General features: G+C 60.4%; 60 protein-coding genes (2 of these 60 running past the window's edge). 24 read left to right on the forward strand and 36 right to left on the reverse strand.

What is annotated here, in order from left to right:
- On the forward strand, nt 1-1273 hold the 3' portion of the coding sequence (locus Q0859_RS02690; RefSeq protein ID WP_299147350.1) for an acetylornithine deacetylase/succinyl-diaminopimelate desuccinylase family protein. It extends 11 nt beyond the left edge of the window; the window shows 1273 of its 1284 coding nt (coding positions 12-1284); its start codon lies off the left edge, out of view; its stop codon occupies nt 1271-1273.
- Here Q0859_RS02690 and Q0859_RS02695 read toward each other — a convergent pair.
- Nucleotides 1270-2508 (reverse strand): Hsp70 family protein, encoded by a 1239-nt coding sequence (locus Q0859_RS02695; RefSeq protein ID WP_299147351.1) that lies wholly within the window; start codon nt 2506-2508, stop codon nt 1270-1272. The genes Q0859_RS02690 and Q0859_RS02695 overlap by 4 nt on opposite strands.
- A 129-nt stretch (nt 2509-2637) precedes the next feature.
- Between Q0859_RS02695 and Q0859_RS02700 the strand changes: the two genes are divergently transcribed.
- The gene (locus Q0859_RS02700; protein WP_299147353.1) at nt 2638-4116 is read left to right on the forward strand and encodes an ABC transporter substrate-binding protein; all 1479 of its coding nucleotides are present in this window, start codon (nt 2638-2640) and stop codon (nt 4114-4116) included.
- An 80-nt stretch (nt 4117-4196) separates the two neighbouring features.
- Nucleotides 4197-4592 (forward strand): cupin domain-containing protein, encoded by a 396-nt coding sequence (locus Q0859_RS02705; RefSeq protein WP_299147354.1) that lies wholly within the window; start codon nt 4197-4199, stop codon nt 4590-4592.
- A 221-nt stretch (nt 4593-4813) separates the two neighbouring features.
- Here Q0859_RS02705 and Q0859_RS02710 read toward each other — a convergent pair whose 3' ends face one another.
- From Q0859_RS02710 to Q0859_RS02730, 5 genes are all read right to left on the reverse strand, one after another.
- Nucleotides 4814-5074, reverse strand: coding sequence for a hypothetical protein (locus tag Q0859_RS02710; protein WP_299147355.1), 261 nt, complete (start codon nt 5072-5074; stop codon nt 4814-4816).
- 384 nt (nt 5075-5458) lie between these two features.
- Complete coding sequence (locus Q0859_RS02715; RefSeq protein ID WP_299147513.1) at nt 5459-6382, reverse strand: phage minor head protein; 924 nt, start codon at nt 6380-6382, stop codon at nt 5459-5461.
- A 54-nt stretch (nt 6383-6436) separates the two neighbouring features.
- Nucleotides 6437-6682, reverse strand: coding sequence for a hypothetical protein (locus Q0859_RS02720; protein WP_299147357.1), 246 nt, complete (start codon nt 6680-6682; stop codon nt 6437-6439).
- A complete protein-coding gene (locus tag Q0859_RS02725; protein ID WP_299147358.1) occupies nt 6675-7256 on the reverse strand; it encodes a hypothetical protein in 582 nt (193 codons plus the stop codon). The genes Q0859_RS02720 and Q0859_RS02725 overlap by 8 nt, the downstream gene beginning before the upstream one ends.
- Complete coding sequence (locus Q0859_RS02730) at nt 7205-7777, reverse strand: ParB/RepB/Spo0J family partition protein (protein ID WP_299147359.1); 573 nt, start codon at nt 7775-7777, stop codon at nt 7205-7207. The genes Q0859_RS02725 and Q0859_RS02730 overlap by 52 nt, the downstream gene beginning before the upstream one ends.
- 451 nt (nt 7778-8228) lie before the next feature.
- Between Q0859_RS02730 and Q0859_RS02735 the strand changes: the two genes are divergently transcribed.
- Nucleotides 8229-8606: a helix-turn-helix transcriptional regulator gene (locus Q0859_RS02735; protein ID WP_299147360.1), complete on the forward strand. Its 378-nt coding sequence runs from the start codon at nt 8229-8231 to the stop codon at nt 8604-8606.
- Nucleotides 8603-9901: a type II toxin-antitoxin system HipA family toxin gene (locus tag Q0859_RS02740; RefSeq protein ID WP_299147361.1), complete on the forward strand. Its 1299-nt coding sequence runs from the start codon at nt 8603-8605 to the stop codon at nt 9899-9901. Before Q0859_RS02735 ends, Q0859_RS02740 begins: the two co-directional genes overlap by 4 nt.
- A gap of 109 nt (nt 9902-10010) precedes the next feature.
- Here the strand turns inward: Q0859_RS02740 and Q0859_RS02745 are convergent, their stop codons facing one another.
- Complete coding sequence (locus Q0859_RS02745; protein ID WP_299147515.1) at nt 10011-11123, reverse strand: acetoin utilization protein AcuC; 1113 nt, start codon at nt 11121-11123, stop codon at nt 10011-10013.
- 54 nt (nt 11124-11177) lie between these two features.
- On the opposite strand from Q0859_RS02745, the gene Q0859_RS02750 reads away from it, so the two are divergent.
- The 11 genes from Q0859_RS02750 to Q0859_RS02800 all read left to right on the forward strand — a co-directional run bounded on the left by Q0859_RS02750 (nt 11178) and on the right by Q0859_RS02800 (nt 21519).
- Entirely contained in the window at nt 11178-12125 is a 948-nt protein-coding gene (locus tag Q0859_RS02750; protein ID WP_299147362.1) for an ABC transporter permease, read from the forward strand.
- A complete protein-coding gene (locus tag Q0859_RS02755; RefSeq protein ID WP_299147363.1) occupies nt 12122-12937 on the forward strand; it encodes an ABC transporter permease in 816 nt (271 codons plus the stop codon). The genes Q0859_RS02750 and Q0859_RS02755 overlap by 4 nt, the downstream gene beginning before the upstream one ends.
- Nucleotides 12934-14526 carry an ABC transporter ATP-binding protein gene (locus tag Q0859_RS02760; RefSeq protein ID WP_299147364.1) on the forward strand — a complete coding sequence of 531 codons (1593 nt, stop codon included), beginning with the start codon at nt 12934-12936 and terminating at the stop codon, nt 14524-14526. Before Q0859_RS02755 ends, Q0859_RS02760 begins: the two co-directional genes overlap by 4 nt.
- Nucleotides 14523-15965: an aldehyde dehydrogenase family protein gene (locus Q0859_RS02765; RefSeq protein ID WP_299147365.1), complete on the forward strand. Its 1443-nt coding sequence runs from the start codon at nt 14523-14525 to the stop codon at nt 15963-15965. Before Q0859_RS02760 ends, Q0859_RS02765 begins: the two co-directional genes overlap by 4 nt.
- Nucleotides 15958-16452, forward strand: coding sequence for a GNAT family N-acetyltransferase (locus Q0859_RS02770; protein ID WP_299147366.1), 495 nt, complete (start codon nt 15958-15960; stop codon nt 16450-16452). Before Q0859_RS02765 ends, Q0859_RS02770 begins: the two co-directional genes overlap by 8 nt.
- A complete protein-coding gene (locus Q0859_RS02775; RefSeq protein ID WP_299147367.1) occupies nt 16449-17168 on the forward strand; it encodes an SDR family NAD(P)-dependent oxidoreductase in 720 nt (239 codons plus the stop codon). The genes Q0859_RS02770 and Q0859_RS02775 overlap by 4 nt, the downstream gene beginning before the upstream one ends.
- Nucleotides 17169-17237: 69 nt before the next feature.
- Nucleotides 17238-17978: a glucose 1-dehydrogenase gene (locus tag Q0859_RS02780; protein ID WP_299147368.1), complete on the forward strand. Its 741-nt coding sequence runs from the start codon at nt 17238-17240 to the stop codon at nt 17976-17978.
- A complete protein-coding gene (locus tag Q0859_RS02785) occupies nt 17975-18325 on the forward strand; it encodes a cupin domain-containing protein (RefSeq protein ID WP_299147369.1) in 351 nt (116 codons plus the stop codon). Before Q0859_RS02780 ends, Q0859_RS02785 begins: the two co-directional genes overlap by 4 nt.
- 45 nt (nt 18326-18370) lie before the next feature.
- Nucleotides 18371-19375 (forward strand): P1 family peptidase, encoded by a 1005-nt coding sequence (locus Q0859_RS02790; protein WP_299147371.1) that lies wholly within the window; start codon nt 18371-18373, stop codon nt 19373-19375.
- Nucleotides 19362-20153, forward strand: a complete 792-nt coding sequence (locus Q0859_RS02795) for an alpha/beta fold hydrolase (protein ID WP_299147372.1) — start codon at nt 19362-19364, stop codon at nt 20151-20153. The genes Q0859_RS02790 and Q0859_RS02795 overlap by 14 nt, the downstream gene beginning before the upstream one ends.
- Before the next feature lie 10 nt (nt 20154-20163).
- Nucleotides 20164-21519, forward strand: a complete 1356-nt coding sequence (locus tag Q0859_RS02800; RefSeq protein ID WP_299147373.1) for a tetratricopeptide repeat protein — start codon at nt 20164-20166, stop codon at nt 21517-21519.
- 89 nt (nt 21520-21608) lie between these two features.
- Here the strand turns inward: Q0859_RS02800 and dxs are convergent, their stop codons facing one another.
- The 13 genes from dxs to Q0859_RS02865 all read right to left on the reverse strand — a co-directional run bounded on the left by dxs (nt 21609) and on the right by Q0859_RS02865 (nt 34956).
- Entirely contained in the window at nt 21609-23522 is a 1914-nt protein-coding gene (gene dxs, locus Q0859_RS02805) for a 1-deoxy-D-xylulose-5-phosphate synthase (protein WP_299147374.1), read from the reverse strand.
- A 248-nt stretch (nt 23523-23770) separates the two neighbouring features.
- Nucleotides 23771-24892 (reverse strand): photosynthetic reaction center cytochrome PufC, encoded by a 1122-nt coding sequence (gene pufC / locus Q0859_RS02810; RefSeq protein ID WP_299147376.1) that lies wholly within the window; start codon nt 24890-24892, stop codon nt 23771-23773.
- Between the two features lie 3 nt (nt 24893-24895).
- A complete protein-coding gene (gene pufM, locus Q0859_RS02815) occupies nt 24896-25882 on the reverse strand; it encodes a photosynthetic reaction center subunit M (RefSeq protein ID WP_299147377.1) in 987 nt (328 codons plus the stop codon).
- Nucleotides 25883-25886: 4 nt separating this feature from the next.
- Entirely contained in the window at nt 25887-26750 is an 864-nt protein-coding gene (gene pufL / locus Q0859_RS02820) for a photosynthetic reaction center subunit L (RefSeq protein WP_299147378.1), read from the reverse strand.
- A 139-nt stretch (nt 26751-26889) separates the two neighbouring features.
- Nucleotides 26890-27048 carry a light-harvesting antenna LH1, alpha subunit gene (gene pufA, locus Q0859_RS02825; protein ID WP_159975336.1) on the reverse strand — a complete coding sequence of 53 codons (159 nt, stop codon included), beginning with the start codon at nt 27046-27048 and terminating at the stop codon, nt 26890-26892.
- Nucleotides 27049-27062: 14 nt separating this feature from the next.
- Complete coding sequence (pufB, locus tag Q0859_RS02830) at nt 27063-27206, reverse strand: light-harvesting antenna LH1, beta subunit (RefSeq protein ID WP_223421471.1); 144 nt, start codon at nt 27204-27206, stop codon at nt 27063-27065.
- 186 nt (nt 27207-27392) lie between these two features.
- Nucleotides 27393-27620, reverse strand: a complete 228-nt coding sequence (pufQ, locus tag Q0859_RS02835) for a cytochrome PufQ (RefSeq protein WP_299147379.1) — start codon at nt 27618-27620, stop codon at nt 27393-27395.
- Nucleotides 27621-29141, reverse strand: coding sequence for a chlorophyllide a reductase subunit Z (gene bchZ, locus Q0859_RS02840; RefSeq protein ID WP_299147380.1), 1521 nt, complete (start codon nt 29139-29141; stop codon nt 27621-27623). It lies immediately after the preceding gene.
- 91 nt (nt 29142-29232) lie between these two features.
- Entirely contained in the window at nt 29233-30804 is a 1572-nt protein-coding gene (bchY, locus tag Q0859_RS02845; RefSeq protein WP_299147381.1) for a chlorophyllide a reductase subunit Y, read from the reverse strand.
- Between the two features lie 99 nt (nt 30805-30903).
- Nucleotides 30904-31905 (reverse strand): chlorophyllide a reductase iron protein subunit X, encoded by a 1002-nt coding sequence (locus Q0859_RS02850; RefSeq protein WP_299147382.1) that lies wholly within the window; start codon nt 31903-31905, stop codon nt 30904-30906.
- 2 nt (nt 31906-31907) lie between these two features.
- The gene (gene bchC, locus Q0859_RS02855; RefSeq protein WP_299147383.1) at nt 31908-32843 is read right to left on the reverse strand and encodes a chlorophyll synthesis pathway protein BchC; all 936 of its coding nucleotides are present in this window, start codon (nt 32841-32843) and stop codon (nt 31908-31910) included.
- Nucleotides 32844-32962: 119 nt separating this feature from the next.
- Nucleotides 32963-34075 carry a methyltransferase gene (locus Q0859_RS02860; RefSeq protein ID WP_299147384.1) on the reverse strand — a complete coding sequence of 371 codons (1113 nt, stop codon included), beginning with the start codon at nt 34073-34075 and terminating at the stop codon, nt 32963-32965.
- Nucleotides 34075-34956 carry a polyprenyl synthetase family protein gene (locus Q0859_RS02865; RefSeq protein ID WP_299147385.1) on the reverse strand — a complete coding sequence of 294 codons (882 nt, stop codon included), beginning with the start codon at nt 34954-34956 and terminating at the stop codon, nt 34075-34077. Before Q0859_RS02865 ends, Q0859_RS02860 begins: the two co-directional genes overlap by 1 nt.
- A gap of 77 nt (nt 34957-35033) precedes the next feature.
- Between Q0859_RS02865 and crtD the strand changes: the two genes are divergently transcribed.
- Nucleotides 35034-36632, forward strand: coding sequence for a 1-hydroxycarotenoid 3,4-desaturase CrtD (crtD, locus tag Q0859_RS02870; protein WP_299147386.1), 1599 nt, complete (start codon nt 35034-35036; stop codon nt 36630-36632).
- The gene (crtC, locus tag Q0859_RS02875; RefSeq protein WP_299147517.1) at nt 36629-37501 is read left to right on the forward strand and encodes a carotenoid 1,2-hydratase; all 873 of its coding nucleotides are present in this window, start codon (nt 36629-36631) and stop codon (nt 37499-37501) included. Before crtD ends, crtC begins: the two co-directional genes overlap by 4 nt.
- A 71-nt stretch (nt 37502-37572) precedes the next feature.
- On the opposite strand, the gene Q0859_RS02880 is transcribed toward crtC, so the two are convergent.
- From Q0859_RS02880 to Q0859_RS02890, 3 genes are read right to left on the reverse strand one after another with little or no spacing between them, the layout of a single operon-like run.
- Nucleotides 37573-38055: a TspO/MBR family protein gene (locus Q0859_RS02880; protein WP_299147387.1), complete on the reverse strand. Its 483-nt coding sequence runs from the start codon at nt 38053-38055 to the stop codon at nt 37573-37575.
- A 5-nt stretch (nt 38056-38060) separates the two neighbouring features.
- Complete coding sequence (gene crtB / locus Q0859_RS02885) at nt 38061-39095, reverse strand: 15-cis-phytoene synthase (RefSeq protein WP_299147388.1); 1035 nt, start codon at nt 39093-39095, stop codon at nt 38061-38063.
- On the reverse strand, nt 39092-40618 hold the full coding sequence (locus tag Q0859_RS02890) for a phytoene desaturase (RefSeq protein WP_299147389.1): 1527 nt from the start codon (nt 40616-40618) through the stop codon (nt 39092-39094). Before Q0859_RS02890 ends, crtB begins: the two co-directional genes overlap by 4 nt.
- 98 nt (nt 40619-40716) lie before the next feature.
- On the opposite strand from Q0859_RS02890, the gene crtA reads away from it, so the two are divergent.
- Genes crtA through Q0859_RS02920 form a run of 6 tightly spaced genes read left to right on the forward strand, consistent with a single transcriptional unit; the run spans nt 40717 to nt 45732 of the window.
- Nucleotides 40717-41424 carry a spheroidene monooxygenase gene (gene crtA, locus Q0859_RS02895; RefSeq protein WP_299147390.1) on the forward strand — a complete coding sequence of 236 codons (708 nt, stop codon included), beginning with the start codon at nt 40717-40719 and terminating at the stop codon, nt 41422-41424.
- On the forward strand, nt 41421-42428 hold the full coding sequence (gene bchI, locus Q0859_RS02900) for a magnesium chelatase ATPase subunit I (RefSeq protein WP_299147391.1): 1008 nt from the start codon (nt 41421-41423) through the stop codon (nt 42426-42428). The genes crtA and bchI overlap by 4 nt, the downstream gene beginning before the upstream one ends.
- Before the next feature lie 28 nt (nt 42429-42456).
- Nucleotides 42457-44097 carry a magnesium chelatase subunit D gene (locus tag Q0859_RS02905; protein WP_299147392.1) on the forward strand — a complete coding sequence of 547 codons (1641 nt, stop codon included), beginning with the start codon at nt 42457-42459 and terminating at the stop codon, nt 44095-44097.
- A 3-nt stretch (nt 44098-44100) separates the two neighbouring features.
- Complete coding sequence (gene bchO / locus Q0859_RS02910) at nt 44101-44985, forward strand: alpha/beta fold hydrolase BchO (RefSeq protein WP_299147393.1); 885 nt, start codon at nt 44101-44103, stop codon at nt 44983-44985.
- Entirely contained in the window at nt 44982-45230 is a 249-nt protein-coding gene (locus Q0859_RS02915; RefSeq protein WP_299147394.1) for a hypothetical protein, read from the forward strand. The genes bchO and Q0859_RS02915 overlap by 4 nt, the downstream gene beginning before the upstream one ends.
- Before the next feature lie 10 nt (nt 45231-45240).
- Nucleotides 45241-45732, forward strand: a complete 492-nt coding sequence (locus Q0859_RS02920; RefSeq protein WP_299147395.1) for a DinB family protein — start codon at nt 45241-45243, stop codon at nt 45730-45732.
- Here the strand turns inward: Q0859_RS02920 and Q0859_RS02925 are convergent.
- From Q0859_RS02925 to Q0859_RS02985, 13 genes are all read right to left on the reverse strand, one after another.
- A complete protein-coding gene (locus tag Q0859_RS02925) occupies nt 45729-46421 on the reverse strand; it encodes a transporter substrate-binding domain-containing protein (RefSeq protein ID WP_299147396.1) in 693 nt (230 codons plus the stop codon). The genes Q0859_RS02920 and Q0859_RS02925 overlap by 4 nt on opposite strands.
- A gap of 234 nt (nt 46422-46655) precedes the next feature.
- The gene (locus Q0859_RS02930; RefSeq protein WP_299147397.1) at nt 46656-47117 is read right to left on the reverse strand and encodes a c-type cytochrome; all 462 of its coding nucleotides are present in this window, start codon (nt 47115-47117) and stop codon (nt 46656-46658) included.
- Nucleotides 47118-47229: 112 nt separating this feature from the next.
- Nucleotides 47230-48444, reverse strand: coding sequence for a 5-aminolevulinate synthase (gene hemA / locus Q0859_RS02935; RefSeq protein WP_299147398.1), 1215 nt, complete (start codon nt 48442-48444; stop codon nt 47230-47232).
- On the reverse strand, nt 48434-49243 hold the full coding sequence (puhE, locus tag Q0859_RS02940; protein WP_299147399.1) for a putative photosynthetic complex assembly protein PuhE: 810 nt from the start codon (nt 49241-49243) through the stop codon (nt 48434-48436). The genes hemA and puhE overlap by 11 nt, the downstream gene beginning before the upstream one ends.
- Before the next feature lie 127 nt (nt 49244-49370).
- Complete coding sequence (gene acsF / locus Q0859_RS02945) at nt 49371-50465, reverse strand: magnesium-protoporphyrin IX monomethyl ester (oxidative) cyclase (protein ID WP_299147400.1); 1095 nt, start codon at nt 50463-50465, stop codon at nt 49371-49373.
- A complete protein-coding gene (locus tag Q0859_RS02950) occupies nt 50462-50758 on the reverse strand; it encodes a hypothetical protein (RefSeq protein ID WP_299147401.1) in 297 nt (98 codons plus the stop codon). The genes acsF and Q0859_RS02950 overlap by 4 nt, the downstream gene beginning before the upstream one ends.
- Before the next feature lie 18 nt (nt 50759-50776).
- Nucleotides 50777-51244: a photosynthetic complex assembly protein PuhC gene (gene puhC, locus Q0859_RS02955; RefSeq protein WP_299147402.1), complete on the reverse strand. Its 468-nt coding sequence runs from the start codon at nt 51242-51244 to the stop codon at nt 50777-50779.
- A gap of 6 nt (nt 51245-51250) precedes the next feature.
- Nucleotides 51251-51883: a photosynthetic complex putative assembly protein PuhB gene (puhB, locus tag Q0859_RS02960; protein ID WP_299147403.1), complete on the reverse strand. Its 633-nt coding sequence runs from the start codon at nt 51881-51883 to the stop codon at nt 51251-51253.
- A gap of 66 nt (nt 51884-51949) precedes the next feature.
- Nucleotides 51950-52720: a photosynthetic reaction center subunit H gene (gene puhA, locus Q0859_RS02965; RefSeq protein WP_299147404.1), complete on the reverse strand. Its 771-nt coding sequence runs from the start codon at nt 52718-52720 to the stop codon at nt 51950-51952.
- 24 nt (nt 52721-52744) lie between these two features.
- A complete protein-coding gene (locus Q0859_RS02970) occupies nt 52745-54169 on the reverse strand; it encodes a PucC family protein (RefSeq protein ID WP_299147405.1) in 1425 nt (474 codons plus the stop codon).
- Complete coding sequence (gene bchM, locus Q0859_RS02975; RefSeq protein ID WP_299147406.1) at nt 54166-54849, reverse strand: magnesium protoporphyrin IX methyltransferase; 684 nt, start codon at nt 54847-54849, stop codon at nt 54166-54168. Before bchM ends, Q0859_RS02970 begins: the two co-directional genes overlap by 4 nt.
- Nucleotides 54849-55748: a ferredoxin:protochlorophyllide reductase (ATP-dependent) iron-sulfur ATP-binding protein gene (gene bchL, locus Q0859_RS02980; RefSeq protein ID WP_299147407.1), complete on the reverse strand. Its 900-nt coding sequence runs from the start codon at nt 55746-55748 to the stop codon at nt 54849-54851. The genes bchM and bchL overlap by 1 nt, the downstream gene beginning before the upstream one ends.
- Nucleotides 55749-55869: 121 nt before the next feature.
- Nucleotides 55870-56709, reverse strand: partial view of a magnesium chelatase subunit H gene (locus Q0859_RS02985; protein ID WP_299147408.1) — the 3' portion only. The gene runs 2691 nt beyond the window's last position; the window shows 840 of its 3531 coding nt (coding positions 2692-3531); the start codon falls outside the window, past its right edge — the gene reads right to left on this strand; the stop codon is at nt 55870-55872.

The raw sequence follows: 56709 nt of genomic DNA on the forward strand, positions 1-56709 counted from the left end.
ATTGTCCACTCGCATTGACGCCAAGCGCGACGATCTGATCGATCTGACCCAGACCTTGATCCGTATTCCGACGCTTAATCCGCCGGGGCAGCACTATCACGATATCTGCATCCTTCTGGACAGGCGGTTCAAGGCACACGGGCTGACCACTCAGATGATCCGGGCCCACGGCACACCTGGGGACAGCGACGCGTACCCACGATGGAACATCGTTGCGCGCAAGGACGGGGCCCAAAGCGGTCCGTGCGTCCATTTCAACAGCCACCATGACGTGGTCGAGGTCGGGCACGGCTGGACACGCGATCCTTTCGGCGCTCAGATCGAAGGCGATAAAATCTACGGCCGAGGTGCGTGCGATATGAAAGGCGGGCTGGCCGCATCCATTATTGCTGCCGAAGCCTTCATCGAAGAACACGTCGACTTTACCGGTGCCGTCGAAATCAGCGCCACAGCGGATGAAGAATCGGGCGGGTATGGCGGTGTTGCCTACCTCGCTGAGATGGGTCTTTTTGCACCGGATCGCGTGCAGCATGTCATCATCCCCGAACCGCTGAACAAGGATCGAATTTGCCTTGGGCATCGCGGCGGGTGGTGGGCAGAAATCGAAACGAAGGGTGAGATTGCCCATGGCTCCATGCCTTTCCTTGGGGATTGCGCCGTTCGACATATGGGGGCCGTACTCGACAAATTCGAAAGCGATCTGTTTCCAGCCATGGCCGCGCGTCACACGGAGATGCCCGTCGTGCCGGACGGTGCGCGCCAGTCAACGATGAACATCAACTCGATCCATGGCGGCCAACCCGAACCCGCCGAGGACTATACCGGCCTGCCTGCCCACTGCGTTCCGGACAGTTGCCGTATCGTGATTGATCGCCGTTTTCTGGTCGAAGAAGCCGTCGAAGATGTCCGCGCCGAAGTCGTTGAGTTGCTTGAAGGGCTCAAGACCTCGCGGGATCGGTTCGAATACGAAATGCGCGAGTTGAACGTCGTCCTCCCATCCATGACCGACAAAAACGCACCTGTGGTCGAAACGGTGCATGCCGCCATTGAACAGGTTCTGGGCGTCAGCCCGACATATGTGGCCTCACCCGGGTCCTACGATCAAAAACACATCGACCGGATCGGCAAATTGCGCAACTGCATCGCCTACGGGCCGGGCGAATTGGAACTCGCACACAAGCCGGATGAATGGATCGGGATCACAGATATGCTCGACAGCGCCAAGGTGATGGGGGCCGCGTTGGAAACCCTTTTGCTGCCCAAACAGGACTAACCTGCGGCCAAGGCCAGACCTTCGACAATCGCGGTCATGGCAGCACCTCGATGTACCTCTGCGCGGGGTAACAGCGTGTGCAGTGCATCTTCGACCACCTGCATCAGACTGGATCCACCCACAAAAATCAATCGGTTCACGGCATCCGGCTCCACCCCGCCCATCTCTAGCGTCATCGCGGCCGCCGCACTGATTTGATCCGCCATGGGGGCCAGCGTGGCCGTCATCGCAATCGGGTACAACGGCACGGTCATGCCGCGTTCGATAACGGACAGGTCGATCTGTGGGATGTTTGCGGACGCGCCATTTGCCCCAATTTTGGCGGCCTCAACCGCAAAGGCCACGTCGTGACCCAACTCATCCTCCAGCACGCGCACAAGCCGTTTCAGCTTGTCCGGCTCACGTGCGTATTGGGCCAATTCCACCGTCGCCCGCCGCGTGTCGGGGGCGTAAAGAAACGGGATTTTCTGCCACGTGGCCAGATCGGTAAAGATCGCATTCGGAGCCGCATGAGACTGATCGCCAAACGCATGTTTGATCTGACTGCCCATGCCCAGTTCGGGCATGACAAAGGCCAGGCTCAGCGCCCGATCGAAATTTGTTCCCCCAAGGCGCAGACCATGACTGGCCAGAATATCAATGCCCGCCCCCTGCCCCTGTCGAAACAAGGTGAAATCAGAAGTCCCGCCGCCGATATCGACGACCAGCGCGACATCACCGGGGCGGAGCGTGGCACGGTTCGCCAGTGCTGCGGCCTCGGGTTCGGGCATGAAGCGGACCGTCTCAAAGCCCGCCGCGTGGTAGCATTCTGTCAGATCGATCAGCGCCTGGGCATTGCGGGCAGGATCAGCCGAGTGAAACAGCACAGGCCGACCGGACAAAGCCTCGGTGAATATCTGTCCTGTCTCCGTTTCCGCACGCAGTTTCAGTTCTGCCAGAAAGCGGGCAACGATGGTGATGAAATCCAGCCGCTCGCCAAGCAGAACCCGGCTTTCGCGCATCAGCGACGTACCAAGCAATGACTTGAGCGCACGCATATAGCGTCCCTCATCCCCTGTGATCAGCGCAGCGTTTGCAGGACGGCCATAGACGGCCTTCCGCGCCTCAAAATCGAAAAACACAGCTGTGGGCAGAGTCGTTTCGCCCGGCTCAAGCTGGATCAGATGCGCTTGGCCGTCCACGGCCACACCGACAGCCGAATTCGAGGTTCCGAAATCCACACCCAGAACTGCCATCGCACCTGCCCTACCATCCAAAAGGCCGACCGATTACCCCAACAACACCTTCAAGCCAAGTGTCCAAGACTGGTCAACCTCCCCTGTTTTGGCTAGCCTTTCGCCAAACATCATCCAAGGGAGACCCCCATGTTCCAGACCCGCACGCTTATTTTTGGTGTCGCCACGGCCGCGCTGATGGCCGGAGTGGCCAGCGCCAAGACCGACATCACCGTCGCAATCCAGCTTGAGCCGCCCCACCTTGATCCCACATCAGCCGCTGCCGGGGCCATCGACTCGGTGCTCTATTCCAATGTGTTCGAGGGGCTGACCCGCTTTATGGGTGACGGATCGGTTGTGCCCGGCCTTGCCGCAAGCTGGGAGATTTCCGATGACGGGCTGACCTATACATTCGCGCTGCGCGAGGGTGTCACCTTTCACGATGGTACCACCATGGACGCCGAAGATGTGAAATTCACATTTGACCGCATTCTGGCCGAAGATAGCGCAAATGCCCAAAAGGCACTGTTTGAGGGGATCACAAATGTCGAAGTCGTCGACCCCCAAACCGTGCGCATGACCCTTGGCACGCCCAACGGCAACATGCTGTTCAACCTGGCCTGGGGGGACGCGGTGATCGTCGCCCCTGAAACCATCGAGAACATCAAACAGCAGCCCATCGGCACCGGCCCCTTCAAGTTCGACAGCTGGACCCAAGGCGACAAGATCGAGATCAGCCGCGCCGACAGCTATTGGGGTGATGCTCCCGCACTAGAGAAAGCGACGTTCAAGTTCATCTCGGATCCGACGGCGGCCTTCGCATCTGTCATGGCCGAGGATGTGGACGTCTTCTGGAGCTTCCCCGCGCCTGAAAACCTACCACAGTTCAAAGCGGACCCTCGCTTTCAAGTGTTAATCGGCTCAACCGAGGGTGAGACGATCTTGTCCACCAACAACAAAAAGCCCCCCTTTGACGATGTGCGTGTCCGGCAAGCCCTGGCTCATGCCATCAACCGCCAAGCCATAATTGATGGTGCGATGTTTGGATATGGCACGCCCATTGGCACCCATTTCGCACCCCACAATCCCGCCTATGTCGATCTGACAGGCGAGTCCGCCTTTGACCCAGACAAGGCCCGTGCCTTGCTCGCCGAGGCTGGCATGGCAGATGGGTTTAAAACCACGTTGCATCTGCCACCCCCGTCTTATGCCCGCCGCGGGGGGGAGATCATCGCAGCCCAACTGGCCGATGTCGGCATCACCGCCGAGATCATCAATGTGGAGTGGGCGCAGTGGCTTGAAACGGTGTTTCGTGGTAAGGATTTTGGTCTGACCATCGTGAGCCATACGGAGCCAATGGATATCGGAATCTACGCCAATCCCGATTATTACTTTCAATATGACAACCCCGCCTTTCAGGAGTTGATGGCGACCCTGAATGCCACCACTGACCCCGATACCCGCACCAACCTGATGGCCAAGGCGCAGGAGATCATCTCGGGTGATGCGGTGAATGGCTATCTGTTCCAGCTGGCGCAGCTGTCTGTGGCCAAAGCCGAGGTGCAAGGGTTGTGGATCAATGCGCCAACCCAGGCCACGGACCTGACTGGTGTCAGTTGGTCTGAGTGATCGGCGTTTCGCAAGGATATCAAACGACAGGGCGCACCATCAGGTGCGCCTTACTTTTTGTCCAAAGAGGGAATGGGATCATGCAGATACACCGTGCGGGGACGCGCCCCGCTCAACGCGCAAATCCAGAATATTTCACCGGTACCGTATGGCTGGATCCCATCATCGCAACGGATGCACCTGCCCGCCTCAATGCGCTGAGTGTCCAATTTGAACCGGGCGCGCGCACCGCTTGGCACACGCATCCATTGGGTCAGACATTGTATGTGACCCACGGCGTCGGCCTTGTGTGCGCGCGCGGCCAACGCCCGGACCGCATTCAGGCTGGGGATACCATATGGATTCCGGCGGATGTCGAACATTGGCACGGTGCAACTCCAGACACGACCATGACCCATATTGCGATGCAGGAAGCATTGGATGGGTCAGCAGCGATGTGGTTGGACCATGTAAGCGATGCCGATTACGCCGAGTGATGAGAAGGGGGCCAGCCCCCCCGGCCCTGCGGCCTCCCCCCCGGAGTTTTTCTGGCAAGCTTAATATAGCGGGTCAAAAATTTTGGTGCGTCTGGACAAAAGGTTTGTCGCATTTTTTTTGGCACCGCAGACGATCAGCGGTCAAGAACCGACACGTACTCACCTTGGGGTTTCTTCGACTTGGGCGCCTGCTCAACTGACTTGTCATCGGCCTCTTCTTCTTAACCGAACTCTGCTTCTACGGTCGTCTTCGCGCCGCCTTCCTCACCATAGTCCCACAAGTGCGTCACTGTCGAGGCCACCCATGACCCGTCGACGTCCGGGGCCACGTTTGTGATGTTCAGCGGTGCCTTGGCCCGCGCGTGTGGGTCGCCAATCAGCTCGAGAGTCAGCTCGCCTTCACCAGCCCGCAATTCCTTCACGCGTGCGTCCGCCGCCTTCCGCGCATCCTCGCGATCCTGATAGACCTCTCGAAGCGTCATCGGCGGCAGCAGAACACAGTGCGGTCGCGAAGTTGGCGGCGGGGAGGATTTGTGATGTCATGGCCCGGCAATGGACCATGCGGGCGGCGCGGGCTTTGGTAGCGGGTGCTACCTGATCGCGCGGGCCTCACACCGATCTGTCAGATCCGGTGCAATCGCGTGCGTTGTCACATGCGAGGTTCAAATTTGAAAGCGATTTGAAAACGCTCAGGACGTCATCTCGGGTTTTCAGGCCCCATGGGCCGCGTTTGAAGCTCGAGGCGCTCAGTGGGCGTTTTTTTTGAAAGGGAGGAACTTGCGGCGTTGGGGGGTCACAACATCCCCTCGGAACAAGCCCGGTTATGTTTGCTCAACGCCGCTGCAAGACACGTAGCAGATCCGCGCTCAGTTTTCAACGTCACGCGCCGCATCCATGAGAACGAACCGATCCGTCTCTCCGAACTGCTTTGCCCGGATGCGATGGAAACTCTTCAGAAACAATTCCTGGCGATCCTTGGTCACGTGGATGACCGCAGCCCAAGGCACGCCGTCGACCATGCGCTGAAACACGAACTCGAACTCGCTCGCCGCATCCTCGTACATCGCGCCGCTTTGGATGAAGTCCTGCACCATCTCGTATTGCTCACGGGTGACGCTTGGATGTCGCTCGAGCTGCTTGGCTGCATCACCAACGGACAGGCTTACGGTGCGTGTCTTGGCGCGTATCAGATCCACGCGGTCACCATCAAGCATCGCCACAGGTGCCGTGAGGCGACGGTTTGGATCTGTCACCATGCGGCGCTGATGCTTGAAGATGTTCTCTTGGACCGCACGAAACGGAGCCGAGCGCACCATATCGCGCGCAGCCACAGTGCGCGCGGTGTCGGGCAAATTGTCGAGGCGCTGCGCGAGATGGCGGCGGACATTCCCTGCCCGCGTCAATCCGGGATGTGTCTGCCAGCCGGGATCGATGCCGCGCGGCACCTGGACGGTCTCGCCGGTCGCCTTGTTCTTCCAGGGCCGGGTCGTGACTTCCGGTGCGGGCGTGTCGGGAACATATCCAAGGCTCTCGGCCTCAAACCGTGTGATCTGTCGCACGCGGCACTGACAGAGCCACCCATTGGGCGGGTAGTGAACAAGCCACCAGCTATCGTCCACCTCGAGAATTGTGCCAACCCGGCCCTCGTGTTCCGGGCGGCGCTGCTCAGCCGAGGACAGCTCATAGATCAGAAACGGGATCCCGCGCTTGGTGCGCTGGATGCGCTCCCATTCACCAGCGGCGCGCGCCGTGCGCGTGTTGGCCCAGTAGATCGTGCGCAGGCGGCGCAGACTACCGAGCTGGACGAGTTGACCGTCCGCCCGTGCCGCTTGGCCCCACCAACCCTAGCGTCGCAGGATCGGCTCGAGATCATCCACGAAATCGCCATAGGACTTGTAATTGGTGACCGCGTCCGAAACCGCCGATCGGATATCATCGAGAACGTCGTAGCCCGCCGATTGCGCGACCGTGAACGCCACGGCGTGATCGTGCGGTGCAAAGTCGGTCCAATCCAGTGATGGACGCTGCCCCTTGGCATCAAAATACCCGGTGACCTCTTCGGGGGCTTGGGTGAACAGATCGTCAGGCATCGATGTCGCCGTCGCCGCGCGCCTTCATCAGTTGCACGGCCAGCCGGTTGGCCATCGCCGTGACGTCCGGCGTGATCTGATCGAGGCTCGCCAGCAGCTCTTCATAGCTACCAGACGTCTTGGCGGCGGCGAGGATCTCAGCGAGGTAGGAGCCGTTGCCGCCCTTGTCCATCGCGCCCTTGCTGAACCGCGGGATGCGATCGCAGACGTAGAACAGGATGTCGCGCTGTTGATCGAAGGGGACGTTGCGCAATTCGACGACAAAGCGCTGACGGCGCACGAGGTCGTTGCCGATCTCGAAGATAACGATGTCGGTGGCGTCACCGCTGCGACCGAAGCCCTCTCCCATCACGTGGTGCTTGGTGGGGTCCAGCCCGGCCAGCAGCGGTTTGAGTTGCTGTTCACACCAGTCGCGGGCATCGGCCTTGCGCACATGCTCAGGTGCGTCCTTGAACGCATCCTCGCAGATCCACCGCTTGAGCACATCCAGATCGGCCATGCAGTTCTCAATCTGCACCCGGCTCAACGCAGCGCCCTCGGCCTCGGCCGGGATCGCGTCCAGCTCCTGACGCATGGCGGCGGCGCGCGGCCCAGGGCAGGCGAGACGCTGGCGAGTTTCAGGCGCCGCCGTACAAGATCGGTCGTAATCCCGAACTGTGCGGCGATTTGATCCTCGGTGCGACCTTTGTTGCGTAACGCCGCGAAAGCTTCGAACTGATCGGCAGCGTGCATGGCGGCACGGATCATGTTCTCTGCGGCGGAGCTGTCTTCAGCTTGGTCGGGCTCTTCGATCTGGCAAGGGATGAGGTGATCTGCTTTCAGATGACCTTGGTCTTTGAGCTGGTTCAGGGCTGCCAAGCGCCGACCGCCGGTATGGACGTGGAATTTCGCACCGACTTTGTGCACAAGCAGGTTCTGTTTCAGACCCGTTTGCTGGATGCTTGCGCGCAATTCGGCATCCGCCTCAGGCGTTGCTGGTGTTTTGCGCACGTTTTTGGGACTAAGCACGAGCTTTAGGAGGGGGATCATGTCGATTTGCGCACTCGCAGCTGCGTTTGCTGGCGCGTTGGTCTTTTTGGCTTTTGTCTTGGTCATGTCTCGGGGTCCTTCTTCCGAACCGGGACCCGGGAGAGCCTCTCTCTCCCTATCAAGCCCGGCACCCCGGGCTTTCCCTCCTCTTCCTCTCTGCAACCCTGCGCCCGGCCAGCGATCCGAACACCGTGGCGCGCACCACTCCTTTTCGGCCAAAATTTTCGCAACGGGTAGGCAAAAATGGGTATCAGATGCTGCATTTGAGCAGGAATACTGTGGACGGTCGGCATTGCTTGGGACGGGGGTTGTGCTGTTTTCACTCTTTAGAGACGGAACTGGCGTTTGAGGGAATTAGTCCGCCTGTTGTACCTTGATCAGTCGAGATTCCAGAGTTCGCTATCAATTTTGATCTTTTTTTTACTTTTTTGCAATATTACTATCATATATGATATGGATTTGGAGCCTATGCGGCCAGCATGCCATAGACTCCGCACTCCCAATCATGCTATCAATTATGATTGAAAAAGCGTCAATTTGCCCAAAAGCTATTGAAAGTGATAGGATGAAGATCAACAGCCTGACACCTGACACCATTATCCTGGAAGAACTCGGGACACGCCTTGCTAAGCACCGAAAGCAGCGCGGGTTTTCTCAAGATGACCTCGCGCGTGAAGCGGGACTTGGCGTTGCCACGTTGCGCAGGATTGAGGCTGGAGAAGGCAGCCAGATGGAATCGTGGCTCAAGCTCCTGAAGGCGCTGAAGATGCTCTCGGGTGTAGAGCAGTTACTACCTGAGAGCATCGAGTCACCATTGGCACAGGTCAGGGCGCAATCAAAAACAACGAAGCGCACAACATCCTCAGGGAAGAGATGGGGAGATGAAACCGAATGAGCACGGCGACCATTAAGCTGTGGGGGACGACAATTGGCTATGTCGCGATGGATGCATCGGAGCGCTTTGCACGTTTTGAGTATGATCCCGATTTTGCTGGTCTGGCAGTAGAACCCGCACCAATCCACATGCCGGTTGTTTCGAGCCAGATTTATCAGTTTCCAGATCTGCATCCGCGCTCGTTTCACGGGATGCCCGGGATGATCGCCGACAGTTTGCCTGACAAATACGGCCAACGCCTGATCGATGTCTGGCTTGCGCAAACCGGGCGAAAACCCGAAGACTTCAACGCGGTTGACAGGCTTTGCTACACAGGGCGACGTGGCATGGGCGCGCTTGAGTTTGAACCCTCAAAGCGTCCCGATATGCCAGATGACAAGCAGTTGGAGATCGAACAGCTAACCCAACTCGCATCAATGGCATTTGCAAGCAAGGAGACGTTGAACACGAAGTTTGAAGAAGCCGGTGGCGAGGAGGCTTTACTCGATATTTTGAACGTTGGCACATCAGCGGGCGGCGCACGCGCCAAGGCGGTTATCGCATTTAATCCTCAGACCCATCATATCAGATCAGGTCAGCTCGATCTCGCAGAAGGATTTGAACATTGGTTGATCAAATTTGACGGCGTTGAGTTTAGTGGGGATTGGGGCGTCGCCGATCCGATAGGCTACGGACTCTTGGAATTTAGCTACTATGAGATGGCCAAGGCCTGCGGCATCAATATGATGGAAAGCCGTGTGTTCTCAGAGAACGGACGGAACCACTTCATGACACGCCGCTTTGATCGGGATGACAGGGGTGGCAAGAAATTCGTGCAAACCTTCGCAGCGCTTGCGCATTACGACTATTTCGAGAGTGGTGCCCATTCCTACGAACAGCTGTTTATGTTGATGAAAGAGCTCGACATGCCCAAAGCTGAGATCGAAGAACAGTTCCGCCGTGTCATCTTCAACATCGTCGGTTGCAACCAAGATGACCATGTCAAGAACTTCGGGTTTATGATGGACCGCAATGGGGACTGGAGCCTCTCACCTGCCTACGATCTTTGCCACGCTGAAGGCAGCGCTTTTACGAGTTTCCATCAACTCAGCATCAACGGAAAGACATCGGGTTTTACGCGCGCGGATCTGAAACATCTCGCAGAATACGCTGGACTGCCACGCGGGCGTGAAAGCCAAATACTTGAACGGACACAAAACGCCTTTGCCGACTGGAAGTCATTGGCCACGAGCCTTGGGGTTCCACCCCCCCTTCAAGATCATGTCACCCGCACCCTTCGCTTGCGCATAGACTGACGAACCGCGCTTCTCGGCGCACTTGAAACGGTCAGGGTGTGTTCTGGCTTGAACAATGTGTCTGCAGGTCACAGCACAAATCCCGGCTGTTCCAAGAAAAGCGCACAATTTATAGGCCAAGTCGATTGGATCGAGTGTCTGAGTGGTCAGACAACTGCGCCGCCATGGACGGATTGCCGTCGAACCTCAAACTGCGCAGGATCGTTTCGGACCCCGGGTTCACCCGGTCTGGAATAGCAAATCCGTTCAGTATTCCCCACACGCCCGTCCATAAGCGCCCCACGGACCACGGGTTATACCCGCCACCGCCCAAGACCAGCAGTCGGGGGGCGAGGCCCATGACGCTTTGTACGATTGCCCAATGCGCTTGATTTGACAGGGACAGGTGGGCTTGTGGGTCTTCCTCGACCCCGTCGGCACCACATTGCAAGACGATAGCATCAGGTTTGAAACCTGTGACATTGGGCAGGATCACCTGATCCTGGATAAGAGCCATGTCATCGTCATGCAGCCCGCGCGGTACAGCCAGATTGATGATGCTCCGCTGTCCGGTCACTCCGGTCGGGCCGGTGCGCGGCCATAGTTCATCTTCATGCACCGATACCATCAGCACATCCGTATCATCGCCAAACGCGACCTCAACCCCGTCTGGATGATGGGCGTCGATATCGACATAGGCGATGCGGCGCGCCCCGTTTCGGCGCAGTGACAGGATCGCAAGCACCGGGTCATTGAGATAGCAGAACCCGCCAGCCCGATCCGGCATACCGTGATGTGTACCACCTGCGGGGTGATAGACGATGCCGCCCTTGGCCAGCAATTCGCTTGCCAGCAACGACCCGCCCGCCGCTGTTGCGGGACGGCGATACATTTCGGGGAACACCGGGTTCGACGGGGTGCCGAGGGCGTGGCGTGCCTTGACCGCATCGCCCACCTGTTGAGCCACCTCTGCGGCATGCAGCGCGGCGACATAGTCTGGCGTGTGCCAGACCGTTAACGTATCCGGTTTGGCGCGCGGACTGGGCACGTATGCTTGCGCAGGCAACCATCCCAGGGCGCGCGACAGATCCATTACCGTCGACACCCGCGGCACGCGCAACGGATGCCAGCCGCCATAAGGCGATCCACGATAGATTTCCGAGCCGATGAACAAGGGGCGCTTCACACCGTGACCATAGCGACTGTGCCCGGATCGGCAAGAGGTCAGGCCGCCGCAGCCCATTTGGACGTCGACCCGCTTGCCTGCCCCCCTGACCCCGCCTAACGTCGTGATCATATGTTGCGCTACGCCCTCAAACGCTTGCTGTCCTTGATGATCAGCCTTGCCATCGCATCGCTGGTGATCTTTGCGGTGATTGAGGTCGCCCCGGGCGATCCTGCGTCCTTTATGCTGGGGATCAACGCGCAAGAGGACACGCTGGCCGCTTTGCGCGCCGAACTTGGCCTCGATCAGTCCAAATTGCAGCGGTATCTGGGCTGGGTCGTGGGCATGCTTCAGGGCGACTTCGGCACCTCATATCAGTACCGCACGCCCGTGGCCGAGATGATCGGCGATCGGTTGTGGGTGTCCCTGCCGCTTGCGATCTATGCGCTGACGCTGTCTACCCTGATCGCCTTTCCGGCCGGGATTTACGCCGCCGCACGCCGGGGCAAGGCGGGCGATATCGGGGTAATGGGCGCGACCCAGATCGGTGTGGCCATCCCGAATTTCTGGTTTGCGATGATGCTGGTGCTGGTCTTCGCGATCAATCTGCGCTGGTTCAGCGCGGGTGGGTTTGCGGGGTGGGACAAGGGTATTTTTGCGGCCTTGAAATCGCTGACGCTGCCCGCGATTGCGCTTGCCTTGCCGCAGGCTGCGATCCTTGCACGGGTGATGCGGTCGGCCCTTCTGGATGTGATGGGCGAGGATTTCATGCGCACCGCGCGCGCCAAGGGGTTGAGCCGGGCTCAGGCTCTGCGCCGTCACGGGTTGCGCAATGCCATGATCCCGGTGCTGACGATCCTTGGCTTGCAGTTCTCGTTCCTGCTGGCCGGCGGGATCATCATTGAGCAAGTGTTCTATCTGCCCGGTCTGGGGCGGCTGATTTTCCAAAGCATTTCGGCGCGGGACCTGATCGTGGTTGAAAGCGTCACGATGCTGCTTGTCTTTGCGGTGATTGTGATGAATTTTCTTGTCGATCTGGCCTATGCTGCGGTTGATCCACGGTTGAGGGCACGCGCATGAGCCGCACGTTGATCCTGGGCGGCGCGCTGTCGGCTTTGGTTGTCCTGGCCGCGTTGGTGTCTTTCGTCTGGACGCCGTTTGAGCATACGGCGATGAACATTCCCACCAAATTGCAGACCCCAAACGGGACGCACTGGTTTGGCACTGATCACTTTGGGCGGGACATGTTTTCGATGATCATGGTGGGGGCACGCACCTCGATTGCGGTGGCCTTTGTTGCGGTGGGCATCGGGATCGGGCTGGGGGTTCCCTTGGGCCTATGGGCAGCGGCCCGCCAAGGGGGCTGGGTGGACGAAGTCATCATGCGCGGCAATGATCTGATCTTTGCCTTTCCCAGCCTCGTGATCGCGATCCTGATCACAGCGATTTTTGGTGCAAGTGCGATCAATGCGATCATCGCCATTGGCATTTTCAACATCCCCGTCTTTGCCCGCGTGACGCGCGGTGGCGCATTGCCGATCTGGGCGCGCGAGTTCATTCTGGCCGCCCGTGTGGCGGGCAAAGGGGCGGGGCGGATCAGCTATGAACATGTGCTGCCCAACATCGCCAATTTGCTGATTGTGCAGGCGACAATCCAGTTTTCACTTGGGATATTGGCCGAGGCGGCGCTGTCCTATGTGGGCCTTGGCGCGCAGCCACCGACCCCAAGTTGGGGGCGGATGCTGGCCGATGCCCAAACGCTGGTCAGCATCGCGCCCCACATGGCGCTGGTACCCGGCTTCGCGATCATCCTGACCGTGTTGGGTCTGAATCTGTTGGGCGACGGGTTGCGCGACGCGCTTGATCCCAAGCTGCGCGTGGCCCGGGTATGAGCCTGCTTTCGGTCGAAAACCTGTCCTTGTCGATCCGGGGGACATCGATCCTTCAGGATGTGTCGTTACAAATTGATGCAGGCGAGGTTGTGGCCATCACTGGCGAAAGCGGGTCGGGCAAATCCATGACCGCGCTGGCCGTAATGCAGCTGTTGCCAGATGGATCTGAGGTTGATGGACAGATCGTGCTGGATGGCAACAACGTGACGGCCATGGACGAAGCGGCGCTGTGCCGTCTGCGCGGCGACATCGTTGGCATGGTCTTTCAGGAACCCATGACCGCGTTGAATCCCGTCCAGACCATCGGAGCGCAGGTGGCCGAAACCGTGCGCCTGCACCGCCCCGATCTTGATCCGGCAACGCACGCCTCCGAGGTGCTGGCCCGCGTCGGGTTGCCGCCCGGTCTGATCCCGATGTCGCGCTATCCGCACGAGCTGTCCGGCGGGCAACGCCAACGCGTGGTGATCGCCATTGCGATTGCCTGTGGTCCCAAGCTGCTGATCGCGGATGAGCCGACAACTGCGCTGGATGTCACGACCCAGGCCCAAATTCTTGATTTGCTGGTGCAGCTTGCCCGCGAGGATGGGATGGGGTTGATGATGATCACCCATGACCTTGCCGTGGTCGCCCAATTGGCGCAACGCATCATCGTCATGCAAAACGGTGCCGTGGTCGAGGCGGGGGACACCCCCGCCTTACTCACCAGCCCTCAGCATCCCTATACCCAGGCCTTGTTTGCCGCATCAAACCATCAGGTCACCCTGCCAGAGATTGCTCAAACCGCCCCGTTGCTGCGCGTCGAAAACGTGGTGCGCGACTATGCCCTGCCCCGCACGCGGCTCTTTCGGCGCCCCGCCACCCACCGCGCGGTGGATCGTGTCAGCTTTGACATTGCCCGTGGCGAACGGGTTGGGCTGGTCGGTGAATCCGGATGTGGGAAATCGACACTGACGCGGGCCATATTGGGGCTTGAGCCAGTGCAATCAGGCTCCATCACACTAGACGGTACGCCCGTGTTCAGCGGCGGCGCACCCGACCTTACCGTGCGCCGCCGTATGCAGGTCGTCTTTCAAGATCCCTATGGCAGCTTCAACCCCCGCCACCGTGTCGCGCGCCTGATCACCGAACCCTTTCATCTGCTCGACACGCCCCCTGACAACACGGGCGATCGCATTGCCGGGGCGCTGACCGCCGTGGGGCTCTCGCCAGGCGATGCTCAAAAGTATCCGCATCAGTTTTCCGGCGGCCAACGCCAAAGGCTCGCCATTGCGCGTGCCCTGATCATCCAACCCGACCTGATCGTATTTGACGAAGCGGTAAGTGCGCTTGATGTATCGGTGCGTGCCCAAATCCTCGACCTGATCGCCGGGCTATGCGTGCAATACGATCTGACCTATCTGTTTATCTCGCATGACCTCAGCGTCGTGCGCACGATTACGGATCGGGTGTTGGTGATGCAGGCGGGCCAAATCGTCGAACAGGGTGCGACCGAGGCGGTATTCACCGCACCCACGCACCCCTATACTCAAACCCTGATTGATGCGGCCCCGACCCTGCCTGCATCCTCCAAGACGAAAGTGATGCAATGACCGACGCCATATGGTTTGACCCCTCACTGATGCTGATTGGCGGCGGGTGGCGCGCGGCAGATGCGACCCTGACTTTGATCAACCCGTCGGACGGAACCGCATTGGCTCAGATCGCGCGGGGCAGTGTCACTGACATTGATGCCGCAGTGACCGCCGCCCACCTTGCCCGCCAAAGCGATTGGGGCCGCATGAGCGCCACCGAACGAGGGCGTATTCTCACCCGTATTGGCAACGTGGTCCTCGACAGGATCGACCAGTTGGCCGCAATCGAGGCGCATGACGTCGGCAAGCCCCTGACCCAGGCGCGCGCAGATGCTATCGCGCTGGCCCGCTACATGGAGTTTTACGGCGGTGCGGCGGACAAGGTCATGGGCGAAACCATCCCCTATCTGGATGGCTACACCGTCTACACGCTGCGCGAACCGCATGGTGTGACGGGCCATATCGTACCTTGGAACTACCCCATGCAGATCATCGGGCGCAGCGTGGGGGCCGCCCTTGCCATGGGCAACGCCTGCGTCTTGAAACCTGCGGAAGAGGCCTGCCTGACCGCACTCGCCTTCGCTCATATCTGCCAGGACGCAGGGCTGCCCGACGGCGCGCTGAATGTCGTGCCGGGTCTAGGGGCCGAAGCAGGCGCCGCGCTGGCCGCGCATCCGGATGTGCAGCACATAAGTTTCACCGGTTCCGTACGTACAGGCGCATTGGTGCAACAGGCCGCAGGTGCAAATGTGGTGCCCGTCACGCTCGAATTGGGTGGCAAGTCACCGCAACTGGTGTTTGACGATGCGGATCTTGAGGCGGCCCTACCGTTTCTTGTCAATGCGGGCATCCAGAACGCGGGCCAGACCTGCTCCGCCTCTTCGCGCATTCTGGTGCAGCGCGGGGTCTACGATGCAGTGCGTGACCGTATGACCCAAGCCTATGCCGACCTCACGGTAGGGCCAGCAATGGACAATCTGCGGGTTGGTCCGTTGATCTCAAGCCGCCAAAAGGAAATCGTCGACGGCTTTCTGGCGCAAGGGGCCAACTTGCAGATCGCGGCCAAGGGCACGTTGCAAAATGCCCCCGACCGTGGAGCCTATGTCGTTCCGACGCTGTTCACGGACGTCCCCCCCGATCACGCCCTCGCGCGTGACGAAATCTTTGGGCCAGTTCAGGTTCTGATCCCGTTTGACACCGAAGAGGACGCGGTGGCCATCGCCAACAGCACTGATTACGGCCTCGTCGCGAGCATCTGGACAGCCAATGGCGCGCGCCAGATGCGGCTGGCAAAGCAGTTGCGGGCCGGTCAGGTGTTCATCAACAACTATGGCGCTGGCGGCGGAGTCGAATTGCCCTTTGGCGGGATCGGTAAATCGGGCCATGGGCGCGAAAAAGGGTTCGAAGCGCTTTACGGCTTTTCCACCCTCAAAACCGTCGCGGCCCATCATGGGTGACATCGCGCAACTCCATTATCCCAAGGACAGCACGCAAGTGCTCGATCTGTGCCAACGCGCAAGCGACTACGTGCGGCTGGAAACCGGGATGGCCCCGGATGCCGCCTATGTCCACGAGACGATGACGGACGCGCCGCCCACGGTTCCATCCGATCAAGTCTGGTGCTGGGGGCATCGGTCTGACACGCTTGATGCGATCGCGACCTGCCTCAAAGGGTATTACGAGCCCGATGACTGGTATTTGGGTCTGCTGCTGCTGGATCCCGCCAAACGGGGTGCCGGACTTGGCAAGCGGATGGCACAGCATGTGATCGACCAAGCGCGCGCAGACAATGCCGCCTGCCTGCGGATCGCCGTGCTTGACACCAACCCAAGGGCGCGGGTCTTTTGGATGCGACTTGGCTTTGTCCACGAAAAATCGACACAAGCGGGCGATGGGCAGATGCGTCACGTGCAACGGCTGCCACTGGGAAAGGACACCCCATGATATTTGAAAACAGGTTCGCAGGGCGCAGTGCTGTCATCACAGGCGGGGCTGCGGGACTTGGCGCAGGGATCGCCACACGGATTACCGCCGAAGGGGGGCGGGTCGAAGTCTGGGACATTGACGCGGACGCGCTGGCACGGATTGACACTCACGCCACCCGGCAGATCGACGTGACCGATGCCGAAGCCGTCAGCGCCGCAATGACCCAAGCCAGCCCTGACATCCTTGTCTGCTCCGCCGGGATCACAGGCCCCAACACGACCACATGGGATTATCCCGTGGCCGATTGGCTGGCGGTGCAGAACCTTAACCTGAACGCGGTATTCTATTGCTGCCGGGCTGCGGCTCCGATCATGGCGGCCAAGGGTTGGGGGCGGATCATCAACATCGCCTCCATCGCCGGAAAGGAAGGAAACCCCAACGCGCCCGCCTATTCCGCCTCCAAGGCCGGTGTGATCGGGTTGACCAAATCCTTGGGCAAGGAACTTGCCACAACCGGGGTGACCTGCAACGCCATCGCACCAGCTGCCGTGCGCACCGCGATCTTTGAGCAAATGACCCAAGACCATATCGACTTCATGCAGTCCAAGATCCCCATGGGTCGCTTCGGCACGGTCGAAGAAATCGCAGCGATGGCCTGCTGGCTGGCATCCGACGAGGCAAGCTTTTCCACGGGCTTCTGTTTTGACCAATCCGGCGGGCGGGCCACGGGTTGACGCCGTGCACCCTTGAAAACAAATGCCACCTGCTCAACGATGCGCAGAGGGTCAGACAAAGGACACAGCATGCAACTAGAGGGCAAGACTGCGATTGTCACAGGGGCCGCCTCCGGTTTCGGGGCTGGGATTGCACGGGCCTTTGCAGCCGCAGGCGCACGTGTGCTGGTGGCCGATCTCAATGGCGATGGGGCGCGGGAAATCGCGACCGAGGTCAACGGCCACGCGATAGAGGTCGACGTCGCAGACGGGGCCTCGGTGCAGGCGATGACCGCCCGTGCACTTGATATCTTTGGCCATATCGACATCCTCGTGAACAATGCCGGGATCACACACATACCGACAGCCCTGGAGGACGTCAGCGAAGAAGACTTTGACCGCGTGTTGGCCGTGAACGCCAAGTCGGTCTACCTGACCGCACGCGCCATTGTCCCGCACATGAAGTCACGAGGGGCCGGAGCCATCCTCAACGTGGCTTCAACCGCAGGGGTGAGCCCCCGACCCCGGCTGAACTGGTACAACGCCTCGAAGGGGTGGATGATCACGGCCACCAAGGCCATGGCCGTCGAACTCGCCCCCAACGGCATTCGGGTGAACGCAATCAACCCCGTTGCGGGCGAAACCCCATTGCTGAAATCTTTCATGGGAGAAGACACGCCCGAAATCCGGGCCAAATTCCTGTCGACAATCCCGTTGGGCCGCTTCTCGACACCACAAGACATGGGGGCTGCGGCCACGTTCCTGTGCTCGGATGCGGCCTCGATGATCACGGGCGTTGCCATGGAAATCGACGGAGGGCGCTGCATATGAAACCCATAAGTCTCGCCGACAAGCTGGCCAGGTTCAGCACCCACTGGGACCCGCATGTGGTGGCGGACTACAACGGCAATGACGTCATGGTGGTGAAGTTTCAGGGCGAATTCCCCTTTCACCTGCATGAGAACACCGATGACTTTTTTCTGGTCCTGGATGGCGAAATGGCGATGGATATCGACGACCAAAGCCACATCGTCAAAACCGGCGAGCTTTTTATCGTCCCCAAAGGTGTCACGCACCGCCCCCGCGCCCAAAAAGAATGCCATGTCTTGCTGATCGAACCCAAAGGTGTGCCAAACACGGGCGATCCCACCACGGCCGCCCCAAAACCGCGTATCTGAGACTTCTTTTGACCAAAAATACCGCCGCCGGAGGCATGAAATCAAATGATCCCAGGCCCGCAAAACGCGATCACGGACATTGAGGGGCTGATGGTCGGTCATGCTCAGGATGACGCACTGAAATCCGGGGTCACGGTGCTGACCAGCGACGCGCCCTTCACCGCCTCCGTCTCCGTATTGGGCGGCGCACCGGGCACGCGCGAAACCGACCTGCTGGCCCCGGACAAATCCGTGGCGCAAGTGGATGCACTGGTGCTTGCAGGGGGGTCCGCTTACGGCCTTGATGCCTGTTCAGGCGTTATGGCTGGCCTGCGGGATCAGGGGCGCGGATACAGGGTCGGCACAGCGGTCATCCCACTCGTTCCCGGCGCGATTATCTTCGATCTGCTGTCAGGCGGAGACAAGGACTGGACGGACACACCCTACCCTGCCTTGGGCCGCACCGCATTAAACGCAGCCACCACGCGCACCGAGATTGGCACTATCGGCGCTGGAACGGGTGCGATGACCGCAATGATGAAAGGCGGGCTTGGAACCGCCTCATTCATGCTTGGCAATGGCATGACGGTCGGGGCATTGGTGGTGGCCAATCCGATGGGCAGCGTGACGACCCCCGGGGACAAGCATTTCTGGGCCGCCCCGTTCGAGATCGATGGCGAGTTCGGTGGGCTTGGCACCGACCCGGCGGCTGGCCTTGGACGCACGCTTGATAGTCGCAAACTCGGCGCAATGATGGAGCGGGCAAACACAACAATCGCAATTGTCGCCACGGACGCAACGCTGGACAAGGCACAGTGCCAGCGGGTCGCCATCGCCGCCCATGACGGCATCGCGCGGGCATGCGTCCCGGCGCACAGTCCTGCGGACGGCGATCTGGTGTTTTCGGTGTCAACCTCGGCCAAGCCCCTCAGCACACCAACGGATCTGGCGCAAATCGGGCACGCCGCCGCGTTGTGCCTGTCACGGGCCATCGCGCGGGGCGTCTATGCAGCCACCGCTGCGCCTGATGATCTGCTGCCCACCTGGAGCAAACTCAATGCCCAAACTTGATCACGGCGACATCAGCCTGCATTACGAGGTGACAGGCAACGGCCCGCCCCTGTTGATGCTGGCCGGGTTCATGTCCGATCACGCCAGTTGGACGCCGCTGGTGCCCTTACTGTGCGATCATTTCACCTGCATCCGGATCGACAATCGGACCACAGGGCAAACCACACCATGGGATGCGCCCGTCTCCATCGATCACATGTGCAAAGACGCCATCGCCCTGATGGACACGCTTGAGCACGAGCGCTTTCACGTGCTGGGTCACTCAATGGGCGGGATCATTGCGCTGCACATGGCGCAGGACATTCCGGCCCGGCTTGCCTCCACCCACATTGCGGCCTCGGCCCCGATCCGATTGCCGCGCAACACCGCGCTGTTTGCGAACCTCATCACGATACGGCGCAGCAACGCGCCGGCGGACACATGGCTGCACGCGCTGTTTCCATGGCTGTTCAACCCGCGTGTATACCATGACCCGGGTGCGGTGGGTCAGGCCGTCGCGGATAGCCTGGCCTACCCGCACGCCCAATCGGCCGATGCGATGGAACACCAGCTGACAGCCCTGCGCGGGTTTGATGGCACCGATCTGGCCAGCCCGAAATGCCCGACGCAAGTGCTGCTCGGCGCGCTTGATCTGATTGTGCCGCCTGATCACATTCTGGCCGTACTCAGCCACCTGCCGCATCATATCATCGAAGGAGCCGGGCATTCGATCCACTGGGATGCGCCCGAAATCGTGGCCGACCACGTACGCGCCTACACGACCAAACACCCGATCTGAGGGGACATCCATGCACGATCTTTACGGCCTGCCCATCACCACCGACAATGAAATGACCCGCCAGGGGATCGACGATTTCGTACACGGCTTCATCAGTTTCCAGACCAAGGCGGTCAACGTACTCAAGGCCGCCAAAGCAGACCCAGGCAATGGGCTCGCCAATGCCTATGCCGCGATCCTCTATATGCTGCTCGAAGCCCCCGCCGCCCCAAAACTCGCACAGCCCTTCCTTGAGAACGCCAAAGCCGCAACCGGCCTGACCCCGCGCGAAGTCGAGGCGGTCGAGGCCGCGCGCCTGTTTGTCACCGGCAAGATTCCCAAACTGATCGAGTTGTGCGAGGCCACGGTCAGCGCCTATCCACGCGACATGGTGATGCTCAAGCTCGGGCAGTATCACACATTCAACATCGGCGACTTTCCGGCCATGCTGCGGATCGCACAAAAGGCGCAGCCCGGGGCCAGCGATATCGCGTACGCGCATGGCATGTTGGCCTTCGGATTTGAGGAATGCCACCTGCTGGATGAGGCCGAAGCGGCGGCCCGGCACGCCATGTCACTCGATGAAAGCGAGCCATGGGCGCATCATGCGCTGGCCCATATCTACCTCACCCGTGGACAGGTCAGTGCGGGCACCGCGTTCTTGGAGTCGGTCGCGCATCATTGGGCCAACCTCAACAGCTTCATGCACAGCCACAACTGGTGGCATCTGGCCTTGTTTTACATCTCTGCGGGGCGGAGAGAGGATGTATTGACCGCTTACGACACTCATGTCTGGGGACTGTCCAAGGACTACTCCCAAGACCAGATCGGCGCGGTCTCCTTACTGGCCCGGCTCGAATTCGCAGGCATCGACGTTGGTGCGCGCTGGCAAGAGGTCGCAGATCATGTGGCCAATCGGGGGGCCGATACCACGTCGCCCTTCCTAACGCTGCAGTACCTTTACGCGCTTGGGCGCACCGGGCGGCCCGAGGCCGAAACGCTGCTCAAGGCCATTGAGGCGCGAGCCGAAGACGACACACAGCACGACGTCGACACATGGCGCGACGTGGCCCTTTGGGCGGCGCACGGGATCGCCGCACATGGCGCAGGCGATTATGACGACACAATCCGGTTTCTGGGCAAGGCGCTGCCCCGCTTGGCCGAATGCGGCGGCAGCCACGCGCAGCGGGACCTATTCGAGCAAATCCACCTCGATGCGCTGGTGAAATCCGGGCGCACATCACAGGCGCAACAGGTGCTCGAGATGCGGCGCAGTTACGACCCCGACGGCGTCCCGCTCAACACAATGCTGGCAGATGTATACGAGAAGTCGGGACTGCCCGCACAAGCCTCCCAAGCACGCGCCCGTGCTGCTTCCTTTCGCTAAAAATACCTCCGCCGGAGGCTCCCAAAGCCACATCGGGCACAACGCTCAACAGTAAGAACCTCCGACGGCTATTGCCTAAATGAAAACCATCACGCCTTCAGATCAACGACATTGCTGCTTGTCTGGCCCAAGGCACCACGAACGGTCTCAACAATGCTGTCCGCATTCAGCCCCGCATCAGCATACATTTCATCCGGGCCAGCCTGATCGATGAACCGATCTGCGAGATGCATGGTGCGCACCTTCAGGCCCTGATTCAGCAACCCTTCGGACGCCATCGCTTGCAACACCATGGCCCCAAAGCCACCCATCGCCCCCTGTTCGACGGTGACAAGGACAGCATGTCGTGTGGCCAGATCGCGGATCATCGCCATGTCCAGCGGCTTGGCAAACCGCGCATCTGCGATGCTGACCGATACGCCGTCAGCCTCCAAAAGCGCAGCCGCGCGTTCGCATTCATCAAGGTGCGCTCCAAGGCTCAACAGGGCCACATCCGACCCCTCCTGGATCATCCGCCCTTTGCCGATCTCCAGCATCTCACCCCTTTCGGGCATATCCACCCCGCGCCCATTGCCTCGCGGATAGCGGAATGCAATCGGGCCGCTGTCATGGGCTGCCGCTGTGGTCACCATATGCATCAACTCGGCCTCATCGGCGGCCGCCATCACGACCATGCCCGGCAGAGCGGACAGGTATCCGATATCAAAGGACCCCGCATGGGTCGCCCCATCCGCACCGACAAGCCCGGCCCGGTCGATTGCGAACCGCACAGGCAAGCCTTGCAGCGCCACATCATGCACCACCTGATCATACCCCCGTTGCAGGAACGTCGAATAGATCGCGCAGAACGGTTTGAGGCCACTGGCCGCCATACCGGCAGCAAATGTCACGCCGTGTTGCTCTGCAATACCCACGTCAAACACACGGCCTGAAAACCGTTCGGCGATCTTGTCGACACCGGTACCGCCCGGCATCGCAGCGGTGATGGCGACAATTTTTGGGTCTTCAGCGGCCAGATCAGCCAGCGTGGTTCCGAAAACGGACGTGTAGGAGGGCGCGTTGCTCTTGCCCTTGGACTGCGCGCCGGTTTCGACATCAAACTTTGATACACCGTGATATTTGTCAGCCGATCCCTCGGCGGGCGCATATCCTTTGCCCTTGATGGTACAGGCGTGGATCAGCACGGGACCCGTGGCGCGTGCACGCGCCCCACGCAGGACGGACAGCACCTGCGCCATATCGTGGCCGTCAATGGGACCGATATAGTCAAAGCCAAGCTCTTCGAAAAATGTGCCTTTGTTTTCCACTCCGGTGACCATCTCGCGGGCACGCCGCGCACCGTCGCGCATGGGCTTGGGCAGCGCGCTTTCCATCCCTTCGGCGATGGCTTGCAACGGGGCGAGCGGGGAAGTGCGGGTGAGGTTTGATAAATACGTGCTCATCGCCCCCGTGGGCGGTGCGATGGACATCTCGTTGTCATTGAGGATCACGAACAGGCGGCGGCCCTCATGGCCAGCGTTATTGAGCGCCTCATAGGCCATGCCTGCGCTGATTGACCCGTCCCCGATGACGGCGACCGCATCGCCGGTCGGCATCCCCATATCGCGGCCCACAGTGAACCCGAGAGCGGCTGAAATGGATGTCGAGGAATGCGCGGCCCCAAAGGGATCAAAATCGCTTTCGGCGCGCTTGGTGAAACCGCTCAGGCCGCCCTGCTGGCGCAGCGTGCCCATACGATTACGGCGGCCTGTCAGGATCTTGTGCGGATAGCACTGGTGGCCCACGTCCCAGATCAGCTTATCGCGGGGCGTGTCGAACACGGCGTGGATGCCCACCGTCAATTCCACCACCCCGAGAGATGATCCAAGATGGCCACCCGTGCGACTGACCGCCTCGATCACATCGCCGCGCAACTCATGGGCCAATGCGGTCAGGTCCGCGTCCGACAGGCGTTTGAGGTCAGCAGGGCCAGCCACTTTGTCCAGCAACGGGGTATTGGTCATCGCGCACATCCTTTTCTTCAAGCGCCCCACCCGCCTTGCCTGCGAGCCTGAGGGGCAAAAAGCGCCGTGCCTGACCAAACAAGCACGGCGCCAGGTTCCTGTAGCCAACAGGAAAGGAACCGGAGTCAGAGGACCCCGTGCCCGGACCAGGAAGCCGACGGTCCGAACCTGGCGTTGCGGGGCGATCTCGGACCGCCCGGCAGCATCTTTGGCCCGTAAGGCGGAGGTGTCCTCCGCCCCACAGCAGATCATTCGTAGACAGGGGCCCCGGTCTTGGCCAATTCGGGCCAGGCGGCGATCACGTTCATGCCTTGCAATGGGCGCTGGTAACCTTTGTGGCAGGTCCGGCAGCCGATCTTGGGCGCATCGGCATAGATTGGGCCAAGGCGCTCGGGCGGATAGGTTCCCTCAAGCGGGATCAGATATTCGGCGTTCGTCTCAATAACCATCTGACGGCCCAATTGGGCAATACCCCATTGCGGGGTATACTGACCCGCATCATAGAACGCGCGGCTGTTGTGACAGAACACGCAGTTCACTCCCAACGAATTGGCAAAGTAGTTCATCAGGCTGAAGGTCATCTCGGTCTTCTGGATCGAATGCACATCCTCGGTCAGGCCCGGAACGCCCGCAACCCGGCTTTCCAGATCGTGCACATTCACCATGCTGTCATAATCGGTCAGATAGACTTCGAGGGCCGATGACGGCAGCGAGGTAGAGCCGCTCATGGTCGTTGCGCGGTTCTGCACCGCAGACCAGCCTTCGACGTTCTGATTGACCGGGGTCACATTGAACCAGATGTCGCTTGGCACGTTCTGGCCGCGGTGGCAGGTGTAGCAGTTCACCCCCACCTCGGCGACCGCGTTGACATGCCCATCCCAGTTCTCGTTGATGTTCTGGGTCATCTGGACCATGCGGCGGCTGACAACCTTGGTATAAAGGTCATCCGATCCGTATTCCGAGATGTCGACATCCCCATGACAATAGGCGCAACCTTCTTCGGGGCTGACCCATTGGGTCATGGCCAGCATCACCCGGTTAAAGTTGTCATCCGTCAACTCACCCAGCACCTGAACATTCTCGTAGATGTCCTTGGCCAGTTCCTCGCCCCCTTCAGGGATGTAAGGTTCTTCGGTGTAATAGGCCTCGATCGTGGGATCGGGGGCCGCGCGCGAGACATTGTATTCCGGCACCGACATGCCCGTGCCGCGCGGGCCGGTCTGCATGCTTTCAGTCTGCGCCGGGTTGCCCCATGTGACGATCAGTGCGGCTGCAAAGATCGCCCCGCCCGCGACACCGACCGCAATGGCCGGGCCGAAGATGTTCGTGGGGTTGTCCGCATTCCATTTGTCAAACCACTTGGGAAACATTGCTCAGTTCTCCTTCCCAATAAAGGTTTCGTAACTGCCATAGTCCGCATAGCCATAGGCACCGTCATACATGGGCGCAAAGTTGTGTTCCTGTGCCCAGATGAACCAGTTGTCCACGACCGTGCCGGTCAGCAGGATACCGATGCCGCCCGTGATCGGGGTCAGTACCGCGAACCACCAGGCCCACCGGTGAATGCCTTCCATCGTGGCGTTGAAGCCCATGGTCCAGCGCCAGAACAGGGCGGCCCGTTCGGTCGCGGTGCCCCGGTCATAGATTTGTTCCAACTCGCGGTCCCCGCCATAGCGGGTCACCGCCAGGATGGTACCGCCATGCATGCAGAACAGCAGGACCGACCCATAAAGGAACACGATGCTCAGACAGTGAAACGGGTTGTAATAGAGGTTGCCGTAGCGGATCGAGAATGCCGTCGTCCAGTCAAGGTGCGCGAAGATACCGTAGGGCACCGCCTCGCTCCATGAGCCCATCAGGATGGGACGGAACAGGCCCAGCACAAGGATCAGCCACAACAGTGCCGCAAAGGCCCAGGCGAGGTGTTTGCCCATCTTGTGCTGTTGCGCCAGTTGATAGGTCCGCAGCCACCATGTGACGCAACCCGCCAGAAAGAACATGCCCGCGATGATGAAGGCGCCCCCATCGTTGAGTGGTGGCATGCTCAGCCCATATTCAGGCCCCGGAGGTTCGAGCGCCAGCCAGAACAGTTGCCGGATGAATTCGGGCACCGACCAGCCAACCTGCGCCAGCATCGAAAATCCAACAATGTTGAACCAGATCATAAAGCACACGCACGAGATCACCCCGTACGAGCTGATGTTGATCGGCCCCAACTGCGCATTGCCAAGCAGGCCAAACAAGGTAGAGAAACGCGGCTTGCCAGCGCGGTCCGCCATCATTTCACCGCTGTCGTCCATGCCCCAGTCCGGAGTGCCCTGCACCTGAACCTGCGCAAAAATGTTTTGATACTCAATCATGCGCTCAGCCCCCAAAACCGGATTGATAGACAGGCAGCGGATCGCTGCCCCAGATTGGCATGTTCAGCCACCAGTTCCACCACTCGGGCCAGCCCGACGTCCAGACGGGGCCAGAAATGATGATGCACACGGCACTGAAGAACACGGCGTTGATGGCCAACAACCAGCCGACGCGGTGGATGCCCAATGTGCCAACCGAATAGCCGATATAGTCGCGGAAGAACGCATCCTCGTGGTCGGGTGTCTTGGCCAGTTCGCCCTTTTCGGGATTCGCCGCCGACAGGATCAGACCCCCATGTAGCGCCAGCGCAATCGTCGTGGTAAAGAACAGCGTGACCGCCAGCATGTGCGCCGGATTGTAGTGGAAGTGCAGATAGGCATAACCCGTGTTGCTGACCCAGTCGAGGTGGCTGAAGATCCCGTATGGAAATCCATGCCCCCATGCACCCATCAGAAGCGGGCGGAAGATGACAAGGGTCACATAGGCCAGAATGGCAAAACTGAAGCCGATGGGCACGTGATAGCCCATCCCGAGCTTGCGACAGATCTCGACCTCGCGCAGCGCCCAACTGATGAACGCGCCGGTGGCACAGAAGGTGATGATCTGCCAAAGGCCCCCTTCAAGCAGGGGTGCCATGCCCAGACCATAGGACAGGTCCGGCGGCGCGATGTTGATCAGCCAGGGATTGAAGGTGCCTTGCTGTGACGCGCCCCAGAAAATCAGGACCGTGCCCAAAAGACTGAAGAAGGCAGTCGTGACGCCGAAAAAGCCCACGTAAAAGGGGCCGACCCAAAAGTCGAACAGATCACCGCCGATCAGCGTCCCACCCCGGACGCGATACTTTCTCTCGAAGGATAGCAAGGCCATCTCTCAAACTCCGCAGTTGGCGGCGTGACCCGACAGGGGCCGACAAGCCGTCTTGGTATTTTTGTTGGTTTGTTGCGGGCAGGCGAGGGCGCACTGTTCGCCCCGCCCGCAACTGTTTTTAGATCCGCATCAACGGGTCTTACTGGGCGCTTTGAGCAGCCAGTTCGAACCAGTTGAAGTGGTCCGTGCTCAGCAGGACGAGGTGAATCATCGCCGCCAGCAGGAACAGGAAAACGCCTTGTGCGACAAACACACGACGGGGATCGAAGATGAGCCAGATTTTGTAAAACTTCGCCATTTGCTAATCCCTCCTCAGAACCACGGGCGCCAGATGAACACTGCCAAATGAGCGACAACGGCAACGGCTGTAAAAAGCCAGAGCCCGCTCATATAGACAGCGTGCAGCTCTTGCGCCTGCTCGTCTGTGAGACCTGTGAAAGACAGGTTTTCAGCCATATTAATTCCTCCGGAATTTTATGCTGATGCCGCGCACCCCGCGGCCGGGTCCATTGGGGTTGCCCCCTCCGGGCTCTGTCCACCTGTTGCCAGGCGTACAGTCTCGCATCTCGGCAGGCGCACACAGGCCGAGAGATTCTGTGACATACGCCAAAGGGCGCGTGCCTTTATGTCGGATCGCCCGGATCAAGCGTTAAAGATCATCGGCGTGATGATCCGGGCTTGGGTCCAGGCACGGGCCATCGGGCCCTTGTCGGTAAAGCTGCGCGATTTGATCGCGGCCAGCGCCCATGTCAGGCAGGCCAGCGGCAGTGTTGCCACGAAGATGATCGCGAAATAGACCATGAATTCGGTCTTTTGGGCGCTGCGCTTCTTTGGCGCTTCGGTCGCAATGTTGGACGTCATGTCAGTCATTTATGTTCCTCCCTCGGAAACAGTCTCTGACGATCCGGATGCCCCCGGATCATTCGTCTGGATCGACCCGGCCAGGGCCGGATCAAGAGCGCGCACAGTTTCGATCACAACCCGGTCTGCACCGCTGGCGAGGGCTGCTTGCTCAGCCGCATCGCGCAGGGTTTTTGCCGCAGATATCCGGGTCAGGATGGGGTGTTGCTCGACAATGCGGTCAAGCATGGCCTGCGCATCCGCGTCCCATGGGAAATCGCGGCGCAGGGTCGTCGGGGTCGCCTCGGCGGCATCCATGTCGGTCGCCAAGGGCAGGATGTGGAACAGCGCATCGAACAGCCCGTTGCACACTTCCTGAATCATATAGGTGGCACCGGCGTAGCCCATGAAGGGCGTGCCGGTATGACGGCGGATCGCAGCGCCGGGGAAGCTGGCGGGAATAAACGCAGGGCTTGGCCCGTGCCCGCCCTTCAGCTCCGCCAGATACATCTTTTCATTGATGGATCCGAAAACGACCAGCGGACGCTTCTGGCCCATCCAGGCGCGCACCTCTTCGTTGTTCGTCTTCTTGCCCGCAACACGGGCGACCGCAAATGCACAAGGCAGGCCCATATCATCTTCAAGGAACAACCGGATCCCGCGGGCATAGGTCTCGTTTGCGACAACGGCAAAGGATGCGGTGGCAAAGAAATCCTGCGTGACGGACCGCCACAGGTCCCACACAGGTTTGAGCGTGGAGTGTTTTTCCTGCTCGATAAAAGGTTCGGGGTCGAGGCCCACCAAATTCCCCAGTGCGCGCAGGAATTTGGTGGTACTCTCGACCCCTATCGGGGCTTGCAAGTATGGCTTGGCAAGAAGCTCACACAATCCACGCCCGAACTCGCGGTACATGCAGATGTTCACATCCGCATTCACCAGATTTCGCATTTCGGCCACGTGGGCACCCAAGGGATGCACCATGTTGACCTCGCAGCCGATCCCTTCGACCAGCCGCCGGATCTCGGCCAGATCGGATGGCATGTTGAACGTGCCATACATCGGACCGAGGATGTTCACGCGAGGACGCGCACCTTCCTCGCGTTTCTTTTCGGGCGGCATGCGCCCTTTCGTCATGCCGAACTCGGTAAAAATCCAGGTCATGGCACGGTCCGCCGCCTCCCACTGATCCTCATCAATGGTGCGGGGCAGGAACCTCTGAATGTTGGTGCCCATAGGCGTGACACCACCGCCGATCATCTCGGCAATGGAGCCGGTGACGACAACAGCGGGCAGGGCCGGATCAAGCGTGCCCCAGGCGCGCTTCATCGCGCCCTCGGTACCATCGCGGCCCAACTCTTCTTCGCCGAGACCCGTAGTGACAATCGGCAACTCGTGCGGAGGCAGGGCGTCCGTATAGTGAAGCACCGACGTCACAGGCAGGTTCTCGCAGCCAACGGGGCCGTCAATCACACATTGCAGGCCCTTCACGGCGCAGAACGCATAGACAGCGCCCCAATACCCGCCAGCCCGGTCGTGATCCATGATCAACATGCCCGACTCTCCCCTGCTTCATCTTGCAGGGAAAACTCCACGGGGGTGTGGGGGTGTGAAACCCCCGCTCCGACATATGCAAAACGGCGCATCATATCATCTCAGCGGCCTTCGCCGCCTTCGCTTGCCGTTCAAGTTTCTTCTGATTCTGCGCGCGGAAATCCTCGCGCACATTTGGGGCACCTTCCCAGACACCAGCGGTGTCACCGGTCCCGACACCCTCAAAGAACTCCTTCATGTGCTCCATCCGCCCCTTGTTGGCGATGGCGGCATTGATGACCTCGGCCAGCGATCCGGCCCCGGCCACGCCCATGAGGGGGCGCGCGGAAATCAGGTTGGTGAAATAAAGACCGGGAATGCCCAGCTCCTTGGCCTTTTGCACAACCGGGGTCGTGCCGATGGCAAGGTCCGGCTGCACGGCTTCCATCGCGGCGCAATCATCCTCGAGCGAGGCGCGGAATTTCACTTTCACACCCATGTCCTCGAGCCAAGCCTGATCGGCCTCATTCCAAGGGGTGCGCGCGCAAGCGGTGCCGACATAAGGCACCGTCGCACCGCTTTCTATCAGCAACCGCGCGACCAGTAATTCGGAACCTTCATAGCCTGACAGGGTGATGGTGCCGTTGATCGGTGTCGCGGCGAGCGCGCCGGTGATCACGGGAAGCACAGCGTTTTGAGCGGCTGCAATCTGATCAGCCGAGCATCCATGCGCCGCGCCAATCTCGGCAAGCCACGTGGCCGTGCCATCCCGACCAACGGGGGCCGACCCGACAACAGGGCGGCCCGCCGCCTGAAATTCGCGCACAGCAGCAGTATAAAACGGATGGATCGCCGCGACGACCGAACTGTCAAGCGCGGCATAAAGCTCGCGCCATTCCCGGCACGGCACAACAGGGCCAGCCGCCAGACCCAACGGGGCCAGCATCTGCCCGATCATCATCGGATCAGCCGGGAACATCTCGCCCAGCAGTGCGACGGTGGGACGATCGGATTTACCGCCAACGGGGGCGGCCACGGGCCCGGCCTCGACTTCTTCTCGGGCGTATTTCAGCATGGCACCGGCCAGCACATCCTTGGCCTCTGCATGTGTCGGAATACCAAAGCCGGGCACGTCGATACCGACGATGCGTACGCCGTTGATCTCGTTGGGCAGCAGGCGCAGCGGCACACCCGAGGCCGTGGGCACACACAGATTGGTCACCACGATCGCGTCGTATTTGTCGGGGTCAGCCAGATCATGCACGCTTTCGCGGATATCCTCGAACAACTTGCCCGTCACAAGGGTTTCGGAGTTGAAGGGCACATAGCCCACCGACCGGCGCGCGCCGTAAAAGTGGGACACAAAGGTGAGGCCATACACACAGCACGCGGACCCGGACAAAACGGTCGCCGTCCGGCGCATCCGCAAACCAACCCGCAACGACCCGAATGCCGGGCACATGGACTGAGGCTTGTCATGGGGTCCTTGCGGATAATCAGCCGCAAACTTGTCGAGCATCTCGGAATTGCCCGCCATACGCGCGGCCTTTTCCATCTCGGAACCCGAGTGGCAGCCAAGACCGTCCACAGGTGCACCACTTGGCGCGGGCATCTCTGCCTCGCGTAGGTGGCCTTTCGTCACCTCCACCGCGCTCGCGGCGTCATATGTGACTTCATCACTCAACGGGTCATCCGTTTCTTTTGACCAAAAATACCGCGGGGGGTCCGGGGGGCAGCGCGCCCCGGCCGGTCGCATCCTGTCAGGGATGCGAAATCCAAAGATTCACGCCTCGTCATAGACCACCTCCAGCGAGGCCTTGGGCTCGGCATTGCTGCCGCGCATATCCATGTCAGTCGCCGGTTCTAGCACGACGTCACCGCCAGTTTCGGAGGCATCAAACAGGTTCAGTAACCCATCCTGATCCAATGGTGCCGGGCGGACCGGAGGGGCCACCGCGACATTCTCTCCAAGGGCCGCGAACAGGTTGCCCCATTCGGAGTCGGCAGTGCCGACAATCTGGTAATTCGCGGATTTCTTGCGCAGGTCATCATTCTGCGGGATCGCGGCGAGGATCGGAATATCAACCGCTTCGGCAAAGGCCGCCGCTTCACCCGTGCCATCGTCCTTGTTGATAACGAGGCCCGCCACGCCCACATTGCCACCCAGCTTGCGGAAGTATTCAACGGCGGAACACACATTGTTGGCCACATAGAGCGACTGAAGATCATTGGAGGCGACCAGGATCACCTTTTGCGCCATGTCGCGCGCGATGGGCAGGCCAAAGCCGCCGCAAACCACGTCACCGAGGAAATCAAGCAGGACATAATCGAAGTCCCAATCGTGAAAGCCCAGCTTTTCCAACAGCTCAAACCCGTGGATAATGCCGCGCCCACCGCACCCACGACCCACTTCGGGACCGCCAAGCTCCATCGCAAACACACCACCACGCTTGAAGCACACATCGCCGATCTTCACCTCTTCGCCTGCAAGCTTCTTCTTGGTCGAGGTTTCGATGATGGTCGGGCACGCCTTGCCACCAAAAAGCAGGCTTGTCGTATCGGATTTCGGATCGCACCCGATCAACAGCACGCGCTTGCCCTGTTCGGCCATCATGTGGCTGAGGTTCGCGAGCGTAAACGATTTGCCGATGCCCCCCTTGCCATAAATTGCGATAATCTGCGTCTTGGAGGTGGGTTCTTCGGCCACGATATCAGCGAGGTCTTCGTGCGCTTCGTCCCGCAGACGCTGATCGAAATCCTTCAGGTTCGGTACTTCGTCTTTCACGTTCAGTGCTCCCAGTCCAAAATCATTTTGAGGCAGTCGCCATCGCTGAACGCCTGCTCATACGCGGCGCGGGCATCCCTGGCAGGACGACGATGGGTGATCAGACCCTCAAGGCTCAGCGCGCCGCATTCGACCAGCGCGCGGGTCGCGGCCAGATCTTCGCGCGTCCATTCGGCGGCAACGCGAAAGCGGGCCTCTTTCATAAAGGCGGGCGGAAAGGCGAAGGACAACGGCGCGGAATAGAACCCCGCAAGGACGATCTCTCCACCTTTGGCGATGCGCCCGACAAGATCGTTCAGCAATGCGCCCTGCCCGGACGCGTCATAGATCGAGCGGTAGTCGCGGCGCATGTCGGTTTCGGGATCGAGCACCTGATAGCCCATCGCGCCATCGCGCCGGGCCGGGTCGATTTCCCAAACCGTGGGCGCAGGCGCGCCTGCGGCAATTGTCAGCCGGGCCAGCAAGCGGCCCAACACGCCGTGGCCCACGATCAGGTCCGGCACAGCCTTGTTCATCCCCGCCATCGCGTGGCGGGCAGTCGCGGCCAAGGCCAGCAACGCACCGGACGCGCCTAACGCCGGATCAATGCGGGTCACACGTTCGCTGTCAGTGACCAGCGTTCGGGACGCCCCGCCAAACAGGCCGAACGCCCCCTCATAGCAGTTGGCACCGGGCACAAAGACGCGGTCGCCGGGTTTGAAGCCGGTCATCGGGCCCGCCTCGACCACTTCGCCGGCCGATTCGTACCCGGGCACCAAAGGGTATCCCATGCCGGGAAAGGGCGGCATGTCGCCGGTCCAAAACAGTTTTTCCGTGCCTGTCGAAATCCCCGAATGCGCAACCTCAACAACCAGATCCGTTGCGCCGGGCGCTGTCAGCGCCAGCGTGCCCACATCAAGATCGCGGGGGCCTTTCAACAGAACGGCGGAGGTGTCCAAGGGTGGTTCCTTTTTGGCAGGGCGGCGCATCACAGACTCGAGAGCGTGCCGCACGGGGTTGAGTGTCATTCTAGTTAGACATGTCGATGTGTCAATTAAATTGGACACTTCTGGGCGAATCAGTCTGGACGCCGCGCGGTCAGAGTTCGGGTCACATAGGCGCGTGCTGGCGGCGGGCTGTGAATTTGGGTGAACCCCGCCTCGCCCAAGAGCGCCTCGACATCAGCGGCAGACCGGGCACGCCCTGTTTGCATCGCCATGGTGTAGAACGCGAAATACACATCCCCCGCGCGATCCGGGCGGGCACCGCCGCCCATCGGCTCGGACACGATCAAGCGCCCACCGGGAGGGAGGGCATCGAAAACAGCAGCCAACAAGGCGCGCACCGTATCGTCCGAATGATCGTAAAGGACCCGAATCAAAGACACCGCATCCGCACCCGCGGGCAGCGAATCAGTGTGGAAACTACCGGGCACGATTCGCACGCGGTCCGTCATGCCAACCCTGTCGAAACGGGTCTGCGCATCGGGCACAACGGAGGGCAGATCGAACAGTGTCATCTCTATCTGTGGAGCGGCCTGTCCGGCGGCTTCAAGGAACGCCCCGGTTCCTCCACCCACATCCAGCAGGTGGCGCACCCCTTTCAGGGACACCGCCCGCAGCGTGTCTTCGGCCACAAGCCGTTGAGACTGCGCCATCAGGTCAGAGTAAATCCCTGCCTCACGCGCGGGCACGTCACCGCCAAAGACATACGGCCAGAACTGGGACAACTGCGTTTCCTCCGGGCCGCGCAAAAGCGCAACCGGATCACGCAGGTCATCATAAAACGCCTTGTGGTGCCGGATCATCGCCTCAAGCCCCGGCACGCCCATTAACGCAGCCCCCTTTCGGGCAAGCGCAAAGGTGCCCCGCTTGCGTTTGAGCAACCCAAGGGCCGCACCCGCCTGCAACAGGATTTGCATCCGGTCGGCAGGCACATCACATGCGCGCCCAAGCGTCTCGGCACTTTGTGGACCTGCGCGCAAACGACGGAAGATATCCAGCTCAACCAGCGCCATCAACACCTGGGACTGAACAAATCCCTGCACCACGTCGAACAAGGCCGCACCGTCAGAGCGGGCACGACGTCTGGTCAGGGGGAATTTGCTGGCCCAACTTTGAAAACCGGGGCGAGCGACCAGCCGATTCAGCCAGCCACCACGCCACGTCGGCGGATCAGCAGCCTCAGACATCACTCACCCGGCACGTGGGTTGGCGCGACCACAGGCGTCAGACGCTCGGCATACATGCGCACCATTTCGGCCAGTTGGGCCTCACCGGGGCAGGCAGGAATGGATGCAATCGCCCCACTCAGGATATCCTTGAGCCGCGAAATCGCCCCTTGCACCCCAAGCTGGGTAACTGCATTTGGGCGGCCATGCAGATCGTCCTGACCCGCAGGCTTGCCAAGGGTTTCAGCGTCATAAAGGGCATCGCGCAGATCATCGGCGACCTGAAATGCCTCACCAATCCGGTCGCCAAGCTCGAACCAGGGTTCTGCATCTTGACCCGCCGCAATGGCACCCATCTGAGTGGCCGCAATGAACAGCGCCCCGGTCTTGGCCTGATGGTAGGCGCGCAAATCAATCTCAGCCTCGCTCTCCCACCCTTGGCCCGCGCAAATCCCACCTGGCATGCCAGTGCGCTGTGAGAGCGTGATAATCAGTTGAGCAACCCGCTCAGGAGCCAGATGCGCCTCGCGTGCCAAAATCTCAAAGGCCAGAACGATCAGGCTGTCCCCCGTCAAAACCGCAAGCGGTTCCGAATATGCCTTGTGCACGCTCGGCTTGCCGCGACGCATATCTGCGTCGTCGAAACAGGGCAGATCATCATGGACCAGACTGGCGCAGTGGATCATCTCAAGCGCAGAGGCAGCAGCGTTGGAGACCCGCGGTCGGTCATCCCCACAGGCCATTGCCACGGACATCAAGATTGTGGGACGAATGCGGGCACCACCCGGCGCAGTGGCATATTCCAGCGCGCTGGCCAGACGGGGCGGCGTGGCGCGTCCGGCCCCCTGTCCCACGGCCACAGCCTCTGCGATTGCGGCTTCGATACGTGTGTTGAGGCCCATGCAGTTCGCTCCTAAAACCGGATAATGTCACGTAAGTGAGACACTAAAGTGTAAATCATACTGGACACATTGCATGCATGAGTCAACAATCAGGCCATCTTGGCAACGCTGCTGAAGCACGCGCGAAAGGGGCATCTATCTCTGCCACCTCACCATCTGAACACGCCGTCATTGTCGGTGCCGGTATCGCGGGCCTGGCCTGCGCGGCCCGGCTGCGTGCGGCCGGGTATGACGTGACGCTACTGGAACGGCACGAAACAGTCGGGGGTAAAATCCGCACAGTGCCGTCCGCAGCAGGACCGATAGATGCAGGGCCTACGGTTCTGACAATGCGCCATGTGTTTGATGATCTGTTCGCCACACTTGGTGCGCGGCTGGACGATCACGTCACCCTGATCCGGCAAAAGACGCTGGCCCGCCACTTTTGGCCGGACGGCAGCATGCTTGATCTGTTTGCGGACCGCGGCCAAAGCACAGAAGCGGTGCGTCAGTTTGCAGGTGCACGGGCGGCACAACAATTTCGCGCCTTTTGCGCCCGGGCCGAGCATTTGTTTGCGGCCTTTGATGGCCCGATGATGCAGGCCGCCGAACCGCGGCTCGCTACACTCACCGCGCATGTGCTGAAACATCCGCAGCTGATCCCGGCTATGGCCCCCCTGTCGACGCTGCAATCGCTACTCAGGTCCAGCTTTGATGACCCACGGCTGCGTCAACTCTTTGGGCGATATGCCACCTATGTGGGCGGCAGTCCGACGCACGCACCCGCCATCTTGTCACTGATCTGGCAGGCAGAGGCGGCGGGGGTCTGGGTTGTCAAAGGCGGGATGCACAAGCTGACACAGGCGCTGGCGACCTTGCTGCAAACGCACGGCACCGAGGTCCGAACCAACGCCCATGTGGATCGGATCGAGATGCAAAACGAGCGCGCGGCTGCGGTGCACCTGCAAGACGGAACACGGCTGGCCTGCGACGTGGTTGTCCATGCGGGCGATCCTCGCGCATTGGCCACCGGAACGCTTGGGGCCAGCACCGAACATATCGCAACGCAGACGTTCAAAGCGAAACGAAGTTTTTCGGCGCGCGTTCTCAGCTTTGCAGCGACGCCAAAGGGGCCGGACCTCGCCCATCACAACGTATTCTTCAGCGATCAGCCAACGGAAGAATTCGACGATCTGATGGCCGGACACATTCCGCGCCATCCCAGTTTCTACATTTGCGCGCTCGACAGGGGGCAGAAAACAGCCCCTCCCGCCACCGAGCGCTTTGAGATCATCACAAACGCCCCAGCAACGGTTGGCACATCCAAAACACCCGAGGACATCACCCAATGGCTTCATCAGATCACGCGCCAGATGGCACAACAAGGTATGACTTTCAGCCCGACCCCGACGACACAATCCGTGACGACAGCACAGGACTTCGCGCAGATGTTCCCGGCAAGTCAGGGCGCGCTTTACGGGCAAAGCCCGCACGGGCTGACAGCCGCCCTGCAACGCCCGACCGCCCGCACGGCGATCCCCAATCTTTACCTTGCCGGGGGCGGGACACATCCCGGGGCGGGGGTGCCGATGGCGACCCTCTCCGCCAAGCACGCGGTCGCGGCGATCTTGAGCGACCAAACTTCAACATTCAGGTTGGGCCAAACGGCTACGCGTGGTGGTATGTCGACGGCCTGAGCGATTGCGGCACGCGCGCCGTCTCGGTGATCGGGTTCATCGGGTCGGTGTTTTCGCCCTGGTATCGCTGGTCCGGCCGCAAGAACCCGCAAAACCATGTCTGTATCAATGTGGCGACCTATGGCCCGGGCGGGCGGTTCACCATGACAGATCGCGGCGAATCCGCCCTGCGCCAGACCGCATCCCGGCTCGAGGTCGGTCCATCCTGCATGCGGTGGAGCAACGGCGAACTGATCATCGATGTCAATGAAATATCATCTCACCCGATGATCAACAGGATCAAAGGCCAGATCACCATCACACCCAGTGCGCTGACACAAGTCGAACTGCCACTTACGGAAGACGGCGCACATATCTGGCGCCCCTTTGCGCCGCGGTCCCGGATCACGGTCGATATCGACCGCAAAGGCTGGCAATGGGAGGGCGAAGGTTATTTCGACGCCAATTTCGGCACCCGCGCGTTGGAAGAAGACTTCAGCTATTGGACATGGGGCCGCTATCCGACAGGTGATGGTGCAACCTGTTTTTATGACGCCACCCGGCTGGATGGATCGGAACTGGCCGCTGCGTTCCGCTTTGACAGCACAGGCGATGCGCGATCAATACCCCTACCCCCGAAAGCACCCATGCGGCGCTCGCTCTGGGCCGTCAAACGGGAAACACGCGGGGATGCAGGATCCAACGCACGGCAAATACAAAACATGCTGGATGCGCCATTTTACTCGCGCTCGGCCGTGCAAACAACACTTGACGGAGTGGCCACAACCGGGGTGCATGAGGCACTTGACCTCAAACGCTTCCGCTCACCCCTGCTAAAACCGATGCTGGCTGTTCGGGTGCCCAGACGCCCCAATTGGACGTTCTCCTGATCTTCCTTTCGCCAAAAATACCTCGGGGAGCGCGAGGGGCTGGCCCCTCGTTCCGACGCTGACACAATACCTCAGCCTTGAGATTTCAGAGGTGCCGCCGCTTCTTCCCGGTTCAGGTTCCAGACCGACGCATTCAAGGCAGCCGCAATGGTGACCCACACCAGATAAGGCACAAAGAGCCACCCCGCGAGGGTATCGACCTGCCACAGTGCAAGCATTGCGCTGAAGACGGTGATCCAAAGCACCCCGATGATCGCCATGCCCAGACGGATATTGCGCAGCCCGAAGAACACCGGGGTCCACAACCCGTTGAACGCGATCTGCATCGCCCAGAACGCCATCGCGATCCCGTTGTCGGGGGCCATGCCCGCCCGGGCACCGGCCCACGCCATGCAGATATACAGAACCGTCCAGGTCACAGGAAAAACCCAATCCGGCGGCGTCCATGATGGCTTGTTCAGCGCGCGATACCACGGTCCCGGTGGAAACAGACCACCGGTCAGCCCAGCCCCAAGGCAGGCCGCGAAAAAGATGAAAAACAGCAACCAGAACATCACGGTCACATCGCCCGGACGCGCGCGCCAATCAGTGCGGCGCGCTCTGATTTGCGTTTGGCCTCAAGGGCGGCAAGGGCATCGAACATGCTGTCACTGCGCGGGGTCGTGGCCCCCACTGCGGTCGCATCGACCAGAAACTGGACCTCGGGCAGCGGCTTGGCAAACAGCACGGGCGAGCGAGGCACGACCATACTCACCCCACTCATCAACATGGATTGCGCAAGCCAGCCGACCTTTTGGCGCTTGGAGGTGCGGGCACGCACGGTGATGCTGTCATAGCCCATCGCGTTCAACTGGCCGCCAATACCGGCATAGATATAACGCGCCGCATAGATTCCGGGACGACTGGCACGCGGCAACGCGCCAAGGCCCGCCTCGGATCGGTAGTAAAGCCGGTTCGCCTCGATGATCAGCCGTTTGGTCATGGCACGCACGGCTTTGGTCGGGCGCGGGTTCATCAGAAAGTCGTGGTGCGCAATACCCGCCTCATCCAGCCAGTCGGTCGGCAGATATAACCGCCCTTCCAGCGCATCTTCGCCAACGTCGCGCGCGATGTTGGTCAATTGCATCGCAACACCCAGATCACAGGCTCGGGCAAGGGCATCGCGGTCACGCACCCCCATCAACACGCACATCATTGCACCGACAGCCGACGCAACCCGGGCCGAGTAGTCCTTGAGGCCCGATAGCGTCCGGTACGTGCGCGCCTCTGCATCCCATGCCAGCCCTTCGAGCAAAGCATCGGGCAAGGCGCGGGGCATATCGAACTGTTCGACCACGGCTGTGAACGCACGATCAGGGGCCGCGTTCCTGGGGGTCCCGGCATAGACCAAATCCAACCGGTCGCGCAGCCGCAAAACGGCTTCGGCCTTTTCTGCCTTCAGATCAACCTCATCATCGGCAAGCCTGCAAAACGCATAGAGCGCAAGAGCCGGGTCCCGCACCTTTTTCGGCAACAGCTTTGAGGCCGCATGAAAGGACAGCGAACCATGGCGGATCGCTTCGGTACAGGTCTGTAAGTCGTGCGGGTCCATCATTTGACTGCATCCGGGACAAGCTGGCTGAGGACATCGGCGCTGGCAATCACACCCGGTACGCCTGCACCGGGATGGGTTCCGGCACCTGTCAGATACAGGCCTTCGACCTCTTCACTGACGTTGTGCGGGCGGAACCAGGCCGACTGCAAAATGCGCGGTTCAATCGAAAACCCGGACCCATGGGGGGACAGATACCGATCCCGGAAAGTCTGGGGCGTGAACACGGTTTCGGTCGAAATCTTGTCGCCCAACCCTGGCAACAACTGATCCTCAAGCACCTTGAGCATCTTGGCCTTGTAGGTATCCGCCTCGACAGACCAATCCACACCGCCATGGCCCAAATGAGGTACGGGCGAGAGCACATAGAATGTGTCATCTCCCTCCGGCGCGACACTGGGGTCGGTGACCGAGGGGCGATGGACATAAAGGCTCATGTCATCCGCGAGTTTGCCCTTGATAAAGATGTCGTTCAGCAAACCCTTGTAGCGGGGCGCGTTCAGGATCGTGTGGTGACCGACATCGGACCACTGATCGCCCGTGCCTTTGGTCCCAAAATACCAAACAAACAGCGACATCGAATACCGGGTCCGTTTCAGACGGGCGGGTGTCCACCGTTTCCGAGGCGCATTGCGCATGAGGTGATCGTAGGTGTGGCCGGCATCGGCGTTTGACACGACAACATCCGCGCCCAACTCAAGTCCGGATTTCAGGCGCACACCGCGCGCCCGCCCGCCATCAACCACGATCTCGTCCACGCCAGTATCCATCAGCAAGGCGCCGCCTTGGTCTTCGACAATCTCAGCCATCCGCGCTGCCATCCCGGCCAGTCCACCCATCGCATAATGGACGCCAAATTCCTTCTCAAGATAGCTGACAAGGATATACATACTGGTCACATGGGTCGGATCACCCCCGATGAACAGCGGGTGAAACGAAAAGGCCATGCGCAGTTTCTCGTTGCGAAACCGCTTTGCCGCATGGGCGTAAACCGAGCGATCCGCGCGCAGCACTCCGAAGGTGGGCAAGACCCGCACCAGATCCCACAACTTGTGCATGGATCGGCGGCCCAGATCTTCGAACCCAAACCAGTAGCGTTTCGCGGAGTCGCGCAGAAAGTTGTCAAACCCGGCAACATCGCGCGGCTCGATCTTGGCGACTTCAGCGCGCATCGCATCGGTGTCTTGCTGGGCGGTAAAGGTGGTGCCATCCGGCCAGCGGATTTCATAGAACGGGGTCAGTGCACGCAGATCCACATCGTCCTCGAACCGACGCCCGCACGCCGCCCACAGCTCGCGATAAAGTTGGGGCACCGTGACAATCGTAGGGCCCAGATCAAAGCGGTGCCCGTCCTGCCAAATCGCAGAGCCGCGTCCGCCCGGCACATCCAACTTGTCGATCACGGTGACCTTGTACCCCTTGGCCCCCAACCGCATCGCAGACGCGAGCCCACCCAGGCCTGCCCCAATCACGATGGCGCGGTTCCCGGTACGGGTCTCCGATTCTATGGGATCAAAACGTGTCATCTCTCTGGAACAATAGATGTGTCCAGTTTAGTTGACAATTTGTTTTGTCGTCGTAGGTTTAATGAGGTGCCAGTGGGCACATCACCAGTGCAAAAGACATGAGCCAGACAACCACAATTTCCTTCTTCCGTTTTGAGCGGTGGCGTGACCGGGCGTGGGCGCTGGCCATGATGGGCGGGGCGCGTCTGGCCATGGCGCGGGTGCCCGACCTCGGGTTTTGGAAACTATGCGGATCTGGCACCGGCGAAGGGTTCACCCCAGTGCCTAACACAGGCGTTTACGCGATCCTGTGCATATGGCCGGATGAGGACACAGCGCGCACGCGGCTTGCAGATATCCCGATCTTCAACCGCTATCGGGCACGCGCGAGCGAGGACTGGACTGTGTTCCTGTCCCCCACCTCCGCACGTGGCGCGTGGAGTGGTCAAACGCCGTTTTCTCCCGTATTGGAGCCTAATTTTGGCCCTATCGCAGCCCTCACGCGTGCCACAATCAAACCAAGCATCCTCGCGAAATTCTGGGGTCGCGTGCCCGACATTTCAGCCATGATCGGCTCGGATCAGAACGTCGTCTTCAAGATCGGAATCGGTGAGGTGCCGATGCTGCATCAAGTCACATTTTCGATCTGGCCCGGCGTGGCCGAAATGGCACAATTCGCCCGCCACAACGGGCCACATGCCGCGGCCATTCAGGCGGTAAGAGACGGCGCGTGGTTTCGCGAAGAACTCTATGCCCGCTTTGTCATTCTTGGCGACACGGGCACATGGGGCGGTGCCAGCCCGCTCAGACAATTGGACGATACATGACCAAGACCCCCTTTCCGTTTTCTGCAATCGTCGGTCAGTCCGATATGAAGCGTGCAATGATCCTGACAGCGATAGATCCCGGTATCGGTGGCGTCCTGGTGTTCGGGGATCGGGGCACAGGCAAGTCGACAGCAGTGCGAGCCTTGGCTGCATTGTTGCCACCAATCACCGCTGTTATGGGCTGTCCGATCAATGCAGAACGTCACGGCGATTGCCCTGATTGGGCCAACATAGAGACGAAAAAGACCCACAAAATCCCGACCCCGGTGATTGACCTGCCCCTCGGTGCGACCGAAGACCGGGTGGTCGGCGCGCTTGATATCGAACGCGCCCTGACGCGGGGTGAAAAGGCATTTGAGGCTGGGTTGCTGGCGCGCGCCAATCGCGGTTACCTCTATATTGACGAGGTTAATCTTCTTGAGGATCACATCGTCGATTTGCTGCTAGATGTGGCCCAATCCGGCGAGAACGTGGTCGAACGTGAGGGACTCAGTATCCGTCACCCTGCCCGCTTTGTCCTCGTAGGGTCCGGCAATCCCGAGGAAGGGGAGCTGCGACCGCAATTGCTGGATCGCTTTGGTCTGTCGGTTGAAGTGCGCAGCCCAAATGACGTGGCCCAACGGATCGAAGTCATCAAGCGGCGCGACAGGTTCGAGTCCGATTTCGACGCCTTTATGGCACTGTATCAAAAGGAAGACGCCAAAATCCGGCGCAGGATCGTTGCCGCCCGCAAGCTGTTGCCACAGATCGAAACACCGGACGCAATCCTGCAAGACTGCGCTGAGCTGTGCATCGCCCTCGGATCCGACGGTTTGCGCGGAGAGCTGACGCTGTTGCGTGCGGCCCGCGCGCTGGCCGCCTTTGACAAGGCCAAGACGTTGACCCGCGATCACTTGCGCGCGGTTGCCCCGATCGCGCTCTCCCACCGTCTGCGCCGCGACCCACTGGATGAGGCTGGCAGCACGACGCGCGTCGTGCGCACCGTGGAGGCGGTGCTGGCATGACACATCGACCCGCACACCACCGCCGCGCATGAGCTATGAAAGCTGGCATAACGCGTCGCTTGCGCTGCGCCTGCTGGCCCTCGACCCACAAGGCCTTGGCGGTGCCGTGATCCGTATGCGCGCTAGCCCGGCGCGCGACGCCCTTCTGGCCGAATTTGACGCCTCGTTGGCAGTCCGCAGGCTGCCCATCACCATTTCCGATGATCAGTTGTTTGGCGGCATCGACCTGAGCACCACGCTCGCATCAGCCCAAGTGACCAACAGCGCCGGGTTTTTCGAACATCCATGTATCGCCCTGATCCCCATGGCGGAGCGGTGCCCTCCCGCCTTGGCTGCCAAGCTGGCCAACGCGCTAGATCAGTCTCTAACAAGCGGTATTCTGGCGCTTGATGAGGGCGTTGACGCGGATGAACGCACCCCGGAGGCGTTGGCAGACCGCCTTGCATTCCACATCTCTCCCGAAGGGCGCAAACCCGAGACTCCGTCACAGTCTGACACCGCACGAACCGCCCTTGGCACCGAGGAGGCGCTGACCCAACTGACCCTTCTTGCAGCACGGTTTGGCATCGCATCATTGCGTGCACCAACGCTGGCATTGAGGGCCGCGCGCGCTCATGCGCGGTTGAATGGCCGGACTGCGTTGACCGAGGGCGACGTGGCGGTGGCTGCAAGCCTCGTGTATCCAAGCCGGGCAACTCAGGTGCCTGAAACAGAGAATGCCACAGATAGCCCGCCGCCCCCGCCACCTGACACGGATGAAGGGCAGGGTGAAAGCACGGCCGACGACATCCTGTCGCTTCCTGACACAGATATGCTGATCGAGGCCGTCAAAGCGATGCTGCCACCGGATCTGCTGAACGGGTTGGTGCCCTGCGGCACGACGCGTGTGTCAGGCGGCGCGGGGGCGGGTCAAAAACGGACCTCGAACCGACGCGGGCGGCCAATGCCATCGCGCTCAGGCCGCCTCGATGGCACCGCGCGCATCGACTTGATTGCGACCCTGCGCACCGCCGCCCCATGGCAACCCTTGCGCCGCCAACAGCAACCCAAGCGGTCTGGGCTACTGGTCCGCCCGACGGATATCCGGCTGAAACGCTATGCCGAGCAATCTGACAGGCTGCTGATCTTTTGCGTCGATGCGTCCGGCTCTGCCGCGGTGTCCCGCTTGGGGGAGGCCAAAGGGGCGATCGAGTTGCTGCTTGCGGACGCATATGCCAGCCGTGATCACGTCGCGCTGGTGTCGTTCCGAGGCACACAAGCAGAGGTTTTGCTGCCACCCACCCGGTCTCTTGTGCAGACCAAACGGCGGCTTTCGGCCCTACCGGGCGGCGGCGGAACACCACTGGCTTCTGGGCTGCAAACCGCACTGCTTCTGGCCGAGCAGTCACGCTCAAAGGGGCTGACGCCGACGGTGATCCTGATCACGGACGGGCGCGCAAATATCACGCTGGACGGGGCCGCAAATCGGGTCCAAGCCGCGCAGGACGCCACGAATATGGGCACAGCCCTGCGTGCCCAAGGCGTCGCTGCGTTGGTGATCGACATGTCCAATCGCCCCCAACCCGTGCTGCAAGCCTTGGGTCAGACGCTGAATGCACCCTATGTGGCGATGCCACGCGCGGACGCACATCGCCTGACAGGCGCGGTGACTGCCGCGCTGGATGGCTGAGGCATGGATTGGGCCAACATCTCATCCTGGCCGAATGTCGATCTGTCACGACGGGTTCATGGGCCCGTCCACCGTTGGCATGTCCAGGAGGCTGGCAAGGGTCACACGATGTTGCTGCTGCACGGTGCGGGGGGGTCAGCCCACAGCTTCCGCAGGCTGATCCCCCCTTTGAGCCAGCACCATCACGTCGTGGCACTGGACCTGCCCGGTCACGGGTTTAGCCAACTTGGCGCGCGCCACCGCTCAACGCTGGATGGCATGGCGCAGGATATCGTGGCACTTTGTATGCGAGAGGGATGGGTGCCCCGTACCATCGTCGGCCACTCAGCCGGCGCGGCGGTGGCGTTGCGGCTTGTGCAACCCGATCTTACACCCCCAGACCAGATCCCGATGGTCATCGGATTGAACGCAGCCTTGGGCGAGTTTCCGGGACTGGCGGGCATCGTTTTCCCCATCATGGCCAAGGCGTTGGCCGCTGTCCCCTTTACGGCCAGCTTGTTTTCAGGCGCATCCGGCAATCCCAAGCGGATCGAGGCATTAATCCGCTCGACCGGGTCCACTTTGGACGCCGAAGGGTTGGAACTGTACCGCAGACTGGTTGCGGATCGCGCCCATGTCGACGGAACATTGCTGATGATGGCGCAGTGGAAACTGGCCCCGCTGTTGCGCACCCTGCCGGATCACAAAGGGCCAGTGCGGTTCGTCGTCGGTGAACAGGACGCGACGGTGTCGCCAACGGTCTCGCTGACAACAGCGAAGTCCATGCCTGATGCGCGGGTCACCAACTTGCCCGACCTGGGGCATTTGGCGCATGAAGAAGACCCAGTCACAGTGGCGAATTTGATCCTTGGGTTTGCGAACGCAGCACAAAATGCGACACCGACATGACCCTTTTGGAATGCGCAGAACAGACCCGAACCGTACCGTTTGCATTGTTTGTCATGGGCGCGCTTGTGCTGGGATTTTGGATCAGCCGCCGGTACAGACTAACATTGGCACAGACCCTGCGGGTGTTCGCAGGCCGCCCCCAATCCGGCGTGGCCCTGCCAGCAAAAGCGATTATCGCGGCGGTGCTTGGCGTAATCGCATTCGGTCTGATCTGGGCTACTTTGATCTTGGCTTGCAAAGGATAACGCTATGCACATGCTGGCGCATCTGCGGTTGATGGCACGATACAATGGGTGGCAGAATACCTCGCTGATCACCGCTGCTGATGGATTGAGTGAGACGGCACGCCACGCGGATCGGGGTGCGTTCTTTGGCTCGATCACTGCGACGTTCAATCATCTTTTGCTGGACGATGCCCTTTGGCTGGCACGATTCGAAGGCGATGCCCGGCCCGAGGTCTGGGTCAAAGGTTCGCTAAAGGATCCAGCCGAATGGGCGGTTTTCAAAGCGGCCCGTGCGGATCTGGACAACAGACTCACCGCTTGGGCCGATAGCTTGCAACCACCCGATCTTGAGGGCAGCGTTGCATGGTATCCCGGTGGAGGCGACATCCGTGTCGAAAAACCGCGTGCGGCGTGTTTGGCCCATGTGTTCAACCACCAAACCCACCACCGCGGACAAATTCACGCAATGCTGACGGCGGCGGGTGCCGTTCCGGATGCAACCGACCTGCCAATGATGGTCTAGCGGTACTTTAACAAGATCGCCGTCAAGCTACCGTCCCGCTCCATGCTGCGCAGCGCAAGGCGATAGTCGCGCGCCATCTCAGGCGACAAATCCAGGCCGCCAACGACATAAATCGCATATTCATGTATACTCGCGCCCGTGTGCAATTCTTCGGGGAAATCAAGGCGGTCCCACACGTCCTGCGCCAGATCGGCGGGCAACAACCACGCTCCGATGCGTCGTACCTGTAGCATTTGCGCACTCGCCTCTGGGCCCGGCAGCCGCACAATATTATCAAAGCCCTGCTTCGTCAGAAAGACATCCGTCGCGGCCCCTGCTTCGACACCGATCATGGATAACTCGCGCGCCTGAACCAGCGAATTCAACGGCTGGTCGAGCGTCAGGAATTGCAGCCGCATCGAATCAATCTGGGTCACCCATGTAAAATGAGGCTCGCGCGCCTCATTGCGAAACAGCGATGGCATTATCGCCTCACCTTGTTTGACCAAGTGCATTGCGCGCTGGAACGGCAGAAATTCAATCGTCACATCGCGCCCTGCGCGGCGCGCGGCCTCACGTATGATTTCAATGGCTGACCCCGGCTTGTCGTAAGAGGCATTGATCATCAGCGGCGGGTAAAAGGCGGCTACGATACGATCCGTTTCCGCCACACCTTTTTCCACCGTCCCAAACAGGGCGGCACAGGTCACGGCGATCCAAAGCCATAGGGCAGGAACAAAACGAAACGCACCTGGTCTTTGCATTGGCAAACAGTCGTCTCCATACCTATGCGCCCAACGTCGTCCGGCACCGTGACAGCCAATAGATAACAACCCGTTGACGCGGGTCCGCTATCCACAGAATAGAACAAAAAAATGGCCGCCGGACTCGTCCGACGGCCACCCTATTCAACTTTTCGACCGAGTGTCGCGTCCTGCGACGTCTTACTCAGCTTCAGCGGCAGGCGAAATGGACGCCAGATACGCATAGATGTTGATCGCGTCCTCTTCCTTGCGGACCTTGTAGGTCATCTTGCTGCGGCCACCATCGCCTGTCGCTTCACGCAGATAACCGGTTGGATCCTGCACGTAGGCGACAAAGACCTCTTCGTTGACCACGATATCTTCCATGTCCGATGCAAGCTGGTTGATATCGGAGTACCGGAAACCTTCAACCACGCCAAAGCGATGGCCGATGATACCGTAAAGGTTCGGACCAGTCTTGGCCTTATTGCCAGCGAGTGTCTCACCTTCATCGTTCACAACGACGTGGCAGGAAATGCACTGGCGGAATGCTTTTTCACCGGCTGCGGCATCGCCCGATGCGGTCAGGTCAACAGAGTGCCCATCAGCAAAGGCGGGTGCGGCAAGTGCGGTTGCGGCGACAACGGCTAGGGTACGGAACATATGTCTCTCCTTGCAAAGTTCTTGGCCTAGAACGTAGCGGCTTGGCGCTCAAGTCAACAGTAACTTTGAATTGATGGCTCTATGGGCGGGAATTGTGGCCTATGTTTCCCCATCAGGCGACCGCATGGCTGATAGCGCACTGTTTCCACAGGTCTTTGAGCGCAAAGACGAGGTGTTCTATGTCGTCAATTGTATGCAAGGGCCCGGGCGTGAATCGCAGCCGTTCGGTACCTTTTGGGACGGTCGGGTAGTTGATGGGTTGGACGTAAATCCCATAGCGCTGCATGAGGTAATCCGACAACATCCGGCATTTGACCGGGTCCTTGATCATCACCGGGATGATATGGCTGGGGTTTTCCAGGTGCGGGATTCCTTCCTGGTCCAGCCGCTTGCGCAGGTAAGCGACCCGCTCGCGTTGCAGGATGCGTTCCTGATCGGACTGCTTGAGGTGCCGGATCGAGGTTTGGGCCGCCGCCGCCACAGCCGGGGGCAAAGCGGTCGTAAAGATAAACCCGCTTGAGAACGAACGAATGAAATCACACATCGCCCCGGACCCGGTGATATAGCCACCAACCACGCCATAGGCCTTGCCAAGCGTGCCTTCGATCAGCGTGATCCTGTCGGCCAGCCCTTCCTGTTCGGAAATGCCGCCACCGCGCGGACCATAAAGGCCAACGGCGTGCACCTCATCCAAATAGGTCATCGCACCATGTTTTTCCGCGACCTCAACGATTTCACGCATCGGGCAGATGTCTCCGTCCATTGAGTACACCGACTCGAACGCGACAATCTTGGGCGCATTGGCCGGCAGGGCCGCAAGCTTGCGATCCAGATCCTCAGGGTCGTTGTGTTTCCAGATCACCTTGGCGGCCCGTGAGTGGCGAATACCTTCGATCATGGAAGCGTGGTTCAACTCGTCCGAAAGGATCACAGCATCAGGCAGGCGGGACCCGAGCGTGCCAAGCGCCGCCCAGTTTGACACATAGCCAGAGGTGAACAGCAGCGCGCTGTCTTTGCCGTGCAGATCGGCCAGTTCGGCCTCAAGCAGTTTGTGCGCATGGTTGGTGCCCGAAATGTTGCGCGTCCCCCCCGCGCCTGCACCATAGGAATCAACCGCATCCTTCATCGCCTTGGTCACACTCTCGTGCTGCCCCATGCCCAGATAGTCGTTCGAGCACCACACCGTCACCTCGTCCGGGGCATCCTTGTCATGGCATTTGGCCCGTGGAAACGCGCCTGACTGGCGTTCAAGTTCTGCAAAGATGCGGTAGTTGCCCTCATCCTTGAGCGCTTCGATCTGGCTTTGGAACAATACATCAAAGTCCATGATGTCCCCCTTGTTGGTGCTGTTTTTCAGTTGGTTTCTGGGCTGGCAGCATCCACCGCCAAAGCCGTTCATCAGGGATCGGCAGAACCATCACCCAGTGTTCGAGGGCCGCAAGGGCCGTGAGCGCAGTCAGCAGCGCAAAGCCGGTGACATGCCCGGTCGCTTCAGCGCCGTAGAGCCGCTCAAGCCAGCAGGCGGCGGCAAAGGTCAGTGCACTGACCGAGATCGGGAACAGCCAGTTCATGCCTCGTGTGCGAAAATGACTGGGCAGATGCGCCAGCGCGGCAGGCAGGAAATCCACGTTAATGTGGGGCACGCCCATAAACAGGTTCAGCTTGGCCGAGATACGCGCAAAGAACAGCACCGCAAAGGTATAGAACGCGAATGGGTTCGGGGCCTGCCACAGCAGGAGGGCCAAGGCGGCCAGGGTCGCGGCCAGCAACATCTCGTGATAGGCGACGGTGCCCCAAGCGCGAATGAATCGTTCCCACTCGGGGGTATGGGGCGGCAACGCGCTGGTGTTCGGGCCGGTGATGATGCCCGTCAGGAACGCCAATTCGATCCACCCCCAGAGCGCCAGCGCAGACAGAAACGCGACATAGATGCCAAAGATATCCGTCTGCCCCATCGACCAATAGGCCCCGTATGCCCCAAGCGCCATCAGCGGCAGCGTAACCCACGTGGTCGTCTGCCGCGCCACGGGGCCTGCGCGATCCGCATACTTCACGGCCATCAGGATTGTCCCGGTGGAAAACCACCAGACGAACAACGCAATCAGGGCCGCGATCCAGGGGCTCATCCGACGTCCCTTTCGTCAGGCTTTTCCGACGCAGGCCGCGTGGCCATGTGTGCGCATGGACCAGCAATGCGCCCAAAGGGCACAACGCCACGATCCACGCCGGAAAACAGATATGTGGTGGGCTGTTTCAATACACCGGCTCCAACCGCACCGACGCGGGGGCCTGATGCTTTTTCACCGGAATCGTGAACAACGCCACAAAGGCCATACCGGCGCGCAACTGTGCGCCGATCTTTTTCAAACCGGTCGCCCCGGCCATATCCACATTGGCCTTTTGCAACCGTTCGAGGTTGCGCTGCCAGCGCGGGTGATCAATATCAAGCGTGATTGGAAAGATCTGTTCGGTCATCTTCGAGGTTTTGGTAAAGACCTCGTGCGCGTACCAATCCGGGTCAACACCCAACGCCTTGTGAAAGGCCGGGCGCTGGTGGTCGCGCACATACATCGTGCCATAGACCGCCGTCAGAAAAAACTTGATCCAGAACAGGTTGAAGCCGCGCGTCAGCTTGGGGTCAGTCTTCATCAGCAGGGCAAAGGCTTCGCCATGACGGAACTCGTCCCCGCACCACTCCTCGAACCATTTGAAGATCGGGTGGAACCGATGTTCGGGGTGCGCCTCAAGATGGCGGAAGATCGTGATGTAACGGGCATAGCCGATCTTTTCGCTGAGGTAGGTCGCGTAATAGATGAACTTGGGGCGGAAGTAGGTGTACTTCTTTTTCTGCGTCAGAAAACCAAGGTTCACGGCCACACCCGCCTCGCGCAGCGCATCGTTGATAAAGCCCGCATGGCGCGCCTCATCTCGGGCCATCAACTGAAACAGTTGAGTGATGTCGGAATTGGAACCACGCCGCTTCATCTCTTTATAAAGCACACAGCCGGAAAACTCGGCGGTGCAGGATGAAATCAGGAAGTCGAGGAATTCCTTTTTCAACTCCGGCTCCATCCCATCCCAATCGACGTGGTCCCAGTCTTCGTTCTTTTTGAAGTGACCCTTGTTGGGGTCCGCAACCATGTCCGCGATCAGATCGTCCCATTCGGCGCGCACCGGGGTGACGTCAATACGGTCCATCTCGTCAAAGTCGGTGGTGTAGAACCGCGGGGTAAGCAATGTGTTCTGCATGGCCAGTTCGGTGGCAGCATCGCTGTCGGTGACGGACTGTGCCTGTTGCAGTGCCAGCGACTCTTCGGCGTCGGTGATTTCGGATGTGTGCTTGTTCATAGCGTCACCTCCTCGGAAAAGGAGAATTCGCACAGCTCCATGACCTCGAAATCGCCTGTGAGGCGGGTCCAGAGTTGTTCAAGTTTCGAGGCACGGATGATCGTCGCTTCGCGGTCTTCGGACACGATTTCACCGAAGGGTGCCATGATTTCCGGCCCGTGGACCTGCACTTCGTCCCCAGGGTGTATGACAGCCCCGTTGTTGAACCGCACATGCGCGTGCAGGCTTTCGAATTTGTGAGAGATTTCTACCGTGCAGGGTGCACGTTCAAATTCCTTTGTTAGTAGTCCCATGGTGGCTTCCTCCATTGACTAGGGTTGATCCAGCAACCTGGCGAAGGTGCGGAGATTGTCGGCGCCAAAGCCCATCAGTTCGGCGCTCCAGTCGGTTTCGGGGTCGTAGATGGACAGGCGATTACCGGCCCGAAGGCGCAGCAGGATGGGGGCATCGGCGGCGCCCCCGGTCTTTTGTCGTTCACGGATGATGACACGTTCGATGCCAGCGACAAAGCCGCCCTCGTCAGCCGGAAAATCCGCCAGCAGCGCACCGTTGGCATCCAGCACGCGGGCCGCCCCGCTGGCCTCACCCGACAGAAAAATCGCGCGTTCGGTCAGGATGGGGCCTTGGCTCGGTTGGCTTTCGAGCGGGCGGTTGGTCAGCGTCGCGATCGTGACCATCGACAGGATGATCAGCAGCAGCGCCATGACCGCGCGCACCAGAACGCGGGGTACCAGTTCCTCTTCCTTGGCGTGGATGCGGGCGGTGTGGGTGTCAGACATCTGCCCTCACTCCGCCGCGACAGCCGCAAGGGGGGCCGTGCGTTTGATCTGGGGCACGCTGATCTTTGCCTCGGCGGCTGTTGCCAGAATGGTCGCCACGTTTTGGGCGTCGGGGATGCAGCGCAGCGCAGGCTGCGGTTGGGTAAACCGCCAAGGGCGCGCATGGGGCCAGATCACCAGATAGCTGAGTTTCGTCTTGCCCGTCGTTTCCAGAACAATGGTCCCGGTCCCGCTTTTGCGCAGGTCGAGTCCGGCATTGCCGAGTTGGCGGTAAGGCAGGTTCAGGGTGAGCGTCAGCGCCGCCCCGATACGCATCGCAACGCGCGCATTCGTGATCGTATAGACGGTCGCGCGCGCCTGAATAAGCGCGATCAGATACAGCAAGCCGACCACGACCGCACCCAGTAGAACCATGGGCACCGTCGCCCCAAGTGCCTGTCCAAGCGGCATCAGATCACTCACGGTGATGAACCGCCACACGGCCAACAGGGCGAAATACCCGATCACCCAATTCACGTTCAGCGCCTCGCGCGCCAAGGCGGGGACAGAGGGGCTGCCTTGCCACAGAATCTCCTCGCCCTCCGGGGGGCGTTCGGGAAGCCCCTTGATCGGTTCGACTGCAAAGTCATCGTGAGACATGGCGCGCATCCTTGTCATGGTTTTATAAAGTGAGATGGGCGTTCCCGCCCACCTCTGCGATTGAGATCAGAGTTTGGGTTCCTGACGGGCACTATCGGCATAAAGCACGCCGCCCCCGTAGTAGCCGCAGATCTTGTCTTCTTCGAGAACGGTCACCTGGGTCGCACTGGCATGTTTTGGAACGCTGCCAAAGTGCTTGCCATAGAGCGTGCGCACATTGACCCTGTCGGATTTGATCCGCGCCAAGGTCAACGGCACAAGCCGGGTGCCCGTGCCCCATTTGGGGTCGAGCGTATATTCGAGGTAGCGGACAAGCTGTTCAGGTTCGTCAATCCACATATCCGTCACTCTGCCCACAACCTCGCCGTCGCCAGACATCACTGGCAGCCCGCGCGGGTCCCGCCCCGAGGCCACGCTGAAAGACTCATTTGCTGCCATTGGAATGATCTTGGGATGGCCATGGCCGTCCAGTTCCGGAGCGTCGCGGCGGGGTGCCCATGAGGCAGGCCCAACCCCGTCGATCATCGGATCGCCCGTAGGTTCCAACGGATAGCCATTGCCCGGCCCACTGCGCTTGAGCGGCAGATCCGCGCGTTCGGGTGCCTGGCCCGACGGGAAGGACACCGACCCGCGCCCATGAGGCAGGTTAAAGGTCTTGTCCTCGGGCAGCGGCCACATCCCGGTGTTGGCCGACTTGTTGCCCTCGTCATCCTCAAGCGGATAGCCCTCACGCATGTTTTCACGCTGAATGTAGATAATCAGCGCCACAAAGAAGATGTAAAACAGCCAGAGCGACAGCGACGCGAGGTCGAATTCGCCAAAGAATGTGCCAGTCATGTTAAATTCCTTTCCTGGACAAGGTCATGTGGGGAAATCCGCGAGGCCCAGGCCGCGTGGTTTCTCCGCTTGGGTGAGGGGACCCGAAGTGCGCACAAGCGGTCCCAGGATGACGAGAGTGACGAAGAGCAAGCCGATCTCCGCATGGTAAACAAATGAATAACCGGTGGCGGGCGTGTTGAGCGCCTCGCCCCATGCGCCTGACGTTGCCATGGCCCCGATCCAGTCGCGCAAGGTGCCACCAAGCGCGATGGCGAGGCCGGCGGCGGTGGCCTGTGCTGCACCCCATGCGCCAAGCGCAAGGCCTCGACCCGCGGTGCCGCGTGAAGGCATGGTCATGGCCGCTGTCAGAGTAGACACGGCGAAAAGCCCACTGCCAAATCCGATCAGCGTCGCGCCCGCATAAAACAGCACGTTCGCCTGCATGGGGGCTGCAAAGATCACGAGGCTGAACGCCCAGATACCCGCGAGAATGCCGCCACCAGCCAATCGATAGGCGTTCGATCCGCGCGCCAGCCGCTGCCCGGCCCACGCAAATCCAGCCAAGGCACCCGCCGCCCAAAGCGCGGTCAGCAGCGTCGTGGCCGACACGGACAGGCCCAGAATTTCGCCGCCATAAGGCTCTAACAAGACGTCCTGCATGTTGAACGCCATTGTCCCAATAAAGACGCAGGCCAACAGACGCCCCGCCTGACCACCCTGCGCATAGTCATTCCACGCATCGCGGAACAAGGGGCGCGGGGCCGCGCGTTCTTCACGGGTCGAAGGGCGGATGGATTCCTGCTTCCATAGCGCGATCAGGTTCAACGCGATGCCAACCACTGCCGCCCCCTGCACCACACGGATCAGGCGCAAATCGCTGTAATTGCTCAGCAACCCACCGATGATCAGCGCGGAGATACCCATGCCCACAAGGAACATCACATACAGCAGGGCTACGACACGCGGCCGCGTCTCGTCCGTTGCGCGATCACTGGCCAGGGCCAGGCCCGCAGTCTGCGTCATATGCAGCCCCAACCCGGTCATCAGAAAGGCCAGCGCAGCAAGGATTTCACCCGCAAACGGCACTTCGTGATAGACATCCCCGCCCAGCACCAGCAGCGCAAAGGGCATGACGGCAAGACCACCGAACTGCCACAGAGAGCCGAACCAGATATAAGGCACCCGCTTCCACCCGATTGCAGATGTATGGGTGTCCGAGCGGAACCCAAGCAGCGCGCGGAACGGCGCGATCAACACAGGCAGCGCGATCATAAACGCCACGATCATCGCAGGCAGCGACAACTCGACAATCATCACCCGGTTGAGCGTGCCCAGCAGCATCACCGATGCCATGCCCACCGACACCTGAAACAGCGACAGGCGCAGCAATTGCGCAAGCGGCAGATTGTCCGAAGCCGCATCGGCAAAGGGCAAAACCCGCGTGGTAAGATGGCGCAGTCCGCTCATCCACGCACCTCCATCGCTTCGGAGATGTAAAAGCCCGAGGTCACGCGATCCACGGGGCGCAAGGTAGCACGCACACCCGCAGCCTTGGCGGCCTTGGCCAGCGTGGGATGGGCGTGCGGGATCATAACGGGTGAGCGATCGGAACGCGGGAACGCCTTGCCTGCGTACCACATCACCATCAGCGCAGGCGTGCGCGGCGCAACGGTAAAGACGATGGGGCCACTGGTGCGCTTTTCCAACGCGGCCAGATGCACGCCGATATCGTCAGCGGTGTAATAAATCAGACTGTCCATCGCGATAATCGCATCGAATTGGCCCAGTTCAGGGTCGAACATATCGCCTGCATGAAACACAACCTGACGCTCCAGGCTCTTTGGCAGGCGCGTGCGCGCAATGTCGATCAGTTGGGGCGAGATATCGACGGCAACCACCTGCGCACCGCGCTCGGCCAGTTCAATCGTGGCCGGGCCCGCACCACAACCCGCATCAAGCACCCGCGCGCCGCGCAGGTCTTCGGGCAGGCGCGACAACATCAGCTTGCGCATTCGATCCCGACCAGCCCGCACCGTCTCGCGCACACGCGACACAGGCGCGTCCGAAGTCAGACGCTCCCATGTCTTGGTCGCGGTGCGATCGAAGTAGTCTTCGACCCGCGCACGGGTTTGATCATAGGCAGGCATCAATCAAATCCAAGCAACTCGAAGATATCGCGATCTTCCATTGGGGCCGGGGCCATGCCCTCGGTCCCATCGTACAAAAGCTGGGCAAGACGCATGTATTCGGCGCGGCAGCGCACGATGTCTTCCTCATCGTCCATCTCGAACAGCGTCTTTTTCTTCAGCCGCGAACGGCGGATCGCATCCACGTCCGGCATATGCGCGATGCGGTGGAACCCAACGGTATCGCAATAACGATCCACCTCATTGGTTTCCTTGGACCGGTTCGCAACACAACCCGCCAGACGCACCTTGTAGTTCTTGGACTTGGCCTGCACGGCAGCAATGATCCGGTTCATCGCATAGATGCTGTCAAAATCATTGGCAGTGACGATCAGCGCACGATCCGCATGCTGCAACGGAGCCGCAAAACCACCGCAGACCACATCGCCGAGCACATCAAAGATCACCACGTCGGTCTCTTCAAGCAAGTGATGCTGCTTGAGGAGTTTCACGGTCTGCCCGACCACATAACCGCCACAGCCCGTGCCCGCAGGGGGCCCACCGGCCTCAACGCATTTCACGCCATTGAACCCTTCGGATACAAAATCCTCGGGGCGCAGCTCTTCGGGGTGAAAATCAACCTCCTTGAGGATGTCGATGACAGTGGGCTGCAACATACCCGTCAGGGTGAAGGTGCTGTCATGTTTGGGATCGCACCCGATCTGCAACACGCGCTTGCCCAGCATTGAAAACGCCGCCGACAGGTTCGACGAGGTTGTCGACTTGCCGATACCGCCCTTGCCATAAACGGAAAAGACCTTGGCCCCTTCGATCTTGGCACCTTCATCCTGATGGACCTGCACGGATCCTTCACCATCCTGCCCGCGCAACGCGGGGGGCGTTCTGTCGAGTGGGCTCATGCGAGCCTCCTTTCCATCGGACCTGTTCGGCCCGTCATTGCAATCAAGGGATGGCCCCCTGCTTCATCTTGCCAGGAAAACTCCCGCCGGAGGCTCCCGTCATATGAGTCACACGCAAGGCTCATTCGGCAGCGATCCCTTCCAACTTGTCCTCAAGCGCATCTGCGGCATCCTGCAAAGCGGCCAGCGTGTCGGCATCAGGTGCCCAGTAATTACGATCCGACGCCTCGATCAGACGGTTCGCCATCCGGCTTGAAGCGGTGGGGTTGAGATCCGCAATGCGCTGGCGCATTTCGTCGTCCAGCACAAAGGTTTCGGAAATACGCTGATAGACCCATTCATCCACCTGACCCGTCGTGGCGGACCAACCAACCGTATTGGTCACATGCGCCTCGATCTGACGCACGCCTTCGGGGCCGTGTTTCAGCAGCCCTTCGAAGAATTTCGGGTTCAGCGCCCGGCTGCGCGTTTCCAGCGCCACCTGATCCTTGAGTGTGCGGACCTTGGGGGTGCCGCGTGTCTGATCACCGATATACACCGCCGCATCCGAACCCCGCGCCCGTTTCACCGCCCGCGCAATCCCGCCAAGCGTGTCAAAATAGTGATCAACCGAGGTCACCCCCAACTCAACCGATTCAAGGTTCTGATAAGCCAGTTCCACATCCGCCAGCGCCTGTTGCAGCAGCTTGGGATTGGCCGCCGATTTGCCGTCAATGCCGTAGGCAAAGCTCTTGCGGTTCTCATAGGCATCAGCCAATTCGTCCTCATCCCCGAATGCCGAACTGTCGACCAACTGGTTCACGTTCGACCCATAGGCCCCTTCAGCATTGGAAAACACGCGCAAGGCCGCCGTCTCCAGATCAACGCCTTGGGTCTCGGCATAGGCAAGCGCGTGGGCGCGGACAAAATTCTGCTCCAGCGGCTCGTCCGCCTGCGCGCATTTGAGCGCCGCCTCGGCCAA

Origin of the sequence: uncultured Tateyamaria sp. (assembly GCF_947497045.1) — a bacterium.
Classification (GTDB): domain Bacteria; phylum Pseudomonadota; class Alphaproteobacteria; order Rhodobacterales; family Rhodobacteraceae; genus Tateyamaria.

Bases quoted from the DNA above. Each gene is read 5' to 3' on its own strand.
- Q0859_RS02695 (WP_299147351.1), bottom strand. From the start codon at position 2,508: ATGGCAGTTCTGGGTGTGGATTTCGGAACCTCGAATTCGGCTGTCGGT.
- Q0859_RS02700 (WP_299147353.1), top strand. From the start codon at position 2,638: ATGTTCCAGACCCGCACGCTTATTTTTGGTGTCGCCACGGCCGCGCTG.
- Q0859_RS02705 (WP_299147354.1), top strand. From the start codon at position 4,197: ATGCAGATACACCGTGCGGGGACGCGCCCCGCTCAACGCGCAAATCCA.
- Q0859_RS02710 (WP_299147355.1), bottom strand. From the start codon at position 5,074: ATGACGCTTCGAGAGGTCTATCAGGATCGCGAGGATGCGCGGAAGGCG.
- Q0859_RS02720 (WP_299147357.1), bottom strand. From the start codon at position 6,682: ATGCCTGACGATCTGTTCACCCAAGCCCCCGAAGAGGTCACCGGGTAT.
- Q0859_RS02725 (WP_299147358.1), bottom strand. From the start codon at position 7,256: ATGCGTCAGGAGCTGGACGCGATCCCGGCCGAGGCCGAGGGCGCTGCG.
- Q0859_RS02730 (WP_299147359.1), bottom strand. From the start codon at position 7,777: ATGACCAAGACAAAAGCCAAAAAGACCAACGCGCCAGCAAACGCAGCT.
- Q0859_RS02735 (WP_299147360.1), top strand. From the start codon at position 8,229: ATGATTGAAAAAGCGTCAATTTGCCCAAAAGCTATTGAAAGTGATAGG.
- Q0859_RS02740 (WP_299147361.1), top strand. From the start codon at position 8,603: ATGAGCACGGCGACCATTAAGCTGTGGGGGACGACAATTGGCTATGTC.
- Q0859_RS02745 (WP_299147515.1), bottom strand. From the start codon at position 11,123: ATGGGCTGCGGCGGCCTGACCTCTTGCCGATCCGGGCACAGTCGCTAT.
- Q0859_RS02750 (WP_299147362.1), top strand. From the start codon at position 11,178: ATGTTGCGCTACGCCCTCAAACGCTTGCTGTCCTTGATGATCAGCCTT.
- Q0859_RS02755 (WP_299147363.1), top strand. From the start codon at position 12,122: ATGAGCCGCACGTTGATCCTGGGCGGCGCGCTGTCGGCTTTGGTTGTC.
- Q0859_RS02760 (WP_299147364.1), top strand. From the start codon at position 12,934: ATGAGCCTGCTTTCGGTCGAAAACCTGTCCTTGTCGATCCGGGGGACA.
- Q0859_RS02765 (WP_299147365.1), top strand. From the start codon at position 14,523: ATGACCGACGCCATATGGTTTGACCCCTCACTGATGCTGATTGGCGGC.
- Q0859_RS02770 (WP_299147366.1), top strand. From the start codon at position 15,958: ATGGGTGACATCGCGCAACTCCATTATCCCAAGGACAGCACGCAAGTG.
- Q0859_RS02775 (WP_299147367.1), top strand. From the start codon at position 16,449: ATGATATTTGAAAACAGGTTCGCAGGGCGCAGTGCTGTCATCACAGGC.
- Q0859_RS02780 (WP_299147368.1), top strand. From the start codon at position 17,238: ATGCAACTAGAGGGCAAGACTGCGATTGTCACAGGGGCCGCCTCCGGT.
- Q0859_RS02785 (WP_299147369.1), top strand. From the start codon at position 17,975: ATGAAACCCATAAGTCTCGCCGACAAGCTGGCCAGGTTCAGCACCCAC.
- Q0859_RS02790 (WP_299147371.1), top strand. From the start codon at position 18,371: ATGATCCCAGGCCCGCAAAACGCGATCACGGACATTGAGGGGCTGATG.
- Q0859_RS02795 (WP_299147372.1), top strand. From the start codon at position 19,362: ATGCCCAAACTTGATCACGGCGACATCAGCCTGCATTACGAGGTGACA.
- Q0859_RS02800 (WP_299147373.1), top strand. From the start codon at position 20,164: ATGCACGATCTTTACGGCCTGCCCATCACCACCGACAATGAAATGACC.
- dxs (WP_299147374.1), bottom strand. From the start codon at position 23,522: ATGACCAATACCCCGTTGCTGGACAAAGTGGCTGGCCCTGCTGACCTC.
- pufC (WP_299147376.1), bottom strand. From the start codon at position 24,892: ATGTTTCCCAAGTGGTTTGACAAATGGAATGCGGACAACCCCACGAAC.
- pufM (WP_299147377.1), bottom strand. From the start codon at position 25,882: ATGATTGAGTATCAAAACATTTTTGCGCAGGTTCAGGTGCAGGGCACT.
- pufL (WP_299147378.1), bottom strand. From the start codon at position 26,750: ATGGCCTTGCTATCCTTCGAGAGAAAGTATCGCGTCCGGGGTGGGACG.
- pufA (WP_159975336.1), bottom strand. From the start codon at position 27,048: ATGGCGAAGTTTTACAAAATCTGGCTCATCTTCGATCCCCGTCGTGTG.
- pufB (WP_223421471.1), bottom strand. From the start codon at position 27,206: ATGGCTGAAAACCTGTCTTTCACAGGTCTCACAGACGAGCAGGCGCAA.
- pufQ (WP_299147379.1), bottom strand. From the start codon at position 27,620: ATGACTGACATGACGTCCAACATTGCGACCGAAGCGCCAAAGAAGCGC.
- bchZ (WP_299147380.1), bottom strand. From the start codon at position 29,141: ATGTTGATCATGGATCACGACCGGGCTGGCGGGTATTGGGGCGCTGTC.
- Q0859_RS02860 (WP_299147384.1), bottom strand. From the start codon at position 34,075: ATGTCTGAGGCTGCTGATCCGCCGACGTGGCGTGGTGGCTGGCTGAAT.
- Q0859_RS02865 (WP_299147385.1), bottom strand. From the start codon at position 34,956: ATGGGCCTCAACACACGTATCGAAGCCGCAATCGCAGAGGCTGTGGCC.
- crtD (WP_299147386.1), top strand. From the start codon at position 35,034: ATGAGTCAACAATCAGGCCATCTTGGCAACGCTGCTGAAGCACGCGCG.
- Q0859_RS02880 (WP_299147387.1), bottom strand. From the start codon at position 38,055: ATGTTCTGGTTGCTGTTTTTCATCTTTTTCGCGGCCTGCCTTGGGGCT.
- crtB (WP_299147388.1), bottom strand. From the start codon at position 39,095: ATGATGGACCCGCACGACTTACAGACCTGTACCGAAGCGATCCGCCAT.
- Q0859_RS02890 (WP_299147389.1), bottom strand. From the start codon at position 40,618: ATGACACGTTTTGATCCCATAGAATCGGAGACCCGTACCGGGAACCGC.
- crtA (WP_299147390.1), top strand. From the start codon at position 40,717: ATGAGCCAGACAACCACAATTTCCTTCTTCCGTTTTGAGCGGTGGCGT.
- bchI (WP_299147391.1), top strand. From the start codon at position 41,421: ATGACCAAGACCCCCTTTCCGTTTTCTGCAATCGTCGGTCAGTCCGAT.
- Q0859_RS02905 (WP_299147392.1), top strand. From the start codon at position 42,457: ATGAGCTATGAAAGCTGGCATAACGCGTCGCTTGCGCTGCGCCTGCTG.
- bchO (WP_299147393.1), top strand. From the start codon at position 44,101: ATGGATTGGGCCAACATCTCATCCTGGCCGAATGTCGATCTGTCACGA.
- Q0859_RS02915 (WP_299147394.1), top strand. From the start codon at position 44,982: ATGACCCTTTTGGAATGCGCAGAACAGACCCGAACCGTACCGTTTGCA.
- Q0859_RS02920 (WP_299147395.1), top strand. From the start codon at position 45,241: ATGCTGGCGCATCTGCGGTTGATGGCACGATACAATGGGTGGCAGAAT.
- Q0859_RS02930 (WP_299147397.1), bottom strand. From the start codon at position 47,117: ATGTTCCGTACCCTAGCCGTTGTCGCCGCAACCGCACTTGCCGCACCC.
- hemA (WP_299147398.1), bottom strand. From the start codon at position 48,444: ATGGACTTTGATGTATTGTTCCAAAGCCAGATCGAAGCGCTCAAGGAT.
- puhE (WP_299147399.1), bottom strand. From the start codon at position 49,243: ATGAGCCCCTGGATCGCGGCCCTGATTGCGTTGTTCGTCTGGTGGTTT.
- acsF (WP_299147400.1), bottom strand. From the start codon at position 50,465: ATGAACAAGCACACATCCGAAATCACCGACGCCGAAGAGTCGCTGGCA.
- Q0859_RS02950 (WP_299147401.1), bottom strand. From the start codon at position 50,758: ATGGGACTACTAACAAAGGAATTTGAACGTGCACCCTGCACGGTAGAA.
- puhC (WP_299147402.1), bottom strand. From the start codon at position 51,244: ATGTCTGACACCCACACCGCCCGCATCCACGCCAAGGAAGAGGAACTG.
- puhB (WP_299147403.1), bottom strand. From the start codon at position 51,883: ATGTCTCACGATGACTTTGCAGTCGAACCGATCAAGGGGCTTCCCGAA.
- puhA (WP_299147404.1), bottom strand. From the start codon at position 52,720: ATGACTGGCACATTCTTTGGCGAATTCGACCTCGCGTCGCTGTCGCTC.
- Q0859_RS02970 (WP_299147405.1), bottom strand. From the start codon at position 54,169: ATGAGCGGACTGCGCCATCTTACCACGCGGGTTTTGCCCTTTGCCGAT.
- bchM (WP_299147406.1), bottom strand. From the start codon at position 54,849: ATGCCTGCCTATGATCAAACCCGTGCGCGGGTCGAAGACTACTTCGAT.
- bchL (WP_299147407.1), bottom strand. From the start codon at position 55,748: ATGAGCCCACTCGACAGAACGCCCCCCGCGTTGCGCGGGCAGGATGGT.